38 protein-coding genes (1 of these 38 running past the window's edge) are annotated in these 57671 nt (G+C 37.5%); 21 read left to right on the forward strand and 17 right to left on the reverse strand.

Features of this window, described 5'->3' with window-relative positions; genetic code table 11:
* Positions 1-165: 165 nt before the first annotated feature.
* Both AC6QZF_RS02255 and AC6QZF_RS02260 read left to right on the forward strand, forming a co-directional pair.
* Positions 166-3963: an immunoglobulin domain-containing protein gene (locus tag AC6QZF_RS02255; RefSeq protein ID WP_499798254.1), complete on the forward strand. Its 3798-nt coding sequence runs from the start codon at positions 166-168 to the stop codon at positions 3961-3963.
* Positions 3964-4073: 110 nt separating this feature from the next.
* On the forward strand, positions 4074-6125 hold the full coding sequence (locus AC6QZF_RS02260; protein ID WP_499798255.1) for a RelA/SpoT family protein: 2052 nt from the start codon (positions 4074-4076) through the stop codon (positions 6123-6125).
* A gap of 148 nt (positions 6126-6273) precedes the next feature.
* On the opposite strand, the gene AC6QZF_RS02265 is transcribed toward AC6QZF_RS02260, so the two are convergent.
* Positions 6274-6756: a glutathione peroxidase gene (locus AC6QZF_RS02265; RefSeq protein WP_499798256.1), complete on the reverse strand. Its 483-nt coding sequence runs from the start codon at positions 6754-6756 to the stop codon at positions 6274-6276.
* Between the two features lie 365 nt (positions 6757-7121).
* Between AC6QZF_RS02265 and AC6QZF_RS02270 the strand changes: the two genes are divergently transcribed.
* Together AC6QZF_RS02270 and pta are read left to right on the forward strand one after the other, a co-directional pair.
* Positions 7122-8366, forward strand: a complete 1245-nt coding sequence (locus tag AC6QZF_RS02270; protein WP_499798257.1) for an acetate kinase — start codon at positions 7122-7124, stop codon at positions 8364-8366.
* Positions 8367-8396: 30 nt separating this feature from the next.
* On the forward strand, positions 8397-9377 hold the full coding sequence (pta, locus tag AC6QZF_RS02275; RefSeq protein ID WP_499798258.1) for a phosphate acetyltransferase: 981 nt from the start codon (positions 8397-8399) through the stop codon (positions 9375-9377).
* Positions 9378-9477: 100 nt separating this feature from the next.
* Here pta and AC6QZF_RS02280 read toward each other — a convergent pair whose 3' ends face one another.
* The 3 genes from AC6QZF_RS02280 to AC6QZF_RS02290 are packed head-to-tail and all read right to left on the reverse strand — an operon-like array spanning position 9478 to position 10790.
* Complete coding sequence (locus AC6QZF_RS02280; protein ID WP_499798259.1) at positions 9478-9918, reverse strand: DUF494 family protein; 441 nt, start codon at positions 9916-9918, stop codon at positions 9478-9480.
* On the reverse strand, positions 9915-10328 hold the full coding sequence (ybeY, locus tag AC6QZF_RS02285; protein ID WP_499798260.1) for an rRNA maturation RNase YbeY: 414 nt from the start codon (positions 10326-10328) through the stop codon (positions 9915-9917). Before ybeY ends, AC6QZF_RS02280 begins: the two co-directional genes overlap by 4 nt.
* A gap of 33 nt (positions 10329-10361) precedes the next feature.
* Positions 10362-10790: a hypothetical protein gene (locus AC6QZF_RS02290; RefSeq protein WP_499798261.1), complete on the reverse strand. Its 429-nt coding sequence runs from the start codon at positions 10788-10790 to the stop codon at positions 10362-10364.
* Positions 10791-10908: 118 nt separating this feature from the next.
* On the opposite strand from AC6QZF_RS02290, the gene hydG reads away from it, so the two are divergent.
* Together hydG and hydE are read left to right on the forward strand one after the other, a co-directional pair.
* Complete coding sequence (gene hydG, locus AC6QZF_RS02295) at positions 10909-12312, forward strand: [FeFe] hydrogenase H-cluster radical SAM maturase HydG (RefSeq protein WP_499798262.1); 1404 nt, start codon at positions 10909-10911, stop codon at positions 12310-12312.
* 11 nt (positions 12313-12323) lie between these two features.
* Positions 12324-13421: a [FeFe] hydrogenase H-cluster radical SAM maturase HydE gene (gene hydE, locus AC6QZF_RS02300; protein ID WP_499798263.1), complete on the forward strand. Its 1098-nt coding sequence runs from the start codon at positions 12324-12326 to the stop codon at positions 13419-13421.
* On the opposite strand, the gene AC6QZF_RS02305 is transcribed toward hydE, so the two are convergent.
* Positions 13418-13921, reverse strand: coding sequence for an asparaginase domain-containing protein (locus AC6QZF_RS02305; protein ID WP_499798264.1), 504 nt, complete (start codon positions 13919-13921; stop codon positions 13418-13420). The two genes, hydE and AC6QZF_RS02305, sit on opposite strands and share 4 nt — an antisense overlap.
* A gap of 193 nt (positions 13922-14114) precedes the next feature.
* On the opposite strand from AC6QZF_RS02305, the gene mutS reads away from it, so the two are divergent.
* From mutS to AC6QZF_RS02335, 6 genes are all read left to right on the forward strand, one after another.
* Entirely contained in the window at positions 14115-16742 is a 2628-nt protein-coding gene (mutS, locus tag AC6QZF_RS02310; protein WP_499798265.1) for a DNA mismatch repair protein MutS, read from the forward strand.
* Positions 16743-16807: 65 nt separating this feature from the next.
* Positions 16808-19117 carry a T9SS type A sorting domain-containing protein gene (locus AC6QZF_RS02315; protein ID WP_499798266.1) on the forward strand — a complete coding sequence of 770 codons (2310 nt, stop codon included), beginning with the start codon at positions 16808-16810 and terminating at the stop codon, positions 19115-19117.
* Positions 19118-19188: 71 nt separating this feature from the next.
* Positions 19189-21252, forward strand: a complete 2064-nt coding sequence (locus AC6QZF_RS02320; RefSeq protein WP_499798267.1) for a glycoside hydrolase family 57 protein — start codon at positions 19189-19191, stop codon at positions 21250-21252.
* A gap of 4 nt (positions 21253-21256) precedes the next feature.
* On the forward strand, positions 21257-22075 hold the full coding sequence (locus AC6QZF_RS02325; protein WP_499798268.1) for a purine-nucleoside phosphorylase: 819 nt from the start codon (positions 21257-21259) through the stop codon (positions 22073-22075).
* A 119-nt stretch (positions 22076-22194) separates the two neighbouring features.
* Positions 22195-24537: a DUF6588 family protein gene (locus AC6QZF_RS02330; protein ID WP_499798269.1), complete on the forward strand. Its 2343-nt coding sequence runs from the start codon at positions 22195-22197 to the stop codon at positions 24535-24537.
* Between the two features lie 10 nt (positions 24538-24547).
* Positions 24548-25183: a hypothetical protein gene (locus tag AC6QZF_RS02335; RefSeq protein ID WP_499798270.1), complete on the forward strand. Its 636-nt coding sequence runs from the start codon at positions 24548-24550 to the stop codon at positions 25181-25183.
* Here the strand turns inward: AC6QZF_RS02335 and AC6QZF_RS02340 are convergent.
* Positions 25172-26023: a PHP domain-containing protein gene (locus AC6QZF_RS02340; RefSeq protein WP_499798271.1), complete on the reverse strand. Its 852-nt coding sequence runs from the start codon at positions 26021-26023 to the stop codon at positions 25172-25174. The two genes, AC6QZF_RS02335 and AC6QZF_RS02340, sit on opposite strands and share 12 nt — an antisense overlap.
* A 230-nt stretch (positions 26024-26253) precedes the next feature.
* On the opposite strand from AC6QZF_RS02340, the gene AC6QZF_RS02345 reads away from it, so the two are divergent.
* The 4 genes from AC6QZF_RS02345 to AC6QZF_RS02360 all read left to right on the forward strand — a co-directional run bounded on the left by AC6QZF_RS02345 (position 26254) and on the right by AC6QZF_RS02360 (position 34634).
* On the forward strand, positions 26254-27594 hold the full coding sequence (locus AC6QZF_RS02345) for a hypothetical protein (protein WP_499798272.1): 1341 nt from the start codon (positions 26254-26256) through the stop codon (positions 27592-27594).
* Between the two features lie 207 nt (positions 27595-27801).
* Positions 27802-31248 carry a PAS domain-containing hybrid sensor histidine kinase/response regulator gene (locus tag AC6QZF_RS02350; protein ID WP_499798273.1) on the forward strand — a complete coding sequence of 1149 codons (3447 nt, stop codon included), beginning with the start codon at positions 27802-27804 and terminating at the stop codon, positions 31246-31248.
* Between the two features lie 4 nt (positions 31249-31252).
* Positions 31253-32374: a hybrid sensor histidine kinase/response regulator gene (locus AC6QZF_RS02355; RefSeq protein ID WP_499798274.1), complete on the forward strand. Its 1122-nt coding sequence runs from the start codon at positions 31253-31255 to the stop codon at positions 32372-32374.
* Position 32375: 1 nt separating this feature from the next.
* Positions 32376-34634, forward strand: coding sequence for a BamA/OMP85 family outer membrane protein (locus AC6QZF_RS02360; protein WP_499798275.1), 2259 nt, complete (start codon positions 32376-32378; stop codon positions 34632-34634).
* On the opposite strand, the gene tatC is transcribed toward AC6QZF_RS02360, so the two are convergent.
* The gene (gene tatC / locus AC6QZF_RS02365) at positions 34622-35401 is read right to left on the reverse strand and encodes a twin-arginine translocase subunit TatC (RefSeq protein WP_499798276.1); all 780 of its coding nucleotides are present in this window, start codon (positions 35399-35401) and stop codon (positions 34622-34624) included. The two genes, AC6QZF_RS02360 and tatC, sit on opposite strands and share 13 nt — an antisense overlap.
* 100 nt (positions 35402-35501) lie before the next feature.
* On the opposite strand from tatC, the gene AC6QZF_RS02370 reads away from it, so the two are divergent.
* Positions 35502-36245, forward strand: a complete 744-nt coding sequence (locus AC6QZF_RS02370; RefSeq protein ID WP_499798277.1) for a hypothetical protein — start codon at positions 35502-35504, stop codon at positions 36243-36245.
* Positions 36246-36444: 199 nt separating this feature from the next.
* Here the strand turns inward: AC6QZF_RS02370 and infC are convergent, their stop codons facing one another.
* On the reverse strand, positions 36445-37053 hold the full coding sequence (gene infC, locus AC6QZF_RS02375; protein ID WP_499798278.1) for a translation initiation factor IF-3: 609 nt from the start codon (positions 37051-37053) through the stop codon (positions 36445-36447).
* Positions 37054-37193: 140 nt separating this feature from the next.
* Between infC and AC6QZF_RS02380 the strand changes: the two genes are divergently transcribed.
* A complete protein-coding gene (locus AC6QZF_RS02380; protein WP_499798279.1) occupies positions 37194-37919 on the forward strand; it encodes a LysE family translocator in 726 nt (241 codons plus the stop codon).
* Here the strand turns inward: AC6QZF_RS02380 and AC6QZF_RS02385 are convergent.
* The 9 genes from AC6QZF_RS02385 to AC6QZF_RS02425 all read right to left on the reverse strand — a co-directional run bounded on the left by AC6QZF_RS02385 (position 37893) and on the right by AC6QZF_RS02425 (position 53275).
* Complete coding sequence (locus AC6QZF_RS02385; protein ID WP_499798280.1) at positions 37893-41216, reverse strand: AAA domain-containing protein; 3324 nt, start codon at positions 41214-41216, stop codon at positions 37893-37895. The two genes, AC6QZF_RS02380 and AC6QZF_RS02385, sit on opposite strands and share 27 nt — an antisense overlap.
* The gene (gene recJ / locus AC6QZF_RS02390; protein ID WP_499798281.1) at positions 41213-42910 is read right to left on the reverse strand and encodes a single-stranded-DNA-specific exonuclease RecJ; all 1698 of its coding nucleotides are present in this window, start codon (positions 42908-42910) and stop codon (positions 41213-41215) included. The genes AC6QZF_RS02385 and recJ overlap by 4 nt, the downstream gene beginning before the upstream one ends.
* A gap of 270 nt (positions 42911-43180) precedes the next feature.
* Complete coding sequence (gene pyrB / locus AC6QZF_RS02395) at positions 43181-44089, reverse strand: aspartate carbamoyltransferase (protein WP_499798282.1); 909 nt, start codon at positions 44087-44089, stop codon at positions 43181-43183.
* Between the two features lie 43 nt (positions 44090-44132).
* Positions 44133-45074: a carbamate kinase gene (gene arcC / locus AC6QZF_RS02400; RefSeq protein WP_499798283.1), complete on the reverse strand. Its 942-nt coding sequence runs from the start codon at positions 45072-45074 to the stop codon at positions 44133-44135.
* A gap of 12 nt (positions 45075-45086) precedes the next feature.
* Positions 45087-46004, reverse strand: coding sequence for an ornithine carbamoyltransferase (argF, locus tag AC6QZF_RS02405; protein WP_499798284.1), 918 nt, complete (start codon positions 46002-46004; stop codon positions 45087-45089).
* A 54-nt stretch (positions 46005-46058) separates the two neighbouring features.
* Positions 46059-46199: a hypothetical protein gene (locus AC6QZF_RS02410; RefSeq protein WP_499798285.1), complete on the reverse strand. Its 141-nt coding sequence runs from the start codon at positions 46197-46199 to the stop codon at positions 46059-46061.
* Between the two features lie 126 nt (positions 46200-46325).
* Positions 46326-46670: a histidine triad nucleotide-binding protein gene (locus tag AC6QZF_RS02415; RefSeq protein WP_499798355.1), complete on the reverse strand. Its 345-nt coding sequence runs from the start codon at positions 46668-46670 to the stop codon at positions 46326-46328.
* Between the two features lie 71 nt (positions 46671-46741).
* Complete coding sequence (locus tag AC6QZF_RS02420; protein WP_499798286.1) at positions 46742-51511, reverse strand: NIDO-like domain-containing protein; 4770 nt, start codon at positions 51509-51511, stop codon at positions 46742-46744.
* A gap of 72 nt (positions 51512-51583) precedes the next feature.
* Entirely contained in the window at positions 51584-53275 is a 1692-nt protein-coding gene (locus AC6QZF_RS02425; RefSeq protein ID WP_499798287.1) for a short-chain dehydrogenase, read from the reverse strand.
* Positions 53276-53594: 319 nt separating this feature from the next.
* Here AC6QZF_RS02425 and AC6QZF_RS02430 point away from each other — a divergent pair, with 319 nt between their 5' ends.
* From AC6QZF_RS02430 to nuoH, 3 genes are all read left to right on the forward strand, one after another.
* On the forward strand, positions 53595-54701 hold the full coding sequence (locus AC6QZF_RS02430; RefSeq protein ID WP_499798288.1) for a glycosyltransferase family 2 protein: 1107 nt from the start codon (positions 53595-53597) through the stop codon (positions 54699-54701).
* Positions 54702-54832: 131 nt separating this feature from the next.
* Positions 54833-56605, forward strand: a complete 1773-nt coding sequence (locus tag AC6QZF_RS02435) for an NADH-quinone oxidoreductase subunit G (protein WP_499798289.1) — start codon at positions 54833-54835, stop codon at positions 56603-56605.
* 25 nt (positions 56606-56630) lie between these two features.
* Positions 56631-57671 carry the 5' portion of an NADH-quinone oxidoreductase subunit NuoH gene (gene nuoH / locus AC6QZF_RS02440; RefSeq protein WP_499798290.1) on the forward strand. The gene runs 3 nt beyond the window's last position, so 1041 of the gene's 1044 nt are visible here — the first part of the coding sequence; the start codon lies at positions 56631-56633; the stop codon falls past the right edge of the window.

Here is a 57671-nt window from a genome sequence, read left to right on the forward strand (position 1 = left end):
AATTTTAAATAAGTAAATTTTAAATAAGTAGAGTGAACAAATATAATATTCCTAATTTTATAATATTAATAAATAATTAACAAAAAAAATAAAAATTTTCTTTAAGTTATACGTCTGAAAATTTTTAAAAAGTTTCTGTTTTTCCCATAAAAGGAGATTTAAGTTATGTTCAAAAAAACACTATTTATTCTTTTTTTGATGTTACTAATATCGGGCAGTTCGCTTATTGCTCAGCCAACTTATCCGACACCGTTCGATTTATCGAGTGGCAATTATTCTCTAACTGAATGGGCTGCGACTAATGCCGCGGGGACTTATCCACCGAATATGATTTTTCATAATGTAACAGTGCCCAGCACAGGCACAGACCCAGATTTAGCATACGAAATGACTGGCAATTATACTGGCGCTTACAATTTAACGAGTGGAACACGTATCAATGGCAAAGGCACAGCTGGGTTTAGCTTTGTCAATACATCTGTTACTGTGAAATTAGGTGCCGCTGTTCTTGCATTGAATACAACTAACCGTAATACCATCAAAGTTTCGTGGAAAGGTGCCGTTCTGGCAACAAACACACGAATATATGGCATAAGATTGCAATACAGAGTTGGCAATGGCGTTTTCAAAGACGTAACGGATGGGAATGGAAATCCGGTTGAGTATCTTTCTACAAGTCCTTTGAACGAAATAGTATCGTTTAATAATATTTTGCTTCCCGAGGAAGTTGAAAATCAGCCAGTTGTGTATTTACGCTGGAAATATTATTATGTAAGCGGTTCAGGCGGTCGCCCAGAAATGAGTGTTGATGATATATTTGTTACAAGCCAATCGTCTATCGGAACCCCAACTAAGTTGCTTGTTCAAAAAGTAACCCCAAATGTCCCTAGCTCCAATTTCCCATTTAGTGTTCGCGTAATAGCCGTTGACGGCAACAATATTCCGAAATTTGTTTCCAGCAACACAAATGTTACTTTGCAACCAATAACAAATTTAATAATTCCAGAGCCAACTAAGACAATTACTGCCGGAACATATGCGGTTGAATTTACTAATTTGCGTTATTTAGACACAAACTCTATCACATTAACATTTACTGCTACGGGCTTGGCTTCTGCAACTGTTAATGTTAATTTTGTCGAAGGTCCATCAGGGCTTGCGTTAGATAATTTCGTAGGAAAAACTCATAAAAATTTCCCGCTTGCAACTTTTACTGTTCGAGCAATAAAGGCTAATGGTGAAACATTCACCAACTACAACGGACCAACTGTTACAATTACAGCAACTGGACCGGGAAATATTACAGGCACAACAACTAAAGCATTTTTCAATGGTGTTGCAACATTTGATGATATTTCATTTAATGCTGCTGGTAACTACACGCTAACAATTACGTCACCTGGTTTTTTAGAACCAATCGTAAGTAATGTTACTGTTGCCAACGACATAACATTTACAGAGATCATAATACCGGACTACATCAAAGGCGTGGGCACGCTTGGGACAGACCCATACGGTCCTCGTATGCCAGCTTTTGCGTTAGTGCAGGTAAACAATCTGCTTCCAAATACGACATACAGATATTTGACAGGTGCAACTGACGATCCAAATTACGATATTGTGCCAGCAAACAATAATGGAGCAGGGAATAACATTCATTTTAATGCTAATACTGGAAAGTATATTTACAACAGCTTGCGTTCTTTCGTAGATAATGATTCTTATTCATATTTCACAACTGGACCAAATGAAACTTCAAGAAAAATTTGGATAAATATTGTCCCAACAGGTAATGCTGTATTCAACAATCAGAAAAATGTATATTGGCTGTTTGGAATGGCATTCGAAGATGGACGATTTTTGAAACGCTTTAAATCAACAAAAATATCACAATCAAGAGATTTCGGTTCGGACACATCGCTTGTAACTGGTATTTACGACCCAACAAGCTGGCTTGCACCTAATTCATTTGTAGTTCTTTACGATGAAAATAATGCGCCTGTATCAGTTGGAATAGTCCAAAACATTGGAGCAAGAATACAAACTCCAGGCTATCCACCACAAACACCCTGGTGGTTCGCAGATTTCGAAGAAACAAACAGTGCTTGGTCGACTTATATACCTAATAATTTAACAAACGGTATTCGTAAACTTACAAATTTCGATTGGCAAGGCAACGAACTCCGCACCTGGACTGATACAGATGGTATTTGGGCAACAATTGATACAAGATTAGCAAAAGGAGGAAGATTAAATCCAATATTGTTCGGCACACCACAACTTGACCTTATTATGCCATATGACAACGAAGAACTCTGCAACCACGAAACTTATCATATTATTTGGAACTCAAATGGTGTCGAAAAGATAAATATTCAGGTTTCAGAAAATGGTGGATTTACCTATAATACTGTATTTGCTAATGTCGATGCTCGCAAAGGACACTTCGAATGGAATATCCCAAGAGGCACATATTCCGAAAAACCGTTAGCTTTCAGATTAATTAGCGTTGAGCATTCATATATTTTCGATGTATCGAATAATAATTATATATGGGATACACCTCTTCAATCGGGTGGATCGCCATCGACTGCATTATGCGAAGGTGAAAATTACACTCTATCAGTAGATGTAAGTGGTTCAGACTTAAAATATCAATGGATGAAAGATGGAAAGATTATTCCTGACGCAACAAACAGCACATATGCATTAAATTCGGTCAAATATGAAACATCCGGCACATATACTTGCCTTGTAGTAGGTAAACCTGTTTGCCCGACATTATTAACCGAATCTATCGAAGTATATGTTGTTACACCTGCAACAGTTACAACACAACCTGTTTCGCAATATACATTAAAAGGCGGTGAAGTAACATTATATGCAGAAGCTCACATTATTGGTCCAAACGGCACTCGTCCAGCAAAAGATGTTGTAATTCAATGGTATCGCGGTAATACACCACTTGTGGACGACAGCAAGCATATTGCTGGTGCTCGTTCGAATATGTTGAAACTATCGAACATTCAGTCAACAATGGAAAGCAACGAATACTATGTAACATTTACTGGAAAATGCCCGAACACAAGTGTTTCGTCGAAAAAAGTATTCGTAAAAATAGCTGATGTATTATTCACACAGCAACCTGTTGATATTCAATCTTGTGCTGGGAACGAAATTAAATTCAAAGCCAAAGCTTCGACCACACTTCCAGCAACAATTTCGTATCAATGGCATTTCGAAAACACTCCACTTGTAGATAATTCACGTATATCTGGTGCAAACACTGATGAACTTACAATATCTGATATTAATCTCAATGACGCTGGAAAATATAGATTAATGGCAACAGTCAATGGCTATGGAGTTAAGCTTTGGAGCAATTTCGCAAAATTAGATGTAGTTACCGTTCCAGAAATCACACTTCAACCAGCAGACAACATCATAATCAAAGAAAATGAAGAGTTACTAATCGAAGTTGCAGCAAAAAGCACCTTACCTTTACAATATCAATGGTATAAAGACGGAAGCCAAATCGCTGGTGCAACCTCGAATACATATAAGAAAGACAAAGCAAATTCATCAGATATTGGCGAATATTACTGTATGATCAAAAATGACTGCGGCGAAGTGAAATCAAATGTAGCTTATGTAACAGTTACACGTAAAATTTACGCATCTGTTGATGAAGTCGCTCTGCGTGGATTTGGTGTTATGCCAATTACGCCTAACCCAGTCAATGGAACGACAGAAATTAGGTTCGTTGGCAACAGCACTGAAAATGTAAGATTATCCATTACAGATGCATTAGGCAACGAAGTTGCAAATCTATTCGAAGGAAATGCTTCGGGTAGCTTGCAGAACATTCAATTTAACGCTTCGAACTTGCCAGCTGGTTTCTATTTCGTTACATTGAAATCTGCACGCGGCGTTGCAACAGAAAGAATGGTTGTAATAAAATAGTTTTTTGCTAAATTAAATTTGAGCCGCTCAAATTTTATGGGCGGCTTTTTTTTTTTAGATAAATATTTATTAGATTGATGATTGTCAAGTAATAATATGATTTTTTGATTATGGAAACTCTAAAAAAAATCAATCAATTAATTGAAAAGGCATATCCAACAGAGCAAGAAAAGCAATTTGCAAATGAGATTATTCAAGAAACACAAAAATTCAAGCTTGGCAATGACATTCTACCACTTGCTGCTTTTATGAATATTGATTTGAATAATAAAGAATTGGTGTTGGTTCTTCAATCAGAATTTGGGAGCGACCTGATAAAAAACATTGAGCTATTCAACAGAATAAGCAAGGTAACAATTCCCGAAACACAAAAACGCATATCTGATTTAAGAAAGGTTTTTATTGAAATCACAGATGATTTGAGACTTATAATTTTGAAGGTCATCGAACGCCTCGTAACATTAAAATATATCTCTAATAGCAATAGCCCAAACCTTGTTCCACTTGCCGAAGAATGCTTGTATTTGTATTCGCCAATTGCTCACCGTTTAGGAATAAGTAAACTCTATCAGCCGCTTGAAGACGTATCTTTCAAAATACTCGAACCCGACGAATACCGCAAAATTCATCGCGCAATTGAAATACGCCGCGAAACGCTCGAAAGAAAATTAAAAACAATGAACTACAATGTTTCGGAACAACTCAAAAGGCATTCAATTCCCGCTGAAATTAAATATAGAGTTAAAAGACCATATAGCATTTATAGAAAACTGAAAAATCAAAACACAACACTTGATGGCATATATGACTTGATGGCTTTGCGTATAATAACTGATACAGAAGAACACTGCTATGTTACCTTAGGTATTGTCCATAGCAAATGGATACCAATCGAAAAACGTTTTCGCGATTGGATAACCTATCCAAAACCGAATGGGTATCGTTCAATTCAAACAACTGTACACACTACAAGTGGTGATAAATTCGAGATTCAAATTCGCACTCATCAAATGGATATTGAAGCGGAATACGGTGGAGCAGCTCACTGGGCATACAAAGAACGCACATCTGGAAAAAACGATTTGTGGGTGAAAAAACTTAAGGATTTTCTTGAAAATGATGAATATTTCGAAAATCCAGTGGAATTATTCGAAATGCTTAAATCCGAAATGAAAAGCGATTATATACACGTTCTTACGCCCAAAGGAAACGTCATATCGCTTGTGGAAGGTGCAACTGCATTAGATTTTGCATTTGCTGTTCATACGGATGTTGGCTATAAGGCAATAGGTGCAAGAATAAACGGCAAATTTGCTAAACTGAAAACTGAACTTCACAGTGGTGATGTTGTCGATATTATTACTTCAAACAATAGCAAACCATCTCGAGATTGGCTCGAAATTGTTAAATCAACCCGCAGCCGCTCAAAAATTTTAAAATGGTTCAAGCAAAACGAACGTGAATTATTAATCTCCGATGGGAAAAAAGCTTGGGAACAATTGAAAAAACAATATAAATCTAAGATACGCTGTTTCGACGACGATGCAACATTCCGCCAAAGTATTGAGTTATTAGGCTTTTCCTCGCCAGAAGATTTTTTCCTTTCTTTGGGCAATGGGAATACCAAATGTTCACTTAATTTGCTTAAAAAGATATATGCCAAAGCCTTCGAAAAGCAGAAAGATCAGAAACAACTTAGTAAACACGACATTAAACTAAAGAAACTACGCCCACAAGTAAAACTAGAAGGATTAAGCGGTATCGAAACTAAATTAGCAAAATGTTGCTATCCTATCAAGGGCGAACCAATTGTTGCTTATGTTACGAAAAAGAGCGAAATCAAGGTGCACTGCGCAGAATGCCCATACATAAAAAATATCGCAGACTCTTCAAACCTTAAAAAAGCAGAATGGTGCGACGACGTTTCGCTGCAAACTGTTCAATTGAAAATTTTCGGTTCAAATTATCCTTATCTGCTATCAACGTTTGTTAATGAAGCAGCGAATGCCTCAATTATTGTTCTAAATACCGAAATGGTACAACTTGGAAAGAAAGGTTTAGCACTCTCGGCTAAAATTCAAGTGAAAGATATTGAGCAATTGAGAAAATTCACTAACAAATTGCGTCTTCTTCCGGGAATTGATGGCGTTCGGTCGAATTAAGGACGTTTTTTTGAAAATACATAGTTGATAATCATTTATGATTAACATATTCTTTATATTTATTCATAACGCGAATACTAATATAAATTAAAAGAAAAGGTTGCCACAAAGGCAACCTTTTCCAGTATCTAAAAAACTTAAAGCAAAGTTATTTTTTCAATAGATTAGCAATATGCTTTTCGATGCTTTCGGGAGTGGTTTGCGGAGCAAATCTATCGATTACTTCACCGTTTTGATTAACTAAAAACTTGGTGAAATTCCATTTGATATCGTCATTGATAAAGCCTTTTGCGTTGGCTTTCAAAAACTTATAAAGTGGGTGTGCATTTTCGCCATTTACGTCAATTTTGTCGAAAATCTGAAATGAAACTCCGTAGTTTGTGGAACAAAACGAAGCTATTTCCTCGTTTGTGCCAGGTTCTTGGCCGCCGAATTGATTGCAAGGGAAAGCAAGAATTTCTAATCCAGCATCTTTGTATTTGCGATAAAGTTCTTCTAATCCTTTGTATTGATGAGTAAAACCGCATTTACTGGCAACATTAACAATTAGAAGGACCTTTCCTTTGTAATCGGCAAGAGATTTTTCTTTGCCGTCAATAGTTTTAGCCGAAAAGTCATATATCGAGCTCATATTTCCCCCATTTGTTTGAGAACTACAATTAATATTTATAAATGCAAATAAGATAAGTAAAATTAAGTATTTTAGCATAAGAAGAGCCTTTTAATAACACTAAAATTGTTTTTAGTTTAAACGAAATTGCTATAATATTATTTTAATTCAAAAATATGGGAGAAATGAATTGAAGAATAATATTTTATCAAGAATAAAATGATTATCTAAAAACGATAAATATTAATTCATAAATTAGTCATTACAAAGCAAAATAAAAACAAAATTTTCATAAATCGTGAAAAATCAAAACAAATAATCAAAATTTCTTTTATTTTTGTAATACTTACTTAATTTTTTAGTAAAATTTAATAATAGGAAAAGTTATGAATATTTTAGTTCTCAACTGCGGTAGTTCTTCATTAAAATTTCAAATAATTGATACTGATTTAGAAAAGATCGAGAAAAATGAGGATCGCGAACTTGCACGCGGTCTAATTGAGAGAATTGGTTCGGAAGCTCTGATTTCCTTGAAAGTAGAAGGGAAATCGACAATTAAAACGACAGCAGCAATCCGCGACCATAAAGCTGCAATTCAATACATCATCAAATGGGTAACCAGTCCCGACACTGGGATTCCCGGCATTAACTCGCTCGAAGATATTCACGCAATTGGGCATCGCACCGTTCACGGAGGCGAAGAATTCAAAAGTTCAGTGCGCATAGACAACGATGTAATTGCAAAGATGGAGGATAATATAGAGCTTGCTCCGCTGCATAATCCTGCAAATTTAAAAGGTATTTATGCTGCAAGAGAAGTTTTCGGTCCGAGTGTGCCACAGGTTGCTATTTTCGATACTGCATTTCATTCGACTATGCCGGAAACCGCGTACTTATATGCAATACCATATCAATATTACCGTCGCTATAAAATTCGTAAATATGGTTTCCACGGGACTTCCCACAGATATATTGCATATCGTTATCGTGTATTAACTGGCAAAACAAAGAACGACACAAACATTATCACTTTGCACCTGGGCAATGGTTCGTCTGCTTGTGCAATCAAACACGGCAAATCTATCGATACATCAATGGGATTTACTCCGCTCGAAGGACTTATGATGGGGACACGCTGCGGAGACATAGATCCAACAATAATTGATTTCTTGCACCACAAGGAAGGTTCATCAATTGACGAAATTTTCAACATGCTGAACAAAAGGTCTGGGCTGCTGGGTATATCTGGGCTAACAAATGATATGCGTGACCTCGAAGTAGAAATTACTGAACATCAAGATAGACGCGCTCAGCTTGCAATCGATATGTTCTGCGCTCGGATAGTTAAGTATGTTGGGGCGTACTTGACAGCAATGAACGGTGCCGACGCCATTTGCTTCTCCGCAGGAATTGGTGAAAATGCCCCCGATGTACGTGCAAAAGTATGCGAACATTTAGAATTTTTAGGCGTGAAACTTGATAAAAAGCTCAACAATAAAATGATACGCGGCAAAGAAGGTGTAATTTCCACACCAGATAGCAAATTGCAAGTATTTGTAATTCCAACAAACGAAGAATTAGTAATTGCAAGAGACACTTGTCGTGTAGTATTAAATGCTCCATTGCCATAATTACATTAACAATAATAAGGATTGTTTGTTATGTCTCAAATTCCATTTATCGAAACGACAAGAAATAAAGCAAAAGCAATAAATGCACTGGTTGCCTTCCCTGATGCAGAAGACGAACGCACACTTCTTGCAAGTCGTTATTTATTGGACGAAAAAATTGCACGCCCGGTGCTTGTCGGAAATGAAAGCAATATCACAGCGTTAGCAAAAGAAAAAGGTATTTCGCTCGAAGGAGTGCAAATTATTGATCCTGCAAAAAGCGAACTAATCGAAGAATTCGCTAATATTTTATACGAAAAACGTAAAGCAAAAGGAATGACGCTTGAACAGGCTCGCCAGACAGTTGTGGACCCATTGTATTTTTCTGGATTATTGCTTGAAACAAACAGAGTGCAAGTAACTGTTGGAGGAAATGTTTCATCAACCGGGGCAGTTCTGAAAGCGGCAATATATACGGTAGGAGTAGCAGCAGGAATTTCAATTGTAAGCAGTTTCTTTATTATGGCGTTCCCCGATAAAATGTATTGCTTTGCAGACTGTGCGGTCAATCCTGACCCAACAGTAGAGCAGCTTGCCGATATTGCAATAAGTTCTGCAACTAACTACAAGGCAATTACTGGCGAAGAACCGCATGTTGCTTTCCTTTCGTTCTCGACAAAAGGAAGCGCCGAACATCCTTTGGTGGATAAAGTTCGCACAGCGGCCAATATTATGCAACAGAAAGCACCGTATATTCCATCCGATGGTGAATTGCAACTTGACGCTGCGATCGTCCCTGAAATTGGTAAACGTAAAAGCCCTGGTTCAGCAGTTGCAGGGAAGGCGAATGTGCTTGTTTTCCCTGACTTAAATGCAGGCAATATCGGCTATAAATTGGTTCAAAGACTTGCAGGAGCCGAGGCGGTTGGTCCGGTTGTGCAGGGTCTGGCAAAGCCATATTGCGATTTATCTCGTGGTTGTTCAGTTGATGATATGGTAACGGTTGCAGCGATTTGTTCGCTGATGGCATAAAGATAAATAACAAGTAGTGTAAAAAATAAGGGTTGTCACAAAATCGGGGCAGCCTTTATTATTAAATATTTTTTCAAAAAACGTTTTCGGAAGAAAAACATCAATGAATTGTTTCGTTGCCGTTGAGCAGAACTTTCGAAGGTAAAATATTTTCCCAGGGAGATTTGAATACAAGTGCCATAACAATATATCCAAGGACATTTCTATCGATTTTAGTGTCGAATTCGCTTGTAAGAATGCGGTCTATAATAAAATCAATCTGATCGTTGGAAATAAGCCCCAGAGCTTGATATTGCAGGAGATCGCCAAGTGCCTCAGGAGTAAATAAGTCCTTTTCCATTTCGTTAAGCATACGGAAGGACTGGGTCTCTTCGTCAGTTGATGTAATTTCACGGTCAACCAACCAGCTTAAAGCAGTAGAAATCTCCACATCCGTATATCCCAGCTTATGCAAGCTTTTGATGTGAGACTCGGTTAATTTATCGTTAGTATGAAGTTCTTTCACAACCAAAACGATAATTTGCAAGATTCTTTCACTCAATTGTGTCCCTCCAAATATTTGTCTTCGAGCTTTGCCATATTTTCTCTTTCTATATCGGTAGGATCATCATAGCCAATAATATGCAAAATGCCGTGAATAGCAAGCCGCGACAGTTCATTAGTAAGACTAACTTTATATTCTTTTGCTTGCTCGCGAGCAACTTCCAACCCAATGTAGATTTCACCCGTAAGCGGATTATCTTCCAGCGGGAAGGAAATTACGTCAGTTTCCCAGTTATGTTTCAAATAACGATTATTAATATCTTTAATATCGTCATTATTCATAAAAACTATAGAAATTTCAGCATCATTAATTTTTTCACCACGTAGGGCATTCTCCACAGCCTTCCTAATCTTTTTATATTTAAGGCGTTTTTGTTCTGTTGTATTTGTAAAATCAATTCTATACATACCAAGGTTAAGACGAAAAAATCATCGATTTAGTTAAAGTTTATTTTCGATAAGTGACAGTTGCATTGCTGCAAGCAAAACTGCTGGATCGAGTTCAGTTGGGTCGCGATGCAACATTTTCTTTTGAATGTTTGAGTAGAACGAGCAAGTGTTACCTTTACCAACGATCAAGCAGGAAAGAGTTTTCTTTTTTGAGCAAATAAAAATAATTTCATCGGGTTCGAAAACTAAATATCCGGTTAAATTGTGCAATTCATAATAACCATGGCGAGTTTGGACAGAAACAATAGACCCTTCCTTATCTCCATCAAAATTAATTGAATTATAGAGATTAATAATCATTGGCTTATCCGAAGCATCATTTCGAAGGTTCCAGGTCCAGGAATTTTCAAACGATTCGGGTTTCTGACCCAGAATGCTTGAAATGGTATCAATATCTTGCTCAATAAAACTAAACGCCATAGTATTATTCCAAATTGTATTAGAATATATTTCAAAATAAACTTACAAACTTAAAATTCAAAGTATTTTTTTACGTCTTTACATTTGTTAATTTAACACAAATTAAAAATCGATAATAATGAAAAGAGAAATCATTGACGAAAAAAAACTATTGAGCATATTAGAAAACACCAGCAAGCCTGACAAAGTTCAGATAGACGAGATATTGTCGAAAGCGTTGGAACTCAATGGGATTGAGCTTGAAGAAACAGCTACATTGCTAAATGTTGACGAACCAGAGCAACTCGAGAAGATTTTTCACACCGCTTACAAAGTAAAGGAAGAAATTTACGGACGGCGTTTAGTATTGTTTGCACCACTATATACATCCAATTATTGTGCAAATAATTGTCTCTATTGTGGTTTTCGAGCTGATAATAAAGAGATTACGCGACATGCACTTACAATTGAACAAATAAAAGAAGAGACATTAGGAATTTTAGAGCAAGGACATAAACGAATATTAATGCTGATGGGCGAAAACCATAAGCAAAGTTCGCTTGATAAGTTTATCGAAGCAATAGAAGCCGTCTATAGCGTTCGCGACTCGAAGGGTTCGTCTATTAGAAGAATAAATGTCGAAATTGCACCATTATCGGCAGAAGAATTTCAGCGTTTCAGTTTAGTCCCTATTGGCACATACACAGTATTTCAGGAGACATACCATCGCGAAATATACCAGAAAATGCATCCATCCGGGAAAAAGGCAGATTACGAATGGCGTCTGTATGTGATGGACAGAGCGCTTGCCAACGGCATGCACGATGTTGGGATTGGTGTTTTGTTTGGGCTTTTCGATTATCGTTTCGAAGTGCTTTCGTTAATTGAACATTCGCGGTATCTGGATAAATACTTCGGAGTGGGACCACACACAATTTCGATCCCACGAATAAAACCTGCAAAAAATGCACCTGTTTCGAATAATATACCTTATCCAGTTTCAGACCTTGAATTGAAAAAAGTTGTTGCCGCTTTGCGTCTTTCAGTTCCCTACACCGGTATGATATTATCCACACGTGAACCAGCTCAGCTCCGAAGCGAACTATTTGATTTAGGTATTTCGCAAATTAGTGCCGGTTCGCGAACTGTTCCCGGCGGTTATAAACAAGCATTTTCAGCGTCGAGCGAATACGAAGAAGGTCAATTTGTGCTCAACGATTGTCGCAGTTCAGGAGAAGTTATTGCAGATGTTATCCGCCACGGTTATATTCCATCGTTCTGCACTGCTTGCTATCGTTCGGGACGAGTAGGCGAAGACTTTATGGATCAGGCAAAACCTGGGCTAATTAAGTTATACTGCCAACCTAATGGACTTACCACGCTAAAAGAATATTTGGTTGATTATGCAGACGAAGAAACCCGAAAAATTGGTGAAGAGTTAATTGAACGCGAAATCTTGCAAATTCCTGATGAACATGTCCGTCAACTAACTCGCGATTATTTACACCGCATAGAGCAAGGCGAACGCGATTTATTTTTCTAATCTGGTGGCTTATGTCTATTAAAAAAAATTTATTGAAAGATACACTTTCACGTGAAGATATTGTTCAATTGTTGTCGGTAGAAAGCCAAGAAGACATCGAATTGCTTCGGAGCAAAGCATACGAAACGATGCTCGAAAATGTTGGCGATAAGGTTTATTTGCGCGGACTCATTGAGTTTTCGAATTACTGTGTAAATGATTGTTATTATTGTGGGATTAGACGAAGCAACAGCAATACTGAACGTTATAGATTAACAGTCGAGCAAGTAATCGAGGCGGCACGATTAGCAGCAGAATTTGATTATGGTTCAGTCGTATTGCAATCGGGCGATCGACGCGACGAACAATTTATTGAATATGTCATTAGTTGTATTAAAGGCATCAAGGACGCTACCCGAAGCGAAAAATATCCCGAAGGACTTGGTATTACGCTATGCGTTGGCGAACAAACGGAAGAAACTTACCGAAAATTTTTCGATGCAGGTGCTCATAGATATCTATTGAGAATTGAAACAACCAACCCTGAATTATTTGCGAAGATACATCCACCCCAGCAGCTATTAGAGACTCGCATTGAAGCACTCAATGCACTAAAAAAAGTTGGCTTTCAGGTTGGTACGGGTGTTATGATTGGGCTTCCCGGACAAACCTTCGACGATTTAGCAAACGATGTGCTTTTCTTCCGTGAAATGGACATGGATATGATTGGAATGGGACCTTACCTTCCGCACAACGACACCCCTATGGGCAAGCAATACGAGACTACAGAAGAAATAAAGAAATGGCGTTTCCAGCTATCGCTTAAAATGATTGCTGTTTGCCGAATCGTGCTGAAAGATGTCAATATTGCTTCAACAACGGCACTACAAACTATTCATCCAACGGGACGCGAAGAAGGGCTTCGCTACGGTGCAAATGTCATTATGCCCCAGATAACGCCGACTGAATATCGCAAAAATTATATGCTTTATGAGGACAAGCCTTGCGTTTCGGAGTTTGCAGCAGAATGCCATAGCTGTATGCAAATGCGAATAGCATCAGTAGGCCGCTCAATCGCTTATGGAGTATGGGGCGACCCACTGCATTTTCAAAACAAGCGAAAAAATTAGAATCTCTGTTTAGGATTAATTTCTTCGAATTCCCCTTTGTCGCGATTTTTCTGGCAGTTGTCCCAGTTGAAATAACGACCGTTCATAGCAATATAGACGCCGGGCGGAAGTGTCTGAACAAAAGCAATTGCACTGCCTAAATTGAAAAGTCCGTCGGAACTACCAAATTTATACGGTATCATTGCACCGGTAAGCACAATTGTTTTATCCTTCACCTTTTGGGCAATGACGCGAGCAGTTTCGACCATTGTATCGGTGCCGTGTGTGATTATTATTTTATTTTCTTCGGTTTTGAGGCAGTTCAAAGCAATTAGTTCGCGGTCGGTATCGGTCATATCGATGCTATCCATCATCATCAGAGTTCTAACTTCAATTGGGACGCGGGCGCGCCCTAATTTCAACATTTCGTTTATGTGAGTATCTTTGAAAAACAGAGTTCCATTGAGCTCGTTGTATTCTTTGTCGAACGTCCCACCAGTAACAAAAATTCTGATTGCCATAATTATCTAAATTTACTGCAACAAATAAACTCAAAATTAACAAAAATATAGATGTAGAAAAAACCATAAAATACTGTTTAAATAGTTGTTCTCAAAATACCAGAAATTTTAGTTGTTTTAAGTATGAATAAAATGAATTTTATATATGACAGATTTATAATAATTTTGTATTAGGAAATATAATAATAAAGATATGAAAGAGAAACAAACCCCGCTGATGCGGCAATATACACAGATAAAAGAACGATACCCGGATACTATATTATTATTTCGGTTGGGTGATTTTTACGAAACTTTCAATGAAGATGCTCACATCACAGCAAAAGTATGTGGAATTACTCTTACCAAAAGGAACAATGGAGCAGGTGCCGACATGCCACTGGCGGGCTTCCCCTATCACCAACTGGATAATTACTTGCCGAAGCTTGTTCGCGCGGGCTACCGAGTTGCAGTTTGCGAACAACTCGAAGACCCAAAACTTGCCCGCGGAATTGTTAAACGCGATGTTGTTGAAGTTGTTACTCCGGGAGTTGCTCTTTACGAAAAAGTTTTAGATGCTGGCAAGAACAATTATGTTGCTTCAATTTATCTATCGCAAGATAAAAAACGCAACAACACTATCGGATTAGCAGCAATTGATATTTCGACAGGTGATTTTTTTACAACAGAGATTTCTCTCTCGCAGCTTGTTGATGTGCTCGAAGGGATTGTGCCATCGGAAATTATTATAGCAAAATTTCAATTGGTTTTCTTTCAGGAAACATTGAATAAATTGAGTTATAAGCCTTCGATAACTAAGCTCGAAGATTGGTTTTTTGATCATGAATTTGCAAGCAAATTGATTTTAGATACATTCTCGACGAAAAGTTTAAAGGGATTTGGAATAGACGAACTGCCCGACGGGATTGTGTCCTGCGGTGCAGTGCTTCACTATGTGAAAACGATGCAAAATGGAAATATCGGGCATTTGCAGTGCATTCGCCACTATAACTCAACTAATTATATGATGCTCGATGCAGCAACGCGTAGAAATCTTGAAATCACGCATTCTTTTGCAGGAACGCAAGATGGTGCATTAATCAAAGTATTGGACAAAACATCAACTTCGGCAGGTAGCCGATTGCTGAAGCGCTGGGTTACTCACCCACTGAAAGCAATAAACCAGATAAATTATCGCTTGTCTGCTGTTGAAGAACTTTTCAACAATTTCGAAACAAGTTCATTATTGCGAAGAAAGCTTAGCGAAACAGCAGATTTGGAACGTTTGTCGACAAAAGTCGCCACCGGAAGAGCAAACCCAAGGGATGCCGTTGCAATCTGCAACACTTTGAAAATAATTCCCGAGATAAAGGAAATTTTGAGCGAATTTGCTGCTCCACTTATCAGCGAAATAAATAATTCGCTTCACCCACTGAAAAACTTGCACGAAACTTTAGAAAAAGCCTTATTAGAAGAACCATCAGTAAATTTCGGGAATGGGAATATTTTTCGTGAAGGATTTTTCTCTGAACTTGATGATTATGTGAATGCGAAATATTCAGCGAAAAAATGGATTTCGGACTTTCAGGAAGCAGAGCGCAACCGCACAGGAATACCATCGCTAAAAGTCAGTTTCAACAATGTATTCGGCTATTACATAGAAATCACTCATACTCATAAAGGCAAAGTTCCTGATGATTACGAACGCAAGCAAACCCTAACCAACGCAGAACGCTACACAACACCTATTTTAAAGGACTTCGAAAATAAAATACTATCGGCTGAGGAAAAAATTATTGAGCTTGAACAGCGGCTTTTTGCAGAATTGCGGCTGAAGATTTATTCAGAATCGCCAAAATTGCAGCAAAACGCCGAGAATCTTGCAACGCTTGATTGCTTGCTCTCTTTTTCGACTGTTGCAAGAGAAAATAACTACGTTCGCCCCGAGATAGACACAAATGAAGCATTAGAAATCGAGGAAGGACGTCACCCAGTGGTCGAGAGAATGCTTCCCCCAGGCGATAGTTTCGTCCCGAATTCTACAAAGATGAACACGTCGGACAATATGATACATATTATCACGGGTCCGAATATGAGCGGCAAATCTTGTTATTTGCGGCAGGTTGGGTTAATCGTGTTACTTGGGCAGATGGGTTCGTTTGTTCCGGCGAAGAAGGCAAAATTCGGAATTGTAGATAGAATTTTTACACGCGTGGGTGCACAAGACAACATAACAAGCGGCGAAAGCACATTTCTGGTCGAGATGCAGGAAGCAGCAAATATTATAAACAACGCAACACGCCGAAGCTTGATACTACTCGACGAAGTGGGACGCGGCACCGCAACTTTCGATGGAATTTCAATTGCTTGGGCTATTGCGGAATATATACATAATGAAATTAAAGCCAAGACGCTGTTTGCAACCCATTACCACGAACTCAACGATATGGCAGAACGATACGCGGGAATAAAAAATTACCGCGTCGAAGTTATCGAGACCGAAGGAAACGTTGTATTCACTCACAAGGTTTCAAGCGGCGGCAGCGATCATTCATTCGGTATTCACGTTGCACAAATGGCTGGACTTCCCTTGAAAATTATCGAGCGAGCAAACGAAATTATGAAATTATTCGAGGGCCACACAAGCGAACCCCAAAGCGGACATAAACCTGATATTAGCAGAATAAAGACACGGCAGAAATGGCAATCATACCAACAACTATCGATTTTCGAGGTCAAGGACGACATCTTGCGTGAAAAAATCAAATCAATTGACGTCGATAATATTACACCGATCGAAGCTCTTAAAATCCTTAGTGATCTGAAAAAAGAAATAAAGTAAAACCTATTTTCGTTTACTTCGTAATTCAAGTGTAATTTTTTATTGTTTTAAGTGTATATTTATTGATGAGACTGAAAATAATTGCCATATTAATTGTATTTGCATTTCAGGCTGCATATAGCTACTGGGAAGAAGTTATTAATATGCCTGCTTTATATAGACAAAGCTACTGGCTCGATGTATATTTTCTGGAAAGCAATCCGCAATATGGTTGGGTGTGCGGTTACGAAGGAAAGGTGATACGCACAAATGATGGTGGGCAAACCTGGCAAGGGACACAAATACCAGAAATAAATCAAATTGAAAGCATTCATTTTGTTTCTCCATTGATTGGATATTGTTCAGGCGAAGGGAAAATATTTAAATCAATGAATGGTGGAGCAACTTGGATGGATATTTCACCGCGTGTTGATGATGTATTGCTATGGGGCACATATTTTGTCGATGAGAACTTAGGATTTGTGATTGGCGGGAATTGTGTAGGATATCAGAAATTTTTCAAAACAACAAACGGCGGGCAAAATTGGACTTCCTATGATTTCTTCTATCCAAATACAAAACTTGCGGATTGTATTGTATATCCTAACGGAACTGGATATGCTGTAAGTAGTGGATTAGTTTGGCGAACGACAAATATGGGTAATAGTTGGTCAGTTTTTAGTAGGACAGGTGGGTTGGATTGGCACGAAGAAATAACTCACAAAGGTAGATCTTTGCTTCTTCCCTATTCTCTCTCTTGCGATGGAACGACAACAAATCGTGGCGGTATTCGCTTTTCTACGAATATGGGAGGCAACTGGCGAGATTATATTACAAATGGTTCAATGTATGGTTCGTTTTTGTTGGATAGCCTTTGCGGTTGGGCTTGTGGATTGAATCGTGAGGTATACTACACCTCCGACGGTGGCAAAACTTGGGAGCTGCGAAATTGCGGTATCCCATTTGGGAAAAATCTCGATGATATTTGGTTTATAGACGATACAACTGGTTGGCTGGCAGGAGAAGGGCTTTATAGATTGCGTCGAAATTCAATTCCTCAGCCCAATATTGTATTGCTGGGACAAAACAAAATTTGTCAGGGAGATACAGTTGAACTTGTTGTAGAAGGCAATTACAAAGTTATTCGGTGGTCCACAGGCGAAACGACAAGATCAATAAAAGTCTATAAAAGTGGGCGATATAGTGTATATGTGGAAAATTCTGAATGTGAATACGCATACTCGGGCGAAATCGAAATCCAAGTCCGCCAAGCCGACAAAATTGTTCTCCAACCGAGCAAATCATCGCCTTGCGAGGGAGATACTGTTTCGGTGAAAGTGATTTCCAATCACAGCAATATTCGTTGGAGCAATGGAGAAACAGGGAGCGAGATATTATTAACCAAAAGTGAAAAAATCAGGGTTACAGCCGAGGACGCTTTCGGTTGCGTCGATACATTAGATTATACAATTGTTTTCAATCCTTTGCCGGGACCGAAAATCATTCCGCTCGGGAGGACGAATGTTTGCACGGGTGATAGTGTTTTGCTGCAAGTGATACCAGATTTTCCGATTGTCGAATGGTTCGACGAGCAGGGCAGACAAATTGCCAGTGGCCAGTTTCTAAAAATTGGCGAAAGCGGGAAATTTCTGGCTGCTGTGGTAGATAGAAATGGTTGTGTTGGAGTTACCGAAGCAATAGAAATTACGGTTCGCAACGAAACAAATAGACTATTTGTTCAACTATCGAGCAAAGAATTTTTTGTTGATAGTGTGCATTATCCAGATTTGTCCTGCTCAAAGATTAAAGTAAAAAATATAAGTCAGTTGGATTACACAATTGATGACCCATATTTATTTTATAAACTGTCATTTTCGATACCACAAAGCCAATTACCAATTTATATAGCAGCAGGCGAGGAAAGAGAAATAGCGGTTTGTTATTCTCCGCGTTCGCTAAATTTTGAGCGAGATACTTTGATTATAGAAGATGTGTGCAACGACCACATAATACCGCTTGTTGCATTTTCTGTGCCAAACAAGTATTTTGGAGATACTCGTTGCGATGCTCGTTTGCTACTTGAAACAGTGAAAATCAATTCAGGCAGTAATTTTGTGGTTGCCTCGCCATATCCCAATCCTGCTTCGAAAATAGTATATATACCTTACTCGAAAGTAAAGTCCTCGCAAACTCTGAAAATTGATGTATTTGATATGCTTGGCAATCAACTTTTCTCAGGAAAAGAAATTGTCACCGAACAACTTGAAATTGACGGGACAGAAATTGAACAAGGAATAATTGAAATCGATGCAAGTAGATTAAAATCTGGTATGTATTTTGCTGTTGTAAAATCAAATACAAAAGTGGAGAAAATTAAGTTTATTAAAAAACAATAACTTGTTTTTTAAAATATTATTTAATAATTTATGTTTTTACAGATACTTAGCTTTATCAAATTGAGAAATTAATGAAACCACTGCGTGTAGCTTTTTTATGGCATCAGCATCAGCCATATTATAAATGGGAGAATGAATTTATTCTTCCGTGGGTTCGTATGCACGCGGTAAAAGATTATTTCGATTTGCCTTATCTGCTTAAATCATATCCAAATTTGAAACAAACATTTAATTTTGCCCCTTCTCTGATGTTGCAAATCGATGAATATTTAAGCGGGAAGGTCAAAGATAGAGTTCAAGTATTAACAGAGAAATCTCCTTCTATTCTGACAGAAAATGATAAGAAAGAAATATTGAAACAATTTTTTGTAATAAACTATGAAAATTTAATTAAACCGCACAAACGATATTTAGAACTATATCAAAAGAAGCAATCAGGCGTAGATTTTAGCAATCAAGATTTTCTTGATTTGCAGGTTTGGTATAATTTAGCGTGGGTCGGCGAAATATCCAAACAGGACGAAAAAATTCAGGGCTTGATTGCCAAAAATCGCAATTTTACTGAGGAAGACAAATGCTACGTATTGGACTATCACCAAAAAGTCATGGCAAAGGTTGCCCCGCTAATGAAAGAGCTAATGGAGCGTGGGCAGGTAGAAATATCTTGTTCGCCTGAATATCACCCGATTTTGCCATTGCTTATAGATACGCGGAGCGCTCTGGAAGCAATGCCGTGGCTGGATTTATCAGAATTGGATTTTCGTTATCCGGAAGATGCACAAGCACAAATTGAAAAAGGAATTAACATTTATAAAGAGAAATTTGGGACTTTGCCTGCTGGTGTGTGGCCCTCGGAGGGTTCGCTATCGGATGCAACTTGTGATATGCTTGTAGAGCAAAATATTCGTTGGGCTGCGACTGATGAACAAATGCTCAAAGAAACAGCTGGCAATAGTTTCTACGATACTATGAAGTTTTTCCCACAGATATACAGAAACAACGAAAAGAATCTGGAAATACGTTTGCTATTCCGTGACCGCTTCCTCTCTGATAGAATTGGCTTTGTATATTCAAATTGGGACGCAAAAGAAGCAGCTGACGAATTTTGTTCGCATCTGGACAGCATTCGCAACGAAATTGTTCGGCTCTATGGCGAAGACGCACTCGACTTTGCCGCTGTAACTGTTATTCTGGACGGAGAAAATTGTTGGGAATTCTACAAAAACAACGGCATAGATTTTCTTAACCACTTGTTTGGTGATTTAAGCAATGAAGAAAAATATAAGACTATAACTTGTTCGGAAGCAGTTGGGGCACTTCATCCCGAACACTCGAAAGTGTTTAGTCACATTCACGCCGGTTCCTGGATAAATGCTAATTTTGGCATATGGATTGGGCATCGTGATGATATAACAGCGTGGAAAATGCTCTCGCGTACCCGCACAGAAGTTGAATTCAATAAACATAGTCTAAAAGATGAGATTTTACAGGAAGTAATGCGGGAAATCTATATTGCTGAGGGTTCAGATTGGTTCTGGTGGTATGGTCCTGAACACAATGCTCCGAACAAAGCAGATTTCGACATACTTTTCCGAAGACATCTTCAAAGAATATACGAATTGATGGGAATAGAAATTCCTATTAGTTTGCTTTCGCCAATATCGTTAATAGACACATACCAGCAATATGTTGCAGCAACGAAACAGATTTTCCCACGCTGCAATGGTAAATCGTCAGAAACGCCCGAGTGGGAATATTCAGCAAGGTTCAATACTGCGGGTGTGATGACAACGATGCACCAAAGCGGCGAGTTTCTCAAACGTCTCTATATAGGCAATAATTCTGATGCACTTTTCTTTCGGTTTGAGTTGGAAAGAACACTCGAAGAGGATGATTTTATTGAATTGCGAATAGATAACGACTATTATATTTTTATTTTCAGAGATAAGATTGATATTGTAAATAAATCTGATTATCTATGTTTTCGAAAACTTGCGCTGGGTGAATATATTGATATTGCTCTTGATTTTCTGAAAAGAAATAAATATAAAATAAATATCACGCTCAAAACAAACGCAAAACGCAATATAATCGAATACACACGGGAATGCCCTATTGTCTATTACTTTGTTTGATGAAATGAAATCTATTTTACGTAAAGAAATTTTAGAGAAATATTCTAAATCAGCCGAGTTTGTTAATAAATATTTTCCCAATAAAATTCATACAGCAATAGTTGCAGGAAGCGGATTTGGAGAGCTTTTTGAGGGTAACTGTTTGCTCGAAGAAATTTCGTATTCGCAAATCCCCAATTTTCCACAACCCACAGCCATAGGACACAAAGGGAACCTCATATTTGTAGAAATTGCTAATAAATTGTGTATGGTATTTAGCGGACGATTTCATTTTTATGAAAAATTTAGTGTGGGAGAAGTTGCTTCGGTCTCAATTTTAGCAGGTTTGCTTGGAATAGATAAGATGATTTTTACGAATGCGGCGGGTGGGCTAAATCAATTCTATAATGTTGGTGATTGTGTAATTATCCGAGATACAATTAATTTTCTTTATAAAAGCGAGGCTTGTTTGTTTCAAACTTATGAAATAAAACAAGATATTTTTTCGAGAAGTTGGAACAATAAATTAATCAAAAAACTTACAGATAGCAAAATACCGTTTCAAGAAGGCGTTTATTTAAGCACATCAGGACCGACCTACGAAACACCAGCCGAGATTCGTTTTTTCCGCCGGATAGGTGCAGATTGCGTAGGTATGAGCACAATAATTGAAGCAAAAGTTGCTTCACAACTGGGGATTGATAATTTAGGGATTTCTTTAATTACCAACACGTTAGTTGAAGTAGCAACAAGTGTGATTTCGCACGATGAAGTGCTAATTGCAAGTAGAAAGGCACTTCCTGTTGCAAAAAAAATAATTGAAGAAGCCGTTAATATCTATTAATTCAAAATGAATTATTCCTTATTTATTTTACATTTACTCTAATTCATAATATATTGTAAAATAAATTACTTATTTTGATAGTCAATAAATTAAACCACCAATATTAATAGGAATTGCAAATGAAAAAAATTTTACTGTTTATATTTTTAAGTACAATAATCTTTATCGATTCGCGCGCTGCCAAAGAGATAGAAATAAGCAGGGAATTCACTTTGTTCACATCTCAGCATGCACAAGGTTATCTGAAACCGCTTTTCACAACTCTCGGGGAAAGTTTTAATTCAGGATTATTTACCAAAGCAGATTACAAAAAGACTTTCACGCTTGGAATTGACATTAACGTAATGGGAATGCATATACCAAATAGCCAAAGAACTTACGAAGCAGAACTTCCGGACCTTTACGGGAACACCGACAGGGTTCTTACTGCTGTGAAAAAAGACGGCACAATAATACACAACGTCAAAGGTACCTGGCAGCAGCCTACAATTTACGGCGGACGCTCAACTGCAATATTTGCAGCACCACAGAATCATTTTGCACCGGATTCGTTCTACCGTTCAGTTGCTTTTATTGAAGGTAATAATATTAACTTTATGTCCGGGCTACCCGTTCTGCAAGTATTTATGGGATTGCCAACAAGGACGCAGTTTCGCGGGCGATTTATTTCTGTTCCGATAGACGGAAGCAATTTCACATATTACACTATAGCGATCAATCAAAATATTGACAAATTATTCAATTTGTTCGAGGACAATAGCAATTCTCTTGCATTGCATTTTGCGTATCATTCTATGAAGCGGTTGCCCGGGTTTGAAATTACTTCGTTTGCAGTTGGCACACATTACAGTTATGAAATTACTGAGAATTTTTACGTAACTGCGGCAATGCAATACGAAGATTTCAGCGGGAAGTTTCGCGCAATTAAAGAGCAAAGCGACGATTTGGAATTAATAAACAGTCCATATCCAGAAATAAGAGAAGCCCGTCCATTTAATTTTAATATTGAAAGTTACACAAAATTCAGAATTGGCGGGGGGGTGTCGTATAAATTATCTGCAATGGAGTTTAGTGCTTCAGCATATTATGCTTCGCAGCCAGTGCTATCGGCAGGATTTTCGCTATATTTGATTGAAACAAAGGAAAAACAGCCGCCATCACCGCCACCACCACCTGCACCAGAACCAGAACCAATTCCTGAACCTACTTTCGCTGAAGAAATTATGTTCGAGCAGCCAACAATTGAGCAACCAGAAGTCAAAATCGAAGAGAAAAAGACACAACTTACAGCCGATATAGCTGCTTATGCAGTAGAGAATGGCACTGAAAAGCCACTTCTGACAATAAAAATGGAAGAAAATATCTCAAAACATATTTCCCCACTATTGCCAATGATATTTTTTGATGATAATTCTGCCGATATTCCCGTACGTTATGAACGAATTACAGCTGACTCAGCAAAACGTATGATTGCAAAAGATGTATCCGAAGGAAACGCACTTGATGTCTATCACAGAATTCTCAATATTATTGGTATGAGGCTTAAAAAGAACCCTGATGCAAATATTACGCTTACGGGGACTAATTCGGGAGTTGGAGCAGAACGCAACAACCGACAACTTGCGCAAAATCGAGCTGATAATGTGAAGAAATATCTTGTTGAAGTTTGGGGGATTGAGCCTAATCGTGTTAAAACTGTTGCCCGCAATTTGCCTGAAAAAGCTTCGAATACCAAAGACCCAGACGGTATTGCCGAAAATCGTCGCGTGGAAATTTCTTCGAACGACTGGGAAATCATTGCTCCATCGGTCATTCAGGATACAACTCGATTGATACTCCCACCAATTATCAGATTCCGCCCGAATGTTGTTTCGGATGCAGGGATTGCTGATTGGCATCTCGTAGTAACAGCAAGCACCCGAAAAGTAAGAGAAATATACGGCAAAGGCGAACAAATTAATTTCGATGATTGGTTTGTTAGAGATGACGAGACAGCAAAAGCTTTAATTAAGCATAATATGCAATTTAATTTATCGGTCAACGATAAAGAAGGCAATCATTATATAACTGATGTAAAAACCTTGCCAGTCGAACTGAAAACTATAAGTAAGGAAACGGCAAAATCAGGCGATACAATAACAAATGTGTATGATTTGATTCTGTTCGATTTCGATAAAGCAACGCTTTCGAGCAACAATATGAAAATCATCGATATGATAAAAAAAGAAATGCCCGATAATTCAATTGTGAAAATCACTGGATACACCGATAGAATGGGCAATGATAGTTATAATGAAAAGCTATCGCTTTCGCGTGCAATATCTGCAAGCAAGGCACTCGGGCGACCAGACGCTGCAACGATTGGTTCGGGCGAAAAAGTATTACTTTACAACAATGATTTACCCGAAGGACGCTTTTACAGCCGTACAGTTATTATAGAAGTTAAGATACCAGTAAAATAGGAGACAAAAAATGAAAAAATTCGCAATAATAATAGCATTATTGATGTTAGGCGGCTGCTATCAAGATACAGTGGATAGTTTCAGCTCGTTTCATTTTCAGATGATTGTAAAGATCAATACATTTTATCTCAATAGAGCGGTTCCGAGCCAGTCGCTTGATTTTTCAAATTTAAATAAATACAAAGAATATCATGAAAATAAGGAAAGAATAAAAAAGTCACAATTGCTTCAATTTAACTATTGGATTGATTCGCTTGTTCTGGAAAACAACCAGCCATACGATCCGAACAAAGATTTGCTTCAATTAGATTACATTATCTACACACTTGTTTTTGCTCGACCTATTGCTGGGAACGAAAATTCGGAGAATCCGGCAGATTTCGAACCCGATCCAACTATTCCTGAATACGAGCTCGGAAGATTCTCTAATGTAAATATTCGAGATTATTATAGGAAAGCGCATCAGATTAAAGACATCCCAAAAGAAATATCAGACCAAATTTCGGAGCATATTCTGAGGAGCCCATATTTTTATATAAGAACGACTTATGGGAATGTTGCAGGTTCGCTGGATAAATATCATTTTCCATTTATAAAAACAAACTTTGATTTAAATATTCGCTTCACAGTTGATTTAAAAGAATAGGAATTTGCGGCGTTTCCTTGATTTGCTAATTTCTAATATTTTATAGAATACATCAGCAGATACAACCTCATTACCAAAATTAAGTTCGTCAGTTGGGCGGTTGCCGTGAAAATCGGAGCCGCCTGTTTGCAAGATGTTGTATTTACATGCAATTGCTTTATACTTATTCCGTTGTGTAATACTATGCATAGGATGAACTACTTCAATTCCATCGAGACCTACTTTAATAAAATTGTGCAAAGTATCTTCATCAACAAAGTTTGCAGGATGAGCAAGCACGGCAACACCGCCCGCCGCCCGAATTAGTTTAATTCCCTCGGCAACAGGGAAATTTATTTTCGGTTCGTAAGCCGGGGCATCGTCGCCAATAAATTTGCTGAACGCTTCATAATAGTTTTCCGCGTAGCCGGCAGAAGTGATGGCTTTTGCAATGTGTGGTCGGGCAATTGGTGCATCGCCGGCAATTTCCAGAATATCGTCGAAATTGATATGAATACCAAGTCCGAGCAATTTGTTGTGCATATTTTTCGCACGCACAATTCTGATGTCCCTGAATTTGTTAATATGCTTGGATAGATCTTTGTTTTCAATATCGAAATCGTATCCGAGCAAATGATATTCGAGTTGATTTTCGGAACAACTCAATTCAATCCCAGAAATTATCTCGATTTGGTTAATAAATTTGCTTTGAAGAGCAGTTTTATATCCATCTAAGTTATCGTGATCTGTGATGCTAATATGAGTAATTTTATGCTCGATGGCTTTTGCAAGTAATTCTTCTGGTGAAAAAATTCCGTCCGAGCAATTTGTATGAACGTGTAAATCAGTAATTCTCTTCATTATCAAAACAAATACTAAATAAAAATGTTGAGACGAACATTAGGCAATAAAGTTTTTTCTAAAAAAAATGATTTTTTATTATTTTTATCTTTTATAATTCGATTTTTTTTTTAAATTGTTATGAACAAAGAATAAATTATATGTGAAAAATCAAATTTGTAATAATTATTACTACAATAATAGAACGATTTTTTTAAAATAAAGTTGTTTATTAAAGGAGTTGAACTCTAATGTCAAAAGCACAATTTTCAACAAGAGCCAAGAAGTTCAAAATTGGGATGCCGCATATTATAGTATGGGGCGCAATGGTAGTTGCTTTTTTCTTGCTATTCCAATTTAAATTAATTCCAGTTGGCATATCTCAATTTGTTGTAAAACTATTCGAGCCAAGCGGCGATCAACGTGAAAAAATTGGCTTTGTTAAATTCGATGGTTCGGTATGGGCTTCGACATCGCTTGATAACGAAGCAAAATTGCAGGGCAAACAAGTTGAAATTTCACGTGAATTAATTAACAGAGAATACATATTTGATTTTACTTTCAGAGCAAGAACTGAAAAAGAGCACGGATATGTAAAAAGTTCAAATGAGTTTTATGCAAAATCACCTTTGCTTGGAGAAAACGCGATTATTTTGGAACCGTGGGTTGCATTCTGGTTCTTATCATTAATTTTCTCGCTTGCATTAGCATCGTGGATTTCGATGTTTATGCCATCAAGCATTGGTCTTATGGCAGTACTCTTCGATAGACAAATTGATGCAACAAAGGTTAAATTGCGTTTGCAAACTGGATTTAGCGACGACATTATTGAGCTGCTCATTATGCCCGATGATAAATTAAGAGAAAAAGAATTGAACGAGGTTCGCGGTGCTTTCAGAACTATATGGGAAAGAACAGTAACCGACGAAGGTTCATCACCATATCAAAGCACACGTTTTGAAGATGTTTTCGACGAAGATACCGATATTGTGTTTTTCCGTAATGAAGCAATCTACACACGTATTAAAGAATACTTCTCTGATTTCGTATTGAAAGAAATCATCGATACAAAGAATGGTTTGATTTGGCGAAGAAATCGTTCTCATTTCTTGCACGGCTTGCGTTTATATATGTCGCACCACTTTACTGAAAAATATGCAAACTTCGTTACAGGTCTTGCTTATGGCGGTGCGGCATTACTTATCGTTGCAGTTGGTATTCGTGGTTTGAAGTTTATCCCCGCATCACGTCCGTCAATCATTTTGTTGGCAATTATTCTTGAATTCACTATGCTTTCATTATTGGCATTCACTCTTATCTACACAGAAGAAGAAGAGCGTATGGACAAGATGCTCAAAAAGATGGAAGACGCAAATCGCAGCCAGCTGGAAGCTTTGCGTAGCCAGCAAGCCGATATTCATCAACTTACAAATGCTCTGGTTGGTCAGACTTCTGAAATTATTCGCAACCGTGTAGAAAAGTCAATTCAAGAATTTGTCACAAGCGGCGACCATATACAAAAAATGATTGCAGAACAAATTGCTCGAAATATTCTCATCGGATTGCGTGAAAACGAACCAAATAAGAAATAAGGTTTTCAATAGACTTTTATCAAAGGGGTTGTCTTAAAACAGGCAACCTCTTTTTGTTTTTTTAAAATTATTCTATATCAATATTTAGAAAAAAACAAAATCAGAATTAAAAATTCAGTTTATTATATATTATATTTTTTGTATATTTTATAACTTTTTGATTTTTAATATATTAATTATTTTTAATTGATTTAATTGGTTCTCCCTATGGATAAACAAATAGAAATGTCAAAAATCCGCCAAAAAGCAGAAAAATTGCTAAGCAAAAGCGGTCCCATTCTCGACGAAAAAGAATTGCAAAGCATAAAAGATGCATTCTACGAAATTCAAGTTTATCAATATGAGCTTGAATTACAAAATCAGGAACTTATTCGAACTCGCTCTGAACTTGAAGTTTTAATTGATAAATACAGCAGGCTATACAACAACTCGCCAACTGGTTATTTTACTCTCAATAGCGATGGATTTATCCTTGAAGCAAATAACCCAGCAATTAAAATGCTTAACGAAAATAAAATTACAATTGCTTACAAGCCTTTTACTAAATATGTTGATAGAGAATATGCTGAAATTTTCGAAAAATATCTTGAAAAACTCACTACAAGTATCGCAAAAGATAGTTGCGAACTTCTGTTTGTTCGTCTCAATGGAGAAACATTTTTCGGTCGGCTCGAAAGCATTTCATTCAGAAATCCTGTTAATAATTCCATTCAAATTCACACAAATTTGATTGATATAACTCGTGAAAAGCATATTCAAGATGAACTTATAAAAAACAAAGAATTTTTGCAGATGATAATTGATGCTATCCCCGACCCCCTATTTGTTAAAAACAACAAATCTGAATATACACTTCTGAACAAAGCACTTACAAAATTTATCGGAAAAGAATACGACGAAATTATTGGAAAAACTGATACGGATATATTTCCAAAGGATCTTGCTGAAGACTATCTATTATCGGATAAAGTCGTTTTAGATAAGAATTCTGAATATATTTACGAAACCGGATTTGTTGATACTTCAGGAAATCACCACGTTTTGTATGTGAAGAAAGCTTCGTTCGATGCAAAAGAGGGAAATTATGTTGTTGGGATTGTCAGAGACATAACAGAGTTAAAGAAGATGCAGGAAGCAATTGCTTCCCATCGAGACCAGCTTTCGAAAGAAGTTGAGCAAGCAACTAAAAACTTACTTCAAATAAACAAAGAACTCGAAGATGAAATAGAAGAAAGGAAAATGATAGAAGCAAATTTAGATAAAGAACGCCTGTTGTTGAATTCTTTAATTGATGCTATTCCTGACCTGATTTTCATAAAAGATTACGAATACCGCTACACAATGGTTAATCAAGCATTTGAGAATTTTACAAATCTCAACAGAAATCATATTTTAAGCAAAACAGATGTAGAATTGTTCGACGAGGACACTGCAAATGGACTTTTTGATAAAGATAAATTCGTAATTCAGTCGAACCAGCCTGTACGATATGAATATTGGTTCCAAACAAATAATGGCGAACAACTAATTTATGATATTTATAAGATACCATTTATAGATAAGAACGCCAACATTTTAGGTCTTGTTGGCATTATGCGTGATATTACACAGGCAAAACATATACAGCTGGAGACCGAGAAAGAAGATAGAATTTTTAAGGCAATAGCCGAAATTTCCACTGCATTGCTCGAAAACTACTCATTCAGGAATATATTGCAACAAATTGTTGTTACACTTGGCGAGGTTGTGGAAGTCGATAGGGCATATATTTACGAAAAATATTATCAAGCAGAAACAAATCGGGAACTCTTCCGGTTAACATACGAATATTTCGACAAAAATCTTCAATCTCAGGCGCATTTAGAGGAATTACAAAATTTATCTATTGAAGAAAAAATACCCTCAATTGTTAAACCACTTTGTATGAAACAACCTATAAATGTAATTGTGTCCGAATTGCCAGAAAACGAGCAAAATATGCTAATCGAACACGATGTCAAATCATTTTTAATTATCCCAATTGTTGTAAAGGAGAAGCTTTGGGGCTTTATTGGCTTCGACAGTGTTAAGTACGAGCGGGATTGGACGGTGAAAGAAATATCAATTTTATCTATAGCAGCAAATGCAATAGGTTCAGCAATAGAGCGAGAGGAAGATATTGAATTAATTCGCCAGACAAGCGAAGCAGCTGTTGCTGCAAACAAAGCAAAAAGCGAGTTTTTAGCTAATATGAGTCACGAAATTCGCACTCCAATGAATGCAATTCTTGGTTTCTCTGAATTACTGAGAGAAGAACTGGGCGATAACCCTAAATATTCCGACTTTATTACAGGTATTACAAATAGCGGGAAAAATCTTCTTGAATTGATTAATGATATATTAGACCTTTCCAAAATTGAAGCCGGGAAGATGGAAATCAAATACGAAGCGGTTAGTTTACGAGACATAATCGATGAAATTCGGGATATTTTCTCAATCAAAACAACAGAAAAAGGCTTAGCTTTTGATATAATCTACGACGAGAAGTTGCCAAAATCTTTAATATTAGATGCAACAAGAGTTCGCCAGATATTATTCAACCTTGTTGGCAATGCTGTAAAATTCACAGACAAAGGCCAAATTCGAGTTGTAGTAAATGCAAAAGATCCAGATAAAGAAGGAAGCAAAATAGATATTATTCTTAAAGTTCAGGACACAGGAATTGGGATTGAAAAATCTCAGCAAGAAATAATTTTCGAAGCATTCCAGCAGAAGGAAGGTCAAAGCACTCGCAAATATGGCGGAACAGGGCTGGGTCTGTCGATTACCAAACGATTAACTGAAATGATGGGTGGGAAAATATTTCTTGATAGTACGCCCGGAATTGGCTCGACTTTCACAATTGAACTCTATGGCGTGCGTATTGCTGCTGGAATACACACTAAAAGAGAAAGTAAAATTGTGCAGAATGTTCAATATCATTTCGAAAGCGGCAAAATTCTATTGGTTGAAGATGTAGACACTAATCGTCAGGTAATTGAATACTATTTAAAACCATATAATTTTAAGATTGTTGAAGCAATAAATGGACAAGAGGCAATTGAAATATTAGAGAAGTTCTCACCCGACATAATTTTTATGGACTTGCATATGCCCGTTATGGATGGCTATACTGCAAGAAAAATCATTAAGAGCAATCCTTCAACAAGCCATATTCCAATTATAGCTCTTACGGCATCTGCTATAAAAGAAGAAGTTGATGAAATTTTAGAAATGTTCGATGGATATTTAAGGAAACCAGTTACAAAGCAACAATTGCTGAACGAGCTTGCACGATTTTTGAGGCATTCCCAAGAAGAAAAAGTAGGAAGCAGCGAAGATATAGTTATTTATCAATCGGTGGACGAGATTATCAACGAAATTACGGATGAAATGATAAATGATTTCACCGAGAATATTCTACCGGAATTTCAAATTGTTAAAAAATCTTTATATATTAGTAAAATTAAAAGCTTTGCTGAAAAATTGTTAAACTTTGGGAAGAAGCATAATTATCCGAAAGCAGTTGAATTCGCAAATGAATTGATAAAGCAGGCAAATGCATTCAAAATTGATAGAATTATCCAAATTTTCAATGACTTTAATGTATTAATCAATAATATAAAAAAGCAATAGAGAGATGAACGGAGGTACAACAAAAGGTTCGGTGCTAATTGTAGATGATATACCCGAGAACTTGCAGGTATTGGGAAACGTATTGCTACAAAAAGGCTTAGACATCGGGTTTGCAACCAACGGTGAAGAAGCACTGGAAACCGTTCAATACAACAAGCCAGACTTGATTTTGCTTGATATAATGATGCCGGGTATGAGCGGAATTACTGTTTGCCAGAAATTGAAATCAAATCCAGAAACTCAGGATATACCTGTAATTTTTCTGACAGCAAAAACTCAGCCCGAGGACATAATCAAAGGTTTTGAGGTAGGAGCCGTCGATTATGTTACCAAGCCGTTTAATTCGGGTGAATTGCTTGCGCGAGTAATGACGCAACTGGAATTGAAAAAATCGCGTGATTTAATTGCAAAGCAGAACGAAGAACTAATGGAACTCAATGCAACCAAAGATAAATTCTTCTCAATTATTGCCCACGACTTGCGGGGACCATTCAGCGGTTTGCTTGGGCTTACTGATTTGCTCTCGCAAGAAGGAGAATCAATGAATCAAGAGGAAATAATCGACCTGATAAAAAAAATGCACCAGACATTGAAAAATCAATATATTTTACTTGAAAATCTTCTGCAATGGGCAAGCATACAAACTCAAAGGTTACTCCCACAACCTATTAAGGTAAATCTAATGAGAACTACTAAGGAGGTGGCTTCGCTTCTTCAAGCAAATGCAGACAAAAAAGAGATTGAAATAATTAACGACATACTGCCGGAACATAATGTATTTGTTGATAAGCAGATGATAACGTCAGTAATACACAATTTGCTTACAAATGCAATCAAGTTTACATTCGAAGGTGGGAAAATCACTTTCAAATCGGAATATTCAGACAACGGAATCTTGCTAAAAGTTATCGATACAGGCGTTGGAATTTCGGACGAAGTGAAAGCAAAACTCTTTAAAATCGATAAACATCATTCATCTTTGGGAACAAAGAATGAAAAGGGTTCGGGGTTGGGCTTAATTTTATGCAAAGAGATGGTCGAGAAAAATGGAGGCAAAATCTGGGCCGAAAGAAACACGAATGTAAATGGGACAACGTTTTTTGTCTTATTGCCGGAAGCAAATTAGATTGAAAATTTCATTAAAATATACAGCAACATATGTTTTTTGGCTGTGTTTTTTATCTCAAATTGCGTTTGGCAGCCAATTTACTACTCAAAAGTTAGTCCCATCGGTTCGCTTTCCCGGACAATACGAAATAGGAATGATACGCTTTTCAGGCAATTCATATTTTTCTGAAAATCAATTGCGTAATATCATTCAAACAAAAGAGACAAACCGAAGTTTCCCACATAAAGTATTGCAAACATATCTAAACGAAAGCAAGAAGAACAAAGCTGCACCACGCATATTAATGCGTGAAATTAGCACAGCTATTAAATCGCTCGAGCACGAAATAAGCATTTTCGACAGCAAACTTATTGAATCTGATTCAGTTGCTATTTGGCAATACTACAATATTCATGGTTTTCACGATGTCCGACTGCGAATCGTGATTGTTCCAGACTATCAAAAGCGGCAAAATACATTGAATTTTCTTATTTCCGAGGGCAAGCGCTATAAGTTGGACACTCTTTCGCTGCTTGGACTTGAAAAGTTACCTGACGATGTGATAAATAAAATTAACAATCAACTTAACAGGCTGCCTAAAATTGAATTTTTCAACGAGCAAGCAATTTTTGAAAGAATAGACACAATTTACGAAGCGCTTTTAAACAACGGTTATTATTCCGCAACTTACAGGCGACCTAACGTAGATATCGACACACTTGAAAAGAAAGACAGCGTTACAGTATTTTTTAATTTGGGGAAAAGAATAATTTTTGGGGATTTGTATTTTATCGATTCAACACGCCAACAGCATATTGTTACTCACGAAATGAAGCGTCGGCAATTTGAAATATATAAAGGTGATTGGTATAGCCGTAGCAAAGTAAATTCATCAATTGAAAATTTGCTTACTCTTGGAACTTTCGAATCTGTTGAAATTGATACTTGCAATAATCGCGATAAGGATTCAGTTGTAAATTTTTGTTTGAAAACAGTATATAGAAAGCAAAAGGAATGGAGTTTGGCATTGTTTTCGAATCGCACACCTATGACAAACTTTAATGCGGGTATCGAAGGGAACATAAGCCATCGAAACCTGTTTGGTAATGCTCAAAATGGTTCTTTCTATTCGAGCTTTTCGTTCAAAGATGTAGGGAAAACGCTGCAAAATATTGATAATTTAGATTATGAGATGCTTGTGGGTGTCAGGTTTTACCAGCCGCTGCTGTGGATAGTGGACAAAACACGCATTGCAGCTACAACAAGTTTGAATTATTCAATTCGTAAGGTATATAATCTATTTCAGTTGAATACTTTGCAGTTTCCTATACGTTTCTCGCTTGTATTGCCAAAGAAAACATTTTTTAATTCAGTAAGTATAGATTTTACGTTTGAACGTGAAAATCCGGTAAATTACAATACAGCAATAGCCGAGGCATCGCGTCGGACAACAAACCCAGAAGATTCATTACGCGTTATCGAATCATTTTATTTATACAACAACCTGTATCAATATCTAAACGAACCAGATTTTCATCTCTGGACTTCTAATACTATGGGCATCAATTTAGTTAGTGATAAAAAGAACGATGTGTTCAATCCGAGCAAAGGTTCGTATACATTGATAAATATTGATGGATGGAATATATTTTTATCGCACCCATCAATTTCGGGTATAGCAAGGTACTTTCGGGTGCATTTTCTGCATAGTCAGTATTTCTCGATAAGCGATAATTTAGTTTTTGCAGCAAAAGGACGATTTGGAGCGATAAAATTGATGCAGGAGGCAAATGTATATGTCCCAATTGAACGTCAATTTTTTGCAGGTGGAAGCAATAGCGTTCGTGGATGGGCGTCGCGTACACTACGCTACACCAAAATCACTTCGCAAACTTTCGGGTCGAATAGAACTTACCAATATATGCAAAATTTCATCGGGAATGCAGGATTACTCGAAGGGAGTCTGGAATTTAGATATAGATTTTCTTATTACCGCTGGTTGAACGAATTCCTTGCAGAACATTTAAGCAACATTACATTTACAACATTTGCCGATTTCGGGAATGCGTTTGATTGGTTTGTCGGAGTGGAGGACTACAAAATGAAATTTGCAGATTACTTCGTAAAATTAGCAGTATCGGCAGGGTTCGGCATTGGATATATCACTCCAATAGGTCCGTTCCGACTTGATGTTGCAACTCCGTTGTACGACCCGACAGGAAGGCGAAAAGCATTTTCCCACACAGTTTATCACTTTGGCATAGGTTATGCATTTTGATTATCGCTTGCGGCTTCCGATGCTTGCCGCTTTTGCAAGCCAAAGGCTGCCACCCAAATGCTAATTTCGTAAAGTAAAAACAGGGGTGCAGCAAATATCAGCTGGCTAATGGGGTCAGGTGTCGGAGTAATCACAGCAGCAAGAATAAGGATAACCACAACAGAATGACGCCAATATTTTCTGAGCATTTTGGGAGTAATTATTCCAAATCGGGAAAGAACAAAGCTAATCATCGGCATTTCGAATAATATTCCAGAAGCAAGAAGAATCATTGTTAAAAAGCTGAAATATTCATTAATATCAATGATGTTTTTTATTTTTTCGCTACCGAAGCTTGCTGCGAATGAAAGCATAGAAGGTATCATCACAAAGTAAGAAAATGCAACACCTATGAAAAAGCATAGCGAAGTAAAAAAAGTAATCGTCGACACCCATCGTTTCTCGTGTTCGTAAAGTGCAGGTTTGATAAAAGCCCAGAGCTGATAGAGCGTAAATGGAAACGAAAAGATTATCCCAACGACAAGAATAACTTTAAAGTAAAGAAATGGTTGTCCGAAAGGCTTTAGATTTTGCAAATCAAGTTTAGCACTTGCGGCTGGCTTTAGCAATACTAAATCCATAATATCGCCAATAAATATACCCGCAATTATGCAACCGATTATTATCCCTATTACAGAAAAAATTATTCGCTGTCTGAGTTCTTCGACGTGGTCCCAAAAGCCCAATCCACCTTCTTCTTCTATATCCTGTATCTGTTCGTTGTTCATATGCAATACTTATTTAAATAAAATACAAAAATAAGTAAAAAAATTATTGATTTTTTGAAAATTTCTTGTTAAGTTTATTTGATTAGTTTCAAGGGTTATTATGAAAAAAGTTTTACCAATATTTTCCCTTATAGTTTTATTACTAACAAGTTGTGGAGTTGTAGATAACCCTGTAGAAGACATAACTTCGATTAAAATTAAAACTGAAACAAAATACAAAGTTAATTTATCTAATCAGTCAGAAAAACAAATTTTATACAAGAAAAATTACTCAACCGACCAGAAAATTATAGATTATACAGAATATTATTCAAACGGTAAAGTTAAATTTTATTCCGAATATTTATATGATAAAACAAAAACAACAGAAGAGCAGAAAAGTTTTGATGAAAGTGGGAATTTAACAGGTATTTCGCGGGTGCTATCCATTGTAGATGAAAACGGAAAAATCAAAGAAAAGACACAAATTTCTGTCGATGGAAAAATCATATCGAAAGAAATATATACCTATGATGCTCACGGCAATGTGCTGAGAAAGGAAGTCCAAAATTTACAGGTTGGGACTATTTTACACTATGAATATGCTTATTTGTACAACAATGGAAGTTTAGTTGAGCGAACAGTAAGCGAAAAGAATTCCAGCGAAACGATTATTACGAAAGAATCTTTGAACTACAAGCAAGAGGAAAAAGCCTTGCAAATCATAAATTATGATAAGAACGGCTCAATCCAGAGAATTAGAACATTCTATTATAACAAGTACGGGCTTATTTCAATCGAAACAGTTGCAGATTTGAATGGGAATTTGCTTGAAAAATATCAATACAGCTACATTTACTATTAATCTCATTATCATCTTTAATTCAAAAAAACAACCACAGGCTTTTTGAAAGCCGGCAACAAAGTGAACGGGTCCTAACTGCACTATATAATGGTGTTTATATGTAAACGGGATAATAAAAACACGAACCTTCCGAAGGCTTGGAACCTTCGGAAGGTTAAAAACAGCCTCTATTAGGATTTATTTGAATTCAATAAAAATATTAAGATTTATTTTCTTCTTTCGTTGGTTTTGCTTTTTTAGTTTTTGCCGGTGAGAGAATAACCGAGAGGTTTTTCCCTTCGAATTTCAGAGGTGAATCAACTTTGGCAATATCGGACATTTCTTCGATAAATTTTTCGAGAAGTTCTTTGCCAATATCAGTGTGAACAATCTCTCGACCACGGAAAATAACAGAAGCCTTGACTTTGCTGCCCTCTTCGATAAAAGCGCGAGCGTGTTTGAGCTTGAAATTAAAGTCGTGCGAAGCAGTACGCGACTTAAATCTAATTTCCTTCATCTGAGAAGCGGTGGAATTCTTTTTGATTTGTTTCTCTTTCTTTTGGAGTTCGTAAGAAAATTTGCCGTAATCGATTAATTTACAAACAGGTGGATTGGCTTGTGGGGCAATTTCTACTAAATCAATTTCACGTTCTTCTGCTAATTTCAAAGCATCTTTGATATTCATTATTCCCAGCATACCGCCGTCACTATCTACAACGCGAACTTCTTTTGCAGTGATTTCATTGTTAATTCTGTGCTTTCTTTGTGGTTCTTTTGTTTGACTTTGTTTCCCAAAATTTGGGTTTCCAACTACAAATGCAGATTTCAAGCAGTTCCTTTAAATTTGTTAATAATACTTTAATTAATATTGCAAATATATTATTTGGTAAGACGAAAATCAAACTAAAAATTTGAAAAAAAAATTTTTTTTCTTATATTTATGCAAATGTATAATTATTTAGTGTCAATTTGATAACAGCTCTTCTTATAGGATTAATTGTAGGTTTTATTCTTGCTATGCCACCGGGTCCCATAGGCGTATTATCAATTAAGATGGGACTAAATAAAAAGATACGACCTGCGATGTATGTCGCAATTGGTTCAGGAGTTGCTGACTTTATCATTTGCTTTATCGCAATTACTGCTGCTACTGCAGTTGTGCAAGCTTTACATAGTTTTTTAGATTGTCATCCTATTTATTCTATTTTGTTTCAGACAATTTTAATAATAGGCTTTTTAGCTTACGGATTATATAGTTTAAAAAGCAAATCTCAGTCTGACAAGCAAATTGAAGATGCCGATATAGAAAACAAAAACAACTTCGTTCGTCATTTCAAAGAAAAAGGACCGTTTCTGTTAGGCTTTGGGTTGGCAATCGCAAATATTGCAAATCCGACTTTCTTGCCATCGATCGGGTATGTAGGCATTCAGGTTCAGAAGTTTGGTTTATTTGAAGTTACAACATTCAATAATTTTATATATTCGATTGGTTTCGGGATAGGGAATTTTGTCTGGCTCTATACTTTATCGAATATTGTGTTCAGACTGAAAAGCAAGTTTTCAGATAATTTAATCATTCGTGTCAAGCAATTTGCGGGAATAACATTTATTAGTTTCGGTGGAATATTAGGCTGGCGACTGTTATTTTTTACAAAATGGTCTGAAGTATTAAGACTTGTGATCACTTCCATCTGATAGAATTCTCTTGTAATCTATAAATAAGTGCCTTTCTTTAATATAATTAATCAATTTGTAATACACAGGTGAGTGCATTAAAATCTGTGCATTGCCAATAATAATTAGTTTTTCTTTGGCTCGGGTAATTGCAACATTCAGTTTGCGGTCGATAATTCTACCATTGAACGTCGAAATATTAGAAATCATATCAATTTCTACTTGCTTATTAACAGCAAAGGAAATAATAATTATTCGTCGCTCGGAACCTTGGAAACGCTCGACTGTATCGACATCAATTATACGGGCAAGTTCACCCAGATTTTTATATATCTCGCTGCCCTGCAATCGGAAAGCAACAATTATTCCTATATCGGAATTATCAAGGCAGCTACCTGATTTTTGAGCAAGAGATTTTGCAATTTTAGAGGCAATTTCTGCTTCAATTTTGTTTGTTTTGCTGGAATTTGTTGTCGGCGTGTTAATAAAAATTATATCGTCGGCATTTAAAATCTCAAAATCGTCACAAAATTGTACTTCGGTGGGAATGCGATTTACAAAAGCAGAGAGTTGAAGTTTGTTTTCGTAGAACAGATAATTTGCTAAATTCATTATAGGTTGCTTCATTCGTGATTGATAGGAAAGCATACCGTAGAAATTATCCCAGCCATTCTTCTGTGCAATTTTTAGCAAGCGTTCAAAATATGAAATGCTTAAATCTGACATTTCTATTTGCGAAAGTTCAGCGTCTTTGATTTTTGCACGTCCATTTTGCAATGGAACAACCGCAGGAAGTTGCTTTTCATCGCCAATAAGCACAAATTTTCTCACCTGCGTAATCAATGAATAAATATAAGCTTCTAAAATTTGGCTTGCTTCGTCGACTATTGCAATATCAAAATTCTTTATTTGGAAAAGTTCGTTTGAAGTAAGAATTGATGAAATAGTACTGACAAAAACACGGCAACTTTTAATTTTCAGGAATAAATCCGAAAAACGAAGTTTTTCACCTAAAAATGCAATAGAATTTTCTTCAATTTCGGTCGCTTCTTTGCTACCAAGCCGCAAGAATGGAAAATCGGGCGATATTTTTTTAAGAGTAAGACAAATTTCATCAACAGCACGATTGGTGTATGCAACAAGCAATATATTCGAGTTTGTGTTCTCGAAGTAATATTTGACTAAAAAGCGAAGCAAATATGAGGTTTTTCCCACTCCGGGCGGTCCTTGGACAAGGAAATAATCGTTAGCTGCAATGATTTTTCTTAGCAACTGATTTTGTTCAGAAATAAGTTCGGAATATGAAATTTCGGGATGCTGGTTAGATTGCGGTTTGTTCAGTCCAAGAAGAAGCGAACGTTTTTGCGGGGAGCACCTCAAAAGCGAGGACACAGATGAATATAGATAGCCCGAAATTGCATCGCTTTGTTCTTGTTCGATTGTCCATTTATGATTGGTATCAAAATTAAAGTTAATAAGTTTGTTAATTAAACTTATGGTAATTTCAGAATTAGAAATTGACGAAACAATACCTTTTAGCACCTGATTATTATTGTCAGAAGCAGCGTCAGAGTTTTGCTTTTTTAAAATGCAAAGGTCGCCTTTGCGAAGAATGTTAATTTTAGAACTAATTTCATTTTTTGCAAAAGTAAGATGCATTTTGATAAAATCAGATTTTTCAGGTATAAGCGAAAGATTTGCAATGATTGTGCCTTTTTCGATTTTTTCTTCGATTGATTCAAGCCACTGAGATGAAACGCTGGTTGATCCAAATTCATCACCAATTTTGTTGTGAAAACTCAATCGAACAATGAATCCAATCATATTGGCAATAAGTTTTTGTTCCAATTTCGAGATTGAATTGTAAAGCTGCTTGTACAGGTCGAAATCAGCAATAATGTATGGTGGCAAATTCGAAGAATATGATTCATCTGAAAAAAATTTATGCAGTTGTATTTCAGGGTTATCGGCTATTTTTTTTAGAAGAATAGTAATAGCATTTCGGCAACGAATAATTTGCTGTTTAAGCAGCAAAGTATTTGGGACGTTACGAAGTTGGTTTTGGGCTGCTGCAATATAGAGTATGCTTGCGAAAACTGTTTTATCGCTAAAGTTTGCTTCGAGCAGTATAATATAGCACATAGCTTGAATAACATGGTTTTTCCAAATAGCAAGCGAATAGGATTTGTCGTAGTCTGCGTAGTATAAATTGGAATTTGGGGACTTCCCACTTTTCAGTTCCACAGCAAATAGTTCTTTTGAATTTTCGGCAAGCAAGTCCAAACGCCCGCTTATTCCATATTCTGGGGCAATGAATGTAGGTTCTATATAAGCGCGATCATAGGAAATTTTTTGAACATTTTGCTTAATAATATCAAAAATATTGAGTAATTCGTAATATAGGTCCTTCAGCTCATCAATAGAACGAACTGCTGCAACTGACTGAATTGGCTTGCTTTTGAGTGCTTTCTGAAAGCATTCTTGATAGTTTGTCTGTTTATCAAGAATAAGTTCGTCAAATAGGGTATTAACAATATTTCCTTTTAACATTGCGGGGTTTGTAGTTCGCTCGCCAATTTTTTTGACAAAATAGAGAAAAGGATTAAAGTCGTTTTGTGAAAAGCATTCAGCTATATCAGTAACATCGATTAAATAGTCAGGCTCGTAAACAACGAGAGAATAGCGATTTGTCTCGAAAATATTTCCATTTTGCGAAAGATTATGAAATTGTAGAGTGGTGTTTTCAGAAAGTTCACTTTTGAGCGATTGCCAATGATGATTAAGTTTAACTTTAAATATTGTGCCGTCATCATTTTCCATAGTAAGCAAGCAGAAATCGCTTGCGTTATCAGTTTCTACATGTTTGACATAAGCTCGAAAGCTCGACTTTATGAAAGGATGGGATTTGGAGCGTTTGTCTGAAATTAGTTCAATATTAGTAAAATTTGCAAGTTGGCTATCTGGAAAGGCTAATTTTTGTTTGGCAACAAAATGGAGTATCAAAAATAAATTAGCAAAGTAGGTAAAGAAATGAATTTCAGTAATTTTGTCATTGTTCTTTCGCGATTGATTTGCTACGTATCGAACAAAGTGAATTCTTTTCGCAAGTTTGCTGTCGAAATTATTTTTTTTGATGATATAAATGATGCGTTGATAGAAGCTTGAAAAAATCTGCGAATTATCTTCATCTAATTTAATAAAAAAATCCTTGAACACTTTGAAAGCAGCAAGGATTTTTTGACGATTATTTAAATCAGTGCTAAGATAGATTTCGCTTATCCGTTCAAAACAGTATTTGGCAAAAGCGTTGTTTATCATTCATCGGGTCTAATGTCTCTAATAGAAATTTGTGGTGATTTTTGCCCATTCATATTATGGGTTTCGAGATTGTAAATAATAGAAAACGATTTGCCACCGGTGCAAAGATGAATTTTATGAGCAAGATTTGGACCGATGGCATCGATGACAAAGTTATTTTGAATAGCCCGGAATTTGATGCTATTGCTACCAACAATTTTAACGCCGTTTAGCGATTTTACGCCACGAGTAAAGAAATAAGGCTTGTTGTTAATAAAGCCGAATGGAGCAAATTTATTTAGAATTTTTAAAAATTGCGGGGAAAGCTCATTGAATTGAAGTTCGGCATCAATTTCAATTTTCGGCACAAGCATATCCTCAGTAATAAATTGGTGAGCAATTTCGTCGAGAGCATCGCGGAAAGCAAGAATATTTTCGATTTTAAGCGATAGTCCGGCAGCGTGTTTATGCCCGCCGAATTCAATTAGAAGATGTTCGCACTTTTTCAGAGCAGAGTGAATATCAAAATTGTTTATGCTGCGGGCAGAACCTTTGGCAATACCATCGATAGTAGTCAGAAGTACGGTCGGAAGGTGGAATTTATCCACAAGTCGCGAAGCAACGATACCGATGACACCAGCGTGCCAGTTAGGGCCGTGGATAACTAAACTGCGTCTATCTTTTTCGGCAATAAGTTGTTCAGCAATTGGCACAGCTTCGTCGAAAGTTTGTTGATCGAAGAGGCGGCGTTTGCGATTCTCGTCTTCGAGCATTTGAGCAATACGGAAAGAAGCATATTCATCTTGTTGTATCATCATTTCGACGGAACGGCGCGGATCGCCGAGGCGTCCGGCGGCATTAATCAAAGGAGCAATTGCATAAACAATGTTTGATGCAGTGATATGCCCTAACTTCAAGCCGGTGCAATAGATAAGCCCCTTGATGCCCGGACGTGGTTCTGTATTAAGCTGCTGCAAACCGTAATAAACCATTATACGGTTTTCACCGATAAGCGGCACCATATCAGCAGCGGAGGCAATAGCAACGAAGTCAAGGTATTTGTAGGCTATTTCAGGTTTACCAATTTCTTGCGAAATAGCTTGAATAAACTTAAAAGAAACCCCACAGGCAGCCAGAGGCTTAAAAGGATATTCGCAGCCAGGAATAAGTGGGTCTAAAATAGCAAAAACATCCGGAAGTTCATCGCCGGGCTCGTGGTGGTCACAAATAATTGTGTCTAAGCCACTTTCGTTAGCATAGCGAAGGGCACTATAAGAAGTAATACCGACGTCAACTGTAATTAATATTTTAGAATTTTTCTGGCGGGCTAAATCAATACTTTTTTTAGAAAGACCATAGCCATCTTCGAAGCGATCAGGGATATAATAATCAACGTGTACCCCTATCTCCCTTAGGAAGAGGCACACCATAGACGCACTTGCAGTACCATCAACATCGTAATCACCGTGAACCCAAATCTGCTCACCATTATCTCGTGCTTTCAGAATTCTCTCGACTGCTTTTCTCATATCCCTCATAATAAAAGGGTCGTGAAGCTTATCGAGAGATGGCTCGAAGAAGCTTTCAGCTTCTTCTGCCGTTTTCAAATTTCTTGCAACAAGAACGCGTGCCAGACTAACCGGTATCTTTAATTGCTTTGCTAAATAATGTACTGCTGTATCGTCTTCATTCTTAAAGGTCCAACGATATTTCAATTTTAACCATATTATTTACTCAATTAATTCAAAATTAATAAAATATACCTAAAAATCAAAATAGTATGTGTAATTTTTTACACAGTTTTCAATATCAAACAAAAATATTACAAAAAATTAATTATATTTATATTTAAAATTAATAAACGTTTAATTATTAATTAATTTCATTTAGCTGAAAAAATATTATTAAAGAGTTTAGATAAATTAATGAAAAAAAGCAGGAATAAATATTGCAAATTGCCCCGCTCTTTTTGGCGGGGCAAAGTATTATTTATCGAAAATCATCGTTAGGAGCGCCATTCGCACGTACAAGCCGTTTTCAGCTTGGCGGAAATATGCTGCTCGCGGGTCCGCATCCACCGAATGGTCTATTTCTACAGAACGCGGGAGCGGATGCATAATGATTGAATTGTATTTCATTCTTTGCAAAACATCTAAATTTATGTTGTATTGAGATAAGTCAACATGCTTGTTTTCGAGACGTTCGCGTTCAATACGGGTTTGATAAACAACGTCGACTTTGCCGATAATATCGCCAATATTATCCAAAAGTTGGTAATTTACACCTTTTTCGTCCAAATGCTCTAATATGTCGGGCTTAATCTGAATTTCTTTTGGAGCCACAAAATATAGTTTCACTCGCTCGAATTTGCTCAAAAGATAAGCCAACGAACGAACTGTTCGCCCATAATCGAGCGCACCAACAAATGCTACGGACAGCCCGTCGAGCGTTTTGCATTCGTTATAGATAGTATAAAGGTCGAGCAAAGCTTGGGTTGGGTGCTGACCGCCGGAACCATCACCAGCATTGATAATAGGCACCGACGAGATAGCCGCAGCACGTTTTGCACCGCCTTCCTCGTGATGCCGCAAAACAATAGCATCGCAATAGTTTGCGATTATACGAATTGTGTCTTCTAAACGTTCGCCCTCGATTTCTGATGAAAATTCCATTGCTTGCTCGGTGGACAGAACTTTGCCACCCAACCGAAACATAGCAGATTCAAACGAAAAACGAGTACGAGTAGACGGCTTGTAGAAAAGCGAAGCCATAATTTTATTCTCGTAGTCGCGAGTACCACCACGAGCAACGATTTTTTTCATCAGCTCGGTTCGTTCGAACAATTCGAGGATTTTTGGGACGGTGAACTGCTGGGATTCTACAATATGACGCATATATTTTTCCTTGAAGTAGTTTTTGCAAATATAAGAAAAAAAATTAATTAGAAACGTGTGTTCCTGCTTTTTCTTCGAGAGCATCCATCAAGCATTCGAAAGATGTAATGATAGCCTTTTGTCCACCATTTTTAATAAATCGAATCACAGATTCAACTTTTGGCCCCATACTACCAGCGGGGAAATGCCCTTCGTCGTAGTATTTTTGCAGTTCGTCAGTTGTTGCATAACGCAGACCTTTCATATCGGTTTTTTTATAATTAACATAAACTTGGTCCGCATCAGTAGAAATAATGAATAAATCTACGTTTAGTCCATTAGCAAGCAAAGCAGAGGAACGGTCTTTGTCGATGACAGCCTCACAGCCGACAATAGAGCCATCTTCACGCTTGACAACGGGAATACCACCGCCACCGAGAGCAATTGTAATAATATCCAAATTAATAATTTTCTTTATCACTTCTAATTGAAGCACTTCCATAGGTTCAGGCGATGGGACAACACGTCTATAGCCACGGGCAGCATCTTCGACAATGTCCCAGCCTAATTTTTCTTTCTTCTCCTGTGCAACTTCTTTTGAATAGAAAGGTCCAATTGGTTTGGTAGGTTTTTGGAAAGCCGGGTCGCTTGGGTCGACGGCAACCATAGTAGGCACAACGGTAACTAATTTATTTAAGCCGAGCAATCGCAATTCGTGCTCCAAAGCGGTTTGAAGCATATAACCAATTTCACTTTGAGTAGTAGCGACGCACATATCGAGTGTATGAGTATAAACTTCGCCGGCGGCGCGCTCTGAACGAATCAGAGCGGCGCCAGCCTGCGGACCGTTGCCGTGAGTGATAACCACACGCCAGCCCATTTTTATCATTTGGGCGATAGATTTTGCAGTTGCGTGTGCATTAGCAAGTTGTTCTTCGATAGTGCCGCGCTCCCCAGCTCTAATTAAAGAATTGCCGCCAATGGCAATCAAAGCTGTATAAGCCACGATAAACTCCTTTTACTTTTTCATTAATTGATACATAATTGCTTTTTGAGCGTGGAGACGGTTTTCAGCTTCGTCGAAAACAACTGAATATGGAGCATCGATAACTTCGTCTGTAACTTCGTCGCCGCGATGAGCAGGCAAGCAATGCATAAATATAGCATCATCTTTTGCATGTTTCATAAGTTCAGCATTAACCTGGAAAGGCATAAATATCTGGCGGCGTTTTGCAGTTTCTGCTTCCTGACCCATAGATGCCCAAACGTCAGTATAAACAACGTCTGCACCTTTGACGCCTTCTTGTGGTGAATGAACAACTTCAATTTTTGCGCCAGTTGCTTTTGCAGCTTCCGAAGCTTCCTGGAAAGCAATCAAGTTCGGCTCGAAGCCTTTCGGGCAAGCGATAGTAACATTGACGCCAAGACGAGCACCAGCATCCATGAGCGAGTGAGCAACATTATTGCCATCACCGACATAGCAAAGTTTCAAACCTTCGAATTTTCCTTTGTGTTCTAAAATTGTAAGGAAGTCTGCCATAGCTTGGCAAGGATGTGAATAGTCCGTAAGACCGTTGATGATAGGAATTCTTGCGTAGCGGGCGAAATTTTCAACAATATCGTGTCCGAAAGTGCGGATCATCACACCTTGTACCATACGTTCCAAATTTTTTGCAACGTCGTAAACAGATTCACGTTTGCCTAAATTTATTTCGTTTGGCGAAAGATACAAGGAATATCCACCGAGTTGCTGGATACCAACGTCGAAACTTGTGCGAGTACGAAGCGATGGCTTTTCGAAAATCAGAGCAAGAGTTTCGCCTTCTAATGCTTTCGAATATTTTTTACGGTCTTTTTTCATATCTTTTGCTAATTCGAAAGAAGCCAGAATTTCATCTGTTGTAAAATCCAAAACTGAAAGGAAGTCTTTTTTCATAATTATCTCCTAAAAACAAAAATTAAACAAAAATGTATGAGAAGAAAGGTTCTATCAAACGGGAGCATCAGTTTGGTAGTGCCGAAACTGCAATATTTTGCCAGCACGAGATGTGGGAAGAGAAAAGGGCGGTCTGGAAATTCTTCGCCGCTCTTTTGTACTAAAATGACAATATGATATTTTTAATGTATACATTTATCCAATAATGCATTAAAATACAAAGATAATAAAAAAAAAAGAGATAAAAAAGATGGCGTTAAAAAAAAAGCACAATTTCAGTTTTCAGTGAAAATGTGCTTCATAAAAATATTATATTAATCATCATCCAGGTGGCCATAGAAGCTGGCGCCCACCAAGCAAATGACAATGCAGATGGAAAACAGTTTGGCCAGCGTCTTTGTTGCAATTCATAACGAGTCGATAACCAGATTGGTCAATTCCCATTTCTTTCGCAATTTTTTTTGCAGCAATGAATATTTTGCCAATTAGCTCAGCATCTTCTATTTCAATATCATTTATAGTCGGTATTGGCTTTTTGGGAATAATAAGAATATGAATTGGTGCTTTGGGGTCGATGTCTCGAAAAGCGACGATATCGTCGTCTTCGTAGACTATATCGGCAGGGATTTCGCGTTTGATGATTTTTCCAAAAATTGTATCCATAATTGAACTCCTTGATTTCAAATAAAAAAGAAGATGCCTGCATAAGCAAGCATCTTCTTTCGCAATAGAAATCATTACTTAACGAATGACATTTTGCCAGTTACTACTTCATTTCCGGAGAAAATTCTGTAGATATAAGTTCCAGCTGGTACTGTAGAACCGTTGCTGTTAGTTCCATCCCAGGAAACAGTATTCAATCCACGTTGTAGCTGACCATCGTAGAGAACTTTAACTAAATTACCGAACATATCAATAACTTCTATGCGTGCATTTTGAGTAGCAGGCATATTGAAATCGATATTAGTAACGGTCCTGAATGGATTTGGTGAGTTTTGAGCAACTTTCAGTTCATCAACCATATCAAAAGTAACAGTAAGCACTTCGCTTGTTGGGCAGTACTGAGTACCGTCCAAATCAGTTTGACGCAAGCGGTATTGATAAGTTTCATTCAGTTTTACACTTCTATCAGTAAAGTTGTAGTGGCGAATAGTTGAGGAATTGTTAGCACCGTGAACAAAACCAATAGTTTTCCATTCGGATTCGTTTTCGCCAGCTTTGCGTCTTTCGATATAGAAACCGTAGTTGTTTATTTCGGATGCAGTTTCCCAGAAAAGATCTATACCAACATTAGAACGAATGTCGTAACGGAAATCGAGCAATTCGACAGGAATATCGTCAATACAGATTTGCACTACGTTTTCAGGCTCATAAACTTTAAATCCGAAGAATGGACGAAGCATCGGAATGAAAGTACCACGAGAGAATGTTTGAGTAGTACCATCCTGTGGAGGAATACCCCAGTGGTGCAGATGAGCAAATGCTGGGTTTCCATAAGTTTTCATAAATTCAGTCCATTGGCCAGAACCAGCTAAGTCTTCGTAGCAGAAGTAATTATCGTTGATATATTCGTTGTTAACCCATTTACGGAATTGTTTATCAATCATCAAGTTACAAGCAAGAGCAGTACCAGCGAGGTTAGTTTGAGGATCAACATATTGAGATGTTGTTCTCATAGCCATACGATAGCCGGTAGCGCCAAGATGCAATCCTTCCAGACCAAGTTGAGCAATAGAAATCCAGTATGTGCCTTTGTTAAGGATTACTGGTTGGCGTCCATAATCGGTCATTCTATAGAGAACGTATCTATCAAACTGTGGGAATATCATACCACTGCCAAGTCCACGTTTAGCAACAATATTGGAGTTCGGATAGAGAGAAATCGGTGTATTTACATTCGGGTCGCCAGTGTAAACTGAGAAGGCAATGTCATTCATAGCTTGGTTCAAACTTCCGAACAAGGCTTTATATCCATAGAGAGTATCAGCATTGAACAAAGTAATTTTCATAGCAAATTGCCCTGAACCACTTCCAGAGCCAGCTCCATTACCACCCATTACATATACTGGATTAGTATACGAGCCGAGTCCAGCTCCGGTACCACCATAAGCTTGACCAAACGAAGAAAGGCCGCTTCCACCAGTGCCAGAAAATTCCGGGAGTTGGTTTTCTTCTCTATTAGGATTGTCATAAGCAAAGACGTCGCCAAACTTAATTTGGAAATCAGTGTAAGTAGTATCGTTCTTTATGTATGAATCGCCGCCTTCAAATATAGAGATAGCTTGTATGCGATAGGTACCCTCGCCAGTAACTTTTGCATTCCAGTTAGGCATGGATACTTCAATTGAACGACGAGCATTAAGGTTAGCAAGTTCAATTACACGGCAGTAAACAGGATCGCCGAATGAACCAGCTCCACGGAATACTTTAACTTTAATTTTGAAAGAAGAAGCGTTTATATCAGAGTTATTACTAAGATTAACTAATATTGGGATATCAGTTGCTTGCGAAGCAGGAGCAAGGGTGTAAGGCCACAAAGGTCTAACCTGAGTAACTTCAAGGTCAGGCTTATTCGATGGCATTACTATGCGAACGTTATCTACAAGGAAGTCATCGTCGTCATCTTGGATATTTGGTGGTAGTCCTTTCCAGTGATTACGAGCAACAACACGAATACGGAAGCGGAAGTTTTTAGCACCATCATTTGGAGCTAAAATAAATGAATCAGGGATTTGAATTTGGAAACGGCGGAAGCCCCAGTCTATACCATCATCAAATTGGTCGAAACGCAATCCGTTTTCATTCGAGTTAGTGGTTGGGTCACGCCTTAATGGGATATTTGGATTTTTTTCGTCCCAGCCCATAAAGTAACCGCCCATACCGAACAAAGCAAAAGCCGGAATACCATAATAAGGTGTTGAGTTTGGAACTGGATGCCAACGCCAACGATTATAGTCTTTTACATTTGTAACAAATCTAATACCATCAGGACTTGGGCGCATAAATTCAATTACAATAGAGTCGCCATCGGGACGAGTAACAGAAGCAGCATTTGTGTATAAAGTTGCCCTATCGAGACCACTGACAAGACGTCCTTCGACACCTACGATTTGCTGATCCGAAAAACCACGATCCCAGGTAGTGCCAGGTCCGTTGAGAGTTCTTTGAACTGCAAAAGATAGTACAGCACCACGTTTATTACGTAGGTCAATTGGGAACGATGTTACAATATCGCCACCTGGAGTATTCTGATTTGGGCTCCAATCTGAACCGTCAAGATTCTTTCTGTTTACATGTAGAACTGGTGAGCGAAGTTGATCGTTAGTGCTGTTGACAGCTGAGAAAACACCACGTGGTGGGAGTGGATAGCGTGAGTTTTGTTCACCATCGGCAACAATAGCACCAATATTCACCCATTTGTGAACTGAAGGCATTGCAACTTTGTATATACTGTGATATTCACTGAAATCATCGTTGAATTCTTGTAAACGTTTCATTACGATGAAGTCAACATTGGTTGTATCGTCGAAAGGCCAGCTGTCGCCAAGAGGTGGCAATGATGGATCGGGTGAAGTATTAGCATCTGCAATGATAAATGCGCGCATTCTACCAATGTGATCTGGAATGTACTCATTTGGTTCAAAAGGTGGGAAGAAAACTTGAACAAATCTATATGGAGGAACACCATTTACACCCGTTGGAAGTGGATAGACATGTGTTGCGGTATAGTTATTGCCAGTTTTTGTAACATTGGACAAACGAACCATAGTGTATGGATCGTCGCCACAATCTGGGTCGGCAGTTTGAGCTGCTAAATTCAAGCATTTTTGAGTAACTCTAATCAAACGGTTATATACAACTCTTGGAATTGGCTGGCGGAATTTAGTAACAGGATTTTCAGTATAAGTAGCAAGGTTATAGATCATAAAGCGAGCTCTAAAAATAGCATCCTGAGGAGTGAAGTTCACGCCGTAAGGACCTTGAATATCGTTGGAAACATTATGAATTAAAGCAACAGGCTGAATAGCACCCAATTTGGGTTCACCGGCAAGCAATTCGTAGCTGGCAGCTTCTTCGGTTGTGATTTGCTTGCTAAAAGACAAATCAGAAGCAGCTGTATTTTCGTCACGAACACGCCATTGAATATCGACAACTCTTAGTGTATTTTTCCATTGTTTAAAACGAACACCCAAATTATTGTGGGGCCATAAATAGCTCATAGATGATTGAGTAACTCTATCGAAATAGTGTGTAGTCTGCTGATATTCAGAAGCTGAGGTAGGGCCCCATGGGAATGAACCTGTTCCAGTTTTTGTATCATAAGCTGCATCACGAGCCCAACCGGTAACACCAGCTGTTGCCAATACACCAAAAGCAGTAGCAGCAGGAACTTTCGACATAGCACTAATTGGATACATTCCTGTAAAGCTTTCATAATAAATAGTAATTGACGAGTCCAATCTATTTAAAATCACTTGAGCGTTTGCTACAACATACCCAACATCACCGGGACGGCGGTTGCTTTGTGCACTATATGTTCCTTGTGGGAATTGATATGTACCAGCTTGAGGCGCAATATTAACAAAATATATAGTTAATTTACTTCCATCAATTTCTCTCTTATAGTAAACACGTCCGTGGTCATCGGGACGGTTGTCTCTAACACTCCACTGTGAAAGGTGCATTGGTCCCCAGAACGGTGCAATATATGCACCACGGTTAGTAGTTGTCGAAAGAGTATTTAGCTGACCACCACCATTTGCACGAATACCTGCAGTAGCCGTAGTAATTTGATTATTCAGCACAGATACTCTATATCCGAAATCATCTGGAGTTGGGTCGGTAAGGCCATCGCCCGTTCTTGTACGAACATACCAATCCATACTCATTGGGTCGTAGGCAGTAGTAGCACCCGGTGGGATTGTCCTTTGCCCAGCTGAGTTATAATAATAGCGACGATTTGTAAGAGCAATTATACCGTTAGTCGAAACATAGAAAGAATCGTAACGAATGCCGTTAAAATAGAAACCGAAACCAATTGGAATTGGACCGGCAATAGCATTATCTGTCGAGTCCACTACAATTGGGTTGTTGTTTGCATCACGATGACGGAAGAAGTTTACCTGAGCAGGATTACGGAAAAATCTCAAACCTTCTTCCTTGTTAATTTGCCAATATGTGGAATCCACCAGTCTGGGTCCTGGAAGGATTCTTCTCCAGGTTGTTGGTTGGAAAGTAGTATCAACGAAATCGTCTTTTGGACCCCATCCAACAGAACGGTCGTCGCTATCGACGAAGTAATATCCCGTGGATGCTGCACGATTTACTCCCTGCCTATCCGTGTTAGTTTCATTAAACTGGATAGGATATGTGGTAGGAGTATTTGGACCAGCAGGAATAGTAAGCCCGCTCTTGCGTTGAATTTCATCGCTCTTATCATTGTTTGCAAGTGCATTATTTGCAAGCAAACCAATAAACAGTGCGATAATAAGAATAAATTTCTTCATTGTAAACTCCAAATGTGTATTTAAAAACATTCTATTTATTGAATTAATTTCCATAATGTACTCTTATTATTATTAACGTTTAAATCTCCAACCTTTATCTTCGAATTCGAAAAGCCAACCAGCAATTTTGCCCTCTTCGAATGTTTCGAAATGATTCCAATAATCTAATGTATATGAGTATCTTGAACCCGTTTCGTCATCTGGTACTTGGCGGGCATGCTCCATAATTTTTTCGCAACGTTCCTGCCAATCGCAGAAGCTCTTCGGACGCAGATCAACCCATCCTTCGTAGCACCATTGTTCAATGTTTTCTGGAGTCATATCGAGCTGCGCTTCTCCACGGCGAACTGGGATTTTTACATCTTTTCCACGAAGGTATTTCTTACCATCAGGCAATAGGACAACTAATCCGATCGAAAGCATTTCTGCTAATAATTTCTCATCGTTTTTCACAAGTTCAAGTGCTTTTTGCGAGAGTTCTTCAGGAGTGAATTTTGAAATATCTTTCATCGCTCCAACTATTCTTCTCAAAATAAAGCCTTCATAGAGAAGTTTCGATAGTCTTGGAGGACCGAGCAACTCGAAAGCGACAGAATCTACGCCATATTCTTTTTCTAACTTCTTGATTTTATCAAGAGCGATATTTCTTAGCATACCTCCACGATATGTTGGACCTAATGTACAAGCATCGAGCCCTTGAATTACATCACGCCCCGTATTGCCACCGCGAATTTCAAAAACTAAATATTCAGCAATTTCCTCAGGTGTAACAATTTCCATCTGCCCGAGTGCGCTTATTGCCTCAAATTCACCTTTGGAGAAAATGCCGTTTTCGCCAGTATCAATAAATACTGATTTATATACATCGCCAGTATCAACCACACCAGTTGCATCATCGAATACAAATTTCCCTTCGGCAGGGCGAGCATCATCAAAATTCATCTTAACAAGTGGGATAGCACGGCCGCGACGTTTTACCTCTCCATAAGCAATTTTTTTCCAAGCGATAGCCGCAGTTGGCTTTATTTCTTTAACGATTGGTCCATTCGGAGTGCGAGCAAGCAAGAAAAGCAATAAAGTCTGAGCACCTGCAACAGCAGTTTTCGAAAGCAGTACACGCGATGGACGCTCTTCGCTATGAGTATATGGGATATTCACACCCATACCGCCTGTTCCGCTTGTGCCAACCTTGAAATACATAGTAGTTTTGGCATCGAGCAAACCGCGGTAAAGTATTTGAATATGTCTGATAAGTTGCGGAACATAAGCGCTTGCGATAACTCTTTCGATAAGAGCTTTGTCTAATTCGCCTTTGTCGATTTTCTTTATTGCATTGATTGCAGTATTGTAAATATCTAAATAAGCAATTGCAGTTGCTGTATTTATGCAATCTATTACTAAATCTGGTTTTGTTTCGACTATGAGATTATACAAGAAAGAATGTTTAAGAATTTTATCGTCCAAATCAAAAAATATATCTTTGAGGAATTCACCACGCATTGCATCATCAGCAATAACATCACCCCAATTTATATCTTTCCATTCCGAACGAGCAAAGATATTGCCCCATTTTGGGATGAACATATTTGGATCGGCTGATGGGAATTCACGTTTCAATTGAGCAACAGCATCTTCTGCTTCCCACTGATTTAAAGACAATATAACTAATTGTGCAGGTTCGTGTTCCATTAATTTGCGGCATATTGCGGAACCAACAAGCCCCCAACCACCTAATACTAATACTTTTGAGCCTTTTATTTCCATAACTCGTCCATTTTTGTTAATAAATTATTTGGTTTATTAGTTCTATTCATTGTATTAATTTAACAAAAATAGAAACCTATCCCAAATAAAATTAACAAATTTTTACATTTTTTAAATATTTTTTCTACTGTTTAGAACTTTTTCCTCAGTTATTAAAGAAATTCATTATTTAATTATCTACAACTATTCTAACAATTTTTGTTCTAATGTAATTAACATTATATTAATTCAATAATTACAAAATATTTTTTTATTTTTTCCCTAATCTTAACTAAAAATTATCCTTTAATTGTTAATTTTGTTAAAAAAGAATAAAAGTATGATATATATTATTGCTGCTGCTGTTGTTGCTTATCTTGCTCGAACATTGTTTATGTTCATTGGAGCAAGTAAAATCAGAAGAAAAAGTGTTGGGCAAATCAGCTTTACCCCAGCTATAAGTGTGCTTGTCCCAGCTCGTAATGAAGAAGAGACAATCGAACAATGTCTGATTGCACTTGCATCGAGCAATTACCCAAAAGATAAATTTGAAATCATCGCCATTGACGACCGCTCAAGCGACGCTACTTTACAGATAATGCAAAAAGTTGCCGCAAAATATGATAACATAAAAGTTTTGAGCATCAAAGACGAACAACAAAAACAAAATTTACGTGGCAAGGCTGGTGCTTTGCATTTCGGAGCAGAAGTAGCCAAAGGAGAAATATTATTGATGACCGATGCCGATTGTATAGTCCATCCCGAATGGATTAGTACTATTACAAAAAATTATGCAAACGAGCATATTGGCTTGGTTGCATCATTCACACTAATCGATGGGAAGCGACTATTCGATATTATTCAATCTGTCGAGTGGATTTATATGAATACAATGGCATCGGCTGGTATTGCATTTGATATACCACTTGGATGTTATGGCAACAACGTTTCTGTTCGCCGAAAAGTATACGAAGAAATTGGCGGCTACAAAAAAATCCCATTTTCTGTAACCGAAGACCTGTCATTGCTGAAAACAGTTCATAATTATGGATACGCCTTGCATTATGTAACCGATTATAGGGGTACAGTTATTACAAAACCTTGCAGAACTTTCGCCGAATACATAAGCCAGCACCGCCGTTGGGCAATGGGCGGATTAACCCTTGGGTGGAAAGCTGTTGTTTTTGTTCTATCAAGCTTACTTATGTGGGTTGGCATAGTAGCACCATTATTTACAGCGAACTACATATATGCGATATTGCTATTGTTATTGAGATTTGCTGGTGATTTTTCGATAATTTTTCCAAGCGCAGTCAAGCTCAAACAAAATAAATTACTTCTGTATCTTATCCCATCAATACTATTTTTTTTGATAATTGAGTTAATAATTCCTTTTACACTATTTTCTAAAAAAGTCCGCTGGAAAGGACAAATTTTCAAAGGATAAAGTTCGATTATTAGAATCCACCTAAATAATTAATATTTTGTAAGAAAGAAACAAGCTTTATCTAAAATATATAAAAGTTTTTTCGTCATATTTTTTATTGTTTTTCGAACAATTAACATTTGGAGTATTTAATGCCGCATATTTATATAGATGGGAAACGAATAGAAACGCAAAGCGGTAAAACAATTATCGAAGCAGCATACGATAATGGTTTATATGTGCCTCATTTTTGCTGGCATCCGGAACTTTCGGTTGCGGGGAATTGTCGTATGTGTCTTGTGGAGGTTGGCTTGCCCAAAAGGCTTCCCAATGGGGAATTCGAAACCGACAGCAACGGTAATATAGTTGTTTCTTATATGCCAAAGCTTCAAATTGCTTGTGCTACACAGGTTGCAGATGGTATGCACGTTCGCATAAACTACGATAAAGTAATCAAAGCACAAGAAGCTGTAATGGAATTTTTTCTAATAAATCATCCGCTCGACTGCCCAATTTGCGATGAAGCAGGGCAATGTAAATTGCAAGAATATGCGTTCAATCACTCACGCGGAGAAAGCAGATTTGAGGAAACTAAAAATCACAAAGATAAACGCATTCCTTGGGGTCCGAATGTGCTTTTTGATGCAGAACGTTGCATCTCTTGTTCCAGATGTATACGTTTCGCTAAAGAAATTGCTCATCAAGATGTGCTTTCGTTTGTTCAGCGGGGCGATCACGTAACAATCAAAGTACAAGATGGTGCAAAATTCGATAATAATTATTCTATGAATGTTATTGATATTTGTCCGGTTGGAGCGCTCACAAGCCCTGATTTCCGATTTAAATCGCGTGTGTGGGATATGAGTTTTAATGAATCAATTTGTATGGGATGTTCGCGCGGTTGCAACATTCAAATTGGGGTACGAAACAACGAAATTTTACGTATAGAACCCAAAACTAATATGTATGCGAATAAATACTGGATGTGTGATTACGGGCGTTTGTCATACTACAAGAAAATTAACGGGAATCGCGTAATTAGCCCAACAATAAAGAAAAACGGCGTTCAAACGGAAGTATCCTGGGAAGAAGCAATTTCCTATGCTGCATCAATTTTGCGTAAATATAAGCCTTCTGAAATAATGTTTGTTGGTTCGGGTCGTTCTTCCACTGAAAACAACTATGCATTAGTCCGGTTTGCAAAAAATGTTGCAAAGTCAACGAATATAGATTATTATGAGCGGATAGATCAATCATTTGCAGATAATTTTTTAAGGACAAACGATTTAAATCCTAACTCTGCTGGATGTCGCAGCATTGGTGTAATGCCTTCATCTGAAAAATATTCCCTGAAAAATTTACCTGAAAATATAAAAAATGGCTCGGTTAAACTTGTTTACATTATGGACGAAGACTTTGATTTAGATGATAAATATATTCAAGCATTGCGCAATACAGAAGCAATAATTATCCATTCTACGAACCACTCGAAGCTAACTGAAATTGCGGATGTTGTGTTTGCATCTTCGTATTTTGCTGAAAGCGAAGGAACATTCATTAATATAGACAAACGCGTTCAATACTTCGAGCCTGCTCTTATTACGACGGAAAATCTTCACCGTATGGGAATGAAAATGAGTCGATTGGATAAGTTTGGTGCCCACAATGACCGATGGACCCAAAAAGAACTGCGAAACTGTCGTCCTACTTGGAAAGTATTGAGCTTACTGGCATCACATTTTTCAGTTAATTTCAATTATAACAAAGCTGAAGATGTTTTCAACGATATCGCGCACAATGTCGGTTCGTTCAATGGCATGAGTTATAGATTACTTAAAAAGCATCAAGGAATAGTACTCGGAAAAGCAAATAATCCCGACCCTGTGATTCATAATTATGAATCACATTATATGAAACCAAATTGATTTATGAATTAATTTCTGGGAAATTATGGAAAATTTAGGCTGGATTTTGTTAGAGGCTTCGATAAAGGCATTTGTAATATTAAATATAGTTTTGCTTGGAGCTGCTGCATCAGTTTATTTAGAACGCAAAGTCTCAGCAGCAATACAGGATAGAATTGGTCCGAATCGTGTGGGACCATTCGGTATTTTACAACCGTTTGCGGATGTATTTAAGTTGTTTTTCAAAGAGGACATTGTTCCACAAGCAGCGGATAAACTTTTTCACGCGCTTGCACCTGTTATTTCGCTTGGGGTTGCCATAGCAGTTTATGCAGTAATTCCATTTGCCCATTATGTAGAAATTAATGGTGTAAAGTATTATTTAGGAATTGCTCCCGATGTGAATATCGGTTTTCTGTTCATACTCGCAATGACTTCGGTTGGTGTGTATGGTATTACTCTTGCAGGTTGGTCGAGCAACAACAAATATTCATTAATGGGCGGGTTGCGTTCATCGGCACAGATGATTTCGTATGAACTTTCTATGGGGCTATCGCTCATTGGAGTGGTTCTCATCAGCAGCTCGTTTTCGTTAAATGATATAGTTTTGCAGCAGTCCGGCTGGAAATGGAATGTATTTCTGCAACCATTGGGTTTTCTTATTTTCCTTGTTTCAGCATTTGCCGAAACCAATCGTGCGCCATTTGATTTGCCCGAAGCTGAGCCGGAGCTTGTCGGAGGCTACAACACAGAATATTCAGGAATGAAGTTCGGGATGTTCTTCCTTGCTGAATATGCAAATATGGCAACTTCATCTGCTTTCATCACTTTGCTATATTTTGGTGGGTGGCAGCTTCCTTTCCCTGCTGAATGGTTGGGATTGCAGGAAGGTTCAATTGGGCTCGCATTGGCACAGTTTACAACATTTATGATAAAAGTTGGAATTTTTGTATTGTTCTTTATCTGGGTGCGATGGTCAATTCCTCGCTTTCGTTATGACCAACTGATGAATTTAGGCTGGAAGGTTTTGCTACCGCTATCGATACTAAACGTGATTTTGACTTCGATTGGAGTTCTTATTTTCAAA

The organism is Eximiradius sp. (assembly GCA_937127445.1).
Taxonomy (GTDB): Bacteria; Bacteroidota; Ignavibacteria; order Kapaibacteriales; family UBA2268; genus JAKIZO01.

Excerpts from the sequence above, each read along its gene's own strand:
- tatC (WP_499798276.1), bottom strand. The coding sequence starts at position 35,401 with ATGAACAACGAACAGATACAGGATATAGAAGAAGAAGGTGGATTGGGC.
- pta (WP_499798258.1), top strand. The coding sequence starts at position 8,397 with ATGTCTCAAATTCCATTTATCGAAACGACAAGAAATAAAGCAAAAGCA.
- AC6QZF_RS02410 (WP_499798285.1), bottom strand. The coding sequence starts at position 46,199 with ATGTATACATTAAAAATATCATATTGTCATTTTAGTACAAAAGAGCGG.
- AC6QZF_RS02385 (WP_499798280.1), bottom strand. The coding sequence starts at position 41,216 with ATGATAAACAACGCTTTTGCCAAATACTGTTTTGAACGGATAAGCGAA.
- AC6QZF_RS02320 (WP_499798267.1), top strand. The coding sequence starts at position 19,189 with ATGAAACCACTGCGTGTAGCTTTTTTATGGCATCAGCATCAGCCATAT.
- AC6QZF_RS02315 (WP_499798266.1), top strand. The coding sequence starts at position 16,808 with ATGAGACTGAAAATAATTGCCATATTAATTGTATTTGCATTTCAGGCT.
- AC6QZF_RS02350 (WP_499798273.1), top strand. The coding sequence starts at position 27,802 with ATGGATAAACAAATAGAAATGTCAAAAATCCGCCAAAAAGCAGAAAAA.
- AC6QZF_RS02330 (WP_499798269.1), top strand. The coding sequence starts at position 22,195 with ATGAAAAAAATTTTACTGTTTATATTTTTAAGTACAATAATCTTTATC.
- AC6QZF_RS02265 (WP_499798256.1), bottom strand. The coding sequence starts at position 6,756 with ATGAGCTCGATATATGACTTTTCGGCTAAAACTATTGACGGCAAAGAA.
- AC6QZF_RS02430 (WP_499798288.1), top strand. The coding sequence starts at position 53,595 with ATGATATATATTATTGCTGCTGCTGTTGTTGCTTATCTTGCTCGAACA.
- pyrB (WP_499798282.1), bottom strand. The coding sequence starts at position 44,089 with ATGCGTCATATTGTAGAATCCCAGCAGTTCACCGTCCCAAAAATCCTC.
- AC6QZF_RS02325 (WP_499798268.1), top strand. The coding sequence starts at position 21,257 with ATGAAATCTATTTTACGTAAAGAAATTTTAGAGAAATATTCTAAATCA.
- AC6QZF_RS02355 (WP_499798274.1), top strand. The coding sequence starts at position 31,253 with ATGAACGGAGGTACAACAAAAGGTTCGGTGCTAATTGTAGATGATATA.
- AC6QZF_RS02370 (WP_499798277.1), top strand. The coding sequence starts at position 35,502 with ATGAAAAAAGTTTTACCAATATTTTCCCTTATAGTTTTATTACTAACA.
- mutS (WP_499798265.1), top strand. The coding sequence starts at position 14,115 with ATGAAAGAGAAACAAACCCCGCTGATGCGGCAATATACACAGATAAAA.
- AC6QZF_RS02270 (WP_499798257.1), top strand. The coding sequence starts at position 7,122 with ATGAATATTTTAGTTCTCAACTGCGGTAGTTCTTCATTAAAATTTCAA.
- AC6QZF_RS02335 (WP_499798270.1), top strand. The coding sequence starts at position 24,548 with ATGAAAAAATTCGCAATAATAATAGCATTATTGATGTTAGGCGGCTGC.
- argF (WP_499798284.1), bottom strand. The coding sequence starts at position 46,004 with ATGAAAAAAGACTTCCTTTCAGTTTTGGATTTTACAACAGATGAAATT.
- AC6QZF_RS02260 (WP_499798255.1), top strand. The coding sequence starts at position 4,074 with ATGGAAACTCTAAAAAAAATCAATCAATTAATTGAAAAGGCATATCCA.
- hydE (WP_499798263.1), top strand. The coding sequence starts at position 12,324 with ATGTCTATTAAAAAAAATTTATTGAAAGATACACTTTCACGTGAAGAT.
- AC6QZF_RS02345 (WP_499798272.1), top strand. The coding sequence starts at position 26,254 with ATGTCAAAAGCACAATTTTCAACAAGAGCCAAGAAGTTCAAAATTGGG.
- AC6QZF_RS02305 (WP_499798264.1), bottom strand. The coding sequence starts at position 13,921 with ATGGCAATCAGAATTTTTGTTACTGGTGGGACGTTCGACAAAGAATAC.
- AC6QZF_RS02340 (WP_499798271.1), bottom strand. The coding sequence starts at position 26,023 with ATGAAGAGAATTACTGATTTACACGTTCATACAAATTGCTCGGACGGA.
- AC6QZF_RS02290 (WP_499798261.1), bottom strand. The coding sequence starts at position 10,790 with ATGGCGTTTAGTTTTATTGAGCAAGATATTGATACCATTTCAAGCATT.
- AC6QZF_RS02255 (WP_499798254.1), top strand. The coding sequence starts at position 166 with ATGTTCAAAAAAACACTATTTATTCTTTTTTTGATGTTACTAATATCG.
- AC6QZF_RS02435 (WP_499798289.1), top strand. The coding sequence starts at position 54,833 with ATGCCGCATATTTATATAGATGGGAAACGAATAGAAACGCAAAGCGGT.
- AC6QZF_RS02425 (WP_499798287.1), bottom strand. The coding sequence starts at position 53,275 with ATGGAAATAAAAGGCTCAAAAGTATTAGTATTAGGTGGTTGGGGGCTT.
- ybeY (WP_499798260.1), bottom strand. The coding sequence starts at position 10,328 with ATGTATAGAATTGATTTTACAAATACAACAGAACAAAAACGCCTTAAA.
- AC6QZF_RS02420 (WP_499798286.1), bottom strand. The coding sequence starts at position 51,511 with ATGAAGAAATTTATTCTTATTATCGCACTGTTTATTGGTTTGCTTGCA.
- hydG (WP_499798262.1), top strand. The coding sequence starts at position 10,909 with ATGAAAAGAGAAATCATTGACGAAAAAAAACTATTGAGCATATTAGAA.